45 protein-coding genes (2 of these 45 cut by a window edge) are annotated in these 57,671 nt (G+C 45.7%); 19 read left to right on the top strand and 26 right to left on the bottom strand.

Going from position 1 to position 57,671, the window contains the following annotated elements; translation table 11 throughout:
• Together ACYVF1_RS17095 and ACYVF1_RS17090 are read right to left on the bottom strand one after the other, a co-directional pair.
• Positions 1-684 carry the 5' portion of a DNA topoisomerase IB gene (locus ACYVF1_RS17095; protein WP_461080973.1) on the bottom strand. 396 nt of this gene lie to the left of the window's left edge, so the window shows 684 of its 1,080 coding nt (coding positions 1-684); the start codon lies at positions 682-684; its stop codon lies beyond the left edge, outside the window.
• A 107-nt stretch (positions 685-791) separates the two neighbouring features.
• Entirely contained in the window at positions 792-1,187 is a 396-nt protein-coding gene (locus ACYVF1_RS17090) for a hypothetical protein (RefSeq protein ID WP_461080971.1), read from the bottom strand.
• Positions 1,188-1,193: 6 nt separating this feature from the next.
• Between ACYVF1_RS17090 and ACYVF1_RS17085 the strand changes: the two genes are divergently transcribed.
• The 9 genes from ACYVF1_RS17085 (at position 1,194) to porN (ending at position 10,876) form a co-directional block, all read left to right on the top strand.
• The gene (locus ACYVF1_RS17085) at positions 1,194-1,373 is read left to right on the top strand and encodes a hypothetical protein (RefSeq protein WP_461080970.1); all 180 of its coding nucleotides are present in this window, start codon (positions 1,194-1,196) and stop codon (positions 1,371-1,373) included.
• A gap of 171 nt (positions 1,374-1,544) precedes the next feature.
• Positions 1,545-2,420, top strand: a complete 876-nt coding sequence (sucD, locus tag ACYVF1_RS17080; protein ID WP_461080968.1) for a succinate--CoA ligase subunit alpha — start codon at positions 1,545-1,547, stop codon at positions 2,418-2,420.
• A 12-nt stretch (positions 2,421-2,432) separates the two neighbouring features.
• Positions 2,433-3,698 carry a DUF4271 domain-containing protein gene (locus tag ACYVF1_RS17075; protein ID WP_461080966.1) on the top strand — a complete coding sequence of 422 codons (1,266 nt, stop codon included), beginning with the start codon at positions 2,433-2,435 and terminating at the stop codon, positions 3,696-3,698.
• Between the two features lie 119 nt (positions 3,699-3,817).
• Complete coding sequence (locus tag ACYVF1_RS17070) at positions 3,818-4,600, top strand: uroporphyrinogen-III synthase (RefSeq protein WP_461080964.1); 783 nt, start codon at positions 3,818-3,820, stop codon at positions 4,598-4,600.
• A gap of 184 nt (positions 4,601-4,784) precedes the next feature.
• Entirely contained in the window at positions 4,785-5,738 is a 954-nt protein-coding gene (locus tag ACYVF1_RS17065; RefSeq protein WP_461080962.1) for a PorP/SprF family type IX secretion system membrane protein, read from the top strand.
• A gap of 267 nt (positions 5,739-6,005) precedes the next feature.
• Complete coding sequence (porK, locus tag ACYVF1_RS17060) at positions 6,006-7,139, top strand: T9SS ring complex lipoprotein PorK/GldK (protein ID WP_461080960.1); 1,134 nt, start codon at positions 6,006-6,008, stop codon at positions 7,137-7,139.
• 104 nt (positions 7,140-7,243) lie between these two features.
• Positions 7,244-8,056, top strand: coding sequence for a type IX secretion system motor protein PorL/GldL (gene porL / locus ACYVF1_RS17055; protein WP_461080958.1), 813 nt, complete (start codon positions 7,244-7,246; stop codon positions 8,054-8,056).
• Between the two features lie 117 nt (positions 8,057-8,173).
• Positions 8,174-9,760: a type IX secretion system motor protein PorM/GldM gene (porM, locus tag ACYVF1_RS17050; protein ID WP_461080956.1), complete on the top strand. Its 1,587-nt coding sequence runs from the start codon at positions 8,174-8,176 to the stop codon at positions 9,758-9,760.
• A 57-nt stretch (positions 9,761-9,817) separates the two neighbouring features.
• The gene (gene porN / locus ACYVF1_RS17045; protein ID WP_461080955.1) at positions 9,818-10,876 is read left to right on the top strand and encodes a type IX secretion system ring subunit PorN/GldN; all 1,059 of its coding nucleotides are present in this window, start codon (positions 9,818-9,820) and stop codon (positions 10,874-10,876) included.
• A 72-nt stretch (positions 10,877-10,948) separates the two neighbouring features.
• Here the strand turns inward: porN and uvrC are convergent, their stop codons facing one another.
• The 3 genes from uvrC to porW all read right to left on the bottom strand — a co-directional run bounded on the left by uvrC (position 10,949) and on the right by porW (position 17,600).
• Entirely contained in the window at positions 10,949-12,757 is a 1,809-nt protein-coding gene (uvrC, locus tag ACYVF1_RS17040; protein ID WP_461080954.1) for an excinuclease ABC subunit UvrC, read from the bottom strand.
• Positions 12,758-12,898: 141 nt separating this feature from the next.
• Complete coding sequence (locus ACYVF1_RS17035) at positions 12,899-15,274, bottom strand: penicillin-binding protein 1A (RefSeq protein ID WP_461080952.1); 2,376 nt, start codon at positions 15,272-15,274, stop codon at positions 12,899-12,901.
• A 70-nt stretch (positions 15,275-15,344) separates the two neighbouring features.
• Entirely contained in the window at positions 15,345-17,600 is a 2,256-nt protein-coding gene (porW, locus tag ACYVF1_RS17030) for a type IX secretion system periplasmic lipoprotein PorW/SprE (RefSeq protein ID WP_461080950.1), read from the bottom strand.
• 116 nt (positions 17,601-17,716) lie between these two features.
• Here porW and ACYVF1_RS17025 point away from each other — a divergent pair, with 116 nt between their 5' ends.
• Positions 17,717-17,974: an AtpZ/AtpI family protein gene (locus tag ACYVF1_RS17025; RefSeq protein ID WP_461080948.1), complete on the top strand. Its 258-nt coding sequence runs from the start codon at positions 17,717-17,719 to the stop codon at positions 17,972-17,974.
• Between the two features lie 33 nt (positions 17,975-18,007).
• Here ACYVF1_RS17025 and ACYVF1_RS17020 read toward each other — a convergent pair whose 3' ends face one another.
• The 6 genes from ACYVF1_RS17020 to ACYVF1_RS16995 all read right to left on the bottom strand — a co-directional run bounded on the left by ACYVF1_RS17020 (position 18,008) and on the right by ACYVF1_RS16995 (position 22,407).
• On the bottom strand, positions 18,008-19,015 hold the full coding sequence (locus ACYVF1_RS17020; protein WP_461080946.1) for a 3-oxoacyl-ACP synthase III family protein: 1,008 nt from the start codon (positions 19,013-19,015) through the stop codon (positions 18,008-18,010).
• 119 nt (positions 19,016-19,134) lie between these two features.
• Positions 19,135-19,386, bottom strand: a complete 252-nt coding sequence (purS, locus tag ACYVF1_RS17015; protein ID WP_461080944.1) for a phosphoribosylformylglycinamidine synthase subunit PurS — start codon at positions 19,384-19,386, stop codon at positions 19,135-19,137.
• Positions 19,387-19,445: 59 nt separating this feature from the next.
• A complete protein-coding gene (pssA, locus tag ACYVF1_RS17010) occupies positions 19,446-20,135 on the bottom strand; it encodes a CDP-diacylglycerol--serine O-phosphatidyltransferase (protein WP_461080942.1) in 690 nt (229 codons plus the stop codon).
• 78 nt (positions 20,136-20,213) lie between these two features.
• Positions 20,214-20,870, bottom strand: a complete 657-nt coding sequence (locus tag ACYVF1_RS17005) for an MBL fold metallo-hydrolase (RefSeq protein ID WP_461080940.1) — start codon at positions 20,868-20,870, stop codon at positions 20,214-20,216.
• A gap of 52 nt (positions 20,871-20,922) precedes the next feature.
• A complete protein-coding gene (locus tag ACYVF1_RS17000) occupies positions 20,923-21,624 on the bottom strand; it encodes an SAM-dependent methyltransferase (RefSeq protein WP_461080938.1) in 702 nt (233 codons plus the stop codon).
• 15 nt (positions 21,625-21,639) lie between these two features.
• On the bottom strand, positions 21,640-22,407 hold the full coding sequence (locus ACYVF1_RS16995) for an alpha/beta fold hydrolase (protein ID WP_461080936.1): 768 nt from the start codon (positions 22,405-22,407) through the stop codon (positions 21,640-21,642).
• A 437-nt stretch (positions 22,408-22,844) separates the two neighbouring features.
• Here ACYVF1_RS16995 and ACYVF1_RS16990 point away from each other — a divergent pair, with 437 nt between their 5' ends.
• From ACYVF1_RS16990 to ACYVF1_RS16980, 3 genes are all read left to right on the top strand, one after another.
• A complete protein-coding gene (locus ACYVF1_RS16990; RefSeq protein WP_461080934.1) occupies positions 22,845-26,240 on the top strand; it encodes a TonB-dependent receptor in 3,396 nt (1,131 codons plus the stop codon).
• A gap of 109 nt (positions 26,241-26,349) precedes the next feature.
• Positions 26,350-27,177, top strand: coding sequence for a glycerophosphodiester phosphodiesterase family protein (locus tag ACYVF1_RS16985; protein WP_461080932.1), 828 nt, complete (start codon positions 26,350-26,352; stop codon positions 27,175-27,177).
• 5 nt (positions 27,178-27,182) lie between these two features.
• Positions 27,183-28,436, top strand: coding sequence for a ComEC/Rec2 family competence protein (locus ACYVF1_RS16980; protein ID WP_461080930.1), 1,254 nt, complete (start codon positions 27,183-27,185; stop codon positions 28,434-28,436).
• Positions 28,437-28,443: 7 nt separating this feature from the next.
• Here ACYVF1_RS16980 and ACYVF1_RS16975 read toward each other — a convergent pair whose 3' ends face one another.
• The gene (locus tag ACYVF1_RS16975) at positions 28,444-29,433 is read right to left on the bottom strand and encodes a patatin-like phospholipase family protein (protein WP_461080928.1); all 990 of its coding nucleotides are present in this window, start codon (positions 29,431-29,433) and stop codon (positions 28,444-28,446) included.
• A gap of 279 nt (positions 29,434-29,712) precedes the next feature.
• On the opposite strand from ACYVF1_RS16975, the gene ACYVF1_RS16970 reads away from it, so the two are divergent.
• Positions 29,713-30,687: a polyprenyl synthetase family protein gene (locus ACYVF1_RS16970; protein ID WP_461080926.1), complete on the top strand. Its 975-nt coding sequence runs from the start codon at positions 29,713-29,715 to the stop codon at positions 30,685-30,687.
• 16 nt (positions 30,688-30,703) lie between these two features.
• Here the strand turns inward: ACYVF1_RS16970 and ACYVF1_RS16965 are convergent, their stop codons facing one another.
• Positions 30,704-31,501, bottom strand: coding sequence for a sterol desaturase family protein (locus ACYVF1_RS16965; protein WP_461080924.1), 798 nt, complete (start codon positions 31,499-31,501; stop codon positions 30,704-30,706).
• A 193-nt stretch (positions 31,502-31,694) separates the two neighbouring features.
• Here ACYVF1_RS16965 and pafA point away from each other — a divergent pair, with 193 nt between their 5' ends.
• The gene (gene pafA, locus ACYVF1_RS16960; RefSeq protein WP_461080922.1) at positions 31,695-33,344 is read left to right on the top strand and encodes an alkaline phosphatase PafA; all 1,650 of its coding nucleotides are present in this window, start codon (positions 31,695-31,697) and stop codon (positions 33,342-33,344) included.
• Between the two features lie 33 nt (positions 33,345-33,377).
• Here the strand turns inward: pafA and ACYVF1_RS16955 are convergent, their stop codons facing one another.
• Positions 33,378-34,148 (bottom strand): biotin--[acetyl-CoA-carboxylase] ligase, encoded by a 771-nt coding sequence (locus tag ACYVF1_RS16955; RefSeq protein ID WP_461080920.1) that lies wholly within the window; start codon positions 34,146-34,148, stop codon positions 33,378-33,380.
• Positions 34,149-34,256: 108 nt separating this feature from the next.
• Here ACYVF1_RS16955 and rsfS point away from each other — a divergent pair, with 108 nt between their 5' ends.
• Both rsfS and ftsH read left to right on the top strand, forming a co-directional pair.
• Positions 34,257-34,652, top strand: coding sequence for a ribosome silencing factor (rsfS, locus tag ACYVF1_RS16950; protein ID WP_461080918.1), 396 nt, complete (start codon positions 34,257-34,259; stop codon positions 34,650-34,652).
• Positions 34,653-34,810: 158 nt separating this feature from the next.
• Positions 34,811-36,838 carry an ATP-dependent zinc metalloprotease FtsH gene (gene ftsH / locus ACYVF1_RS16945; RefSeq protein WP_461080916.1) on the top strand — a complete coding sequence of 676 codons (2,028 nt, stop codon included), beginning with the start codon at positions 34,811-34,813 and terminating at the stop codon, positions 36,836-36,838.
• A 63-nt stretch (positions 36,839-36,901) separates the two neighbouring features.
• Here ftsH and ACYVF1_RS16940 read toward each other — a convergent pair whose 3' ends face one another.
• The 4 genes from ACYVF1_RS16940 to ACYVF1_RS16925 form a co-directional block, all read right to left on the bottom strand.
• Positions 36,902-37,393 carry a metallophosphoesterase family protein gene (locus ACYVF1_RS16940; RefSeq protein WP_461080914.1) on the bottom strand — a complete coding sequence of 164 codons (492 nt, stop codon included), beginning with the start codon at positions 37,391-37,393 and terminating at the stop codon, positions 36,902-36,904.
• A 54-nt stretch (positions 37,394-37,447) separates the two neighbouring features.
• Positions 37,448-39,139, bottom strand: coding sequence for a fatty acid--CoA ligase (locus tag ACYVF1_RS16935; protein WP_461080912.1), 1,692 nt, complete (start codon positions 39,137-39,139; stop codon positions 37,448-37,450).
• Between the two features lie 220 nt (positions 39,140-39,359).
• Positions 39,360-40,316, bottom strand: coding sequence for a hypothetical protein (locus tag ACYVF1_RS16930; protein WP_461080910.1), 957 nt, complete (start codon positions 40,314-40,316; stop codon positions 39,360-39,362).
• A 51-nt stretch (positions 40,317-40,367) separates the two neighbouring features.
• Entirely contained in the window at positions 40,368-40,943 is a 576-nt protein-coding gene (locus ACYVF1_RS16925) for a hypothetical protein (RefSeq protein ID WP_461080908.1), read from the bottom strand.
• A gap of 222 nt (positions 40,944-41,165) precedes the next feature.
• Between ACYVF1_RS16925 and ACYVF1_RS16920 the strand changes: the two genes are divergently transcribed.
• Positions 41,166-43,145 (top strand): sensor histidine kinase, encoded by a 1,980-nt coding sequence (locus tag ACYVF1_RS16920; protein ID WP_461080906.1) that lies wholly within the window; start codon positions 41,166-41,168, stop codon positions 43,143-43,145.
• Between the two features lie 238 nt (positions 43,146-43,383).
• Positions 43,384-44,070, top strand: a complete 687-nt coding sequence (locus tag ACYVF1_RS16915) for a response regulator (protein WP_461080904.1) — start codon at positions 43,384-43,386, stop codon at positions 44,068-44,070.
• A 65-nt stretch (positions 44,071-44,135) separates the two neighbouring features.
• On the opposite strand, the gene ACYVF1_RS16910 is transcribed toward ACYVF1_RS16915, so the two are convergent.
• The 8 genes from ACYVF1_RS16910 to ACYVF1_RS16875 form a co-directional block, all read right to left on the bottom strand.
• Positions 44,136-45,377, bottom strand: a complete 1,242-nt coding sequence (locus ACYVF1_RS16910; protein WP_461080902.1) for a NupC/NupG family nucleoside CNT transporter — start codon at positions 45,375-45,377, stop codon at positions 44,136-44,138.
• 363 nt (positions 45,378-45,740) lie between these two features.
• Complete coding sequence (gene ppk1, locus ACYVF1_RS16905) at positions 45,741-48,077, bottom strand: polyphosphate kinase 1 (protein ID WP_461080900.1); 2,337 nt, start codon at positions 48,075-48,077, stop codon at positions 45,741-45,743.
• Positions 48,078-48,145: 68 nt separating this feature from the next.
• A complete protein-coding gene (gene gyrB, locus ACYVF1_RS16900; RefSeq protein WP_461080897.1) occupies positions 48,146-50,146 on the bottom strand; it encodes a DNA topoisomerase (ATP-hydrolyzing) subunit B in 2,001 nt (666 codons plus the stop codon).
• A 379-nt stretch (positions 50,147-50,525) separates the two neighbouring features.
• The gene (locus ACYVF1_RS16895; protein WP_461080895.1) at positions 50,526-50,930 is read right to left on the bottom strand and encodes a hypothetical protein; all 405 of its coding nucleotides are present in this window, start codon (positions 50,928-50,930) and stop codon (positions 50,526-50,528) included.
• A gap of 61 nt (positions 50,931-50,991) precedes the next feature.
• Positions 50,992-52,203 (bottom strand): alanine dehydrogenase, encoded by a 1,212-nt coding sequence (locus tag ACYVF1_RS16890; RefSeq protein WP_461080893.1) that lies wholly within the window; start codon positions 52,201-52,203, stop codon positions 50,992-50,994.
• Positions 52,204-52,282: 79 nt separating this feature from the next.
• Positions 52,283-52,705, bottom strand: coding sequence for a tRNA (adenosine(37)-N6)-threonylcarbamoyltransferase complex ATPase subunit type 1 TsaE (tsaE, locus tag ACYVF1_RS16885; protein WP_461080891.1), 423 nt, complete (start codon positions 52,703-52,705; stop codon positions 52,283-52,285).
• Between the two features lie 237 nt (positions 52,706-52,942).
• A complete protein-coding gene (locus ACYVF1_RS16880) occupies positions 52,943-54,649 on the bottom strand; it encodes a RagB/SusD family nutrient uptake outer membrane protein (protein ID WP_461080889.1) in 1,707 nt (568 codons plus the stop codon).
• Between the two features lie 29 nt (positions 54,650-54,678).
• Positions 54,679-57,671 carry the 3' portion of a SusC/RagA family TonB-linked outer membrane protein gene (locus tag ACYVF1_RS16875; protein ID WP_461082286.1) on the bottom strand. Its footprint extends 286 nt past the window's final position, so the window shows 2,993 of its 3,279 coding nt (coding positions 287-3,279); its start codon lies off the right edge, out of view — the gene reads right to left on this strand; the stop codon is at positions 54,679-54,681.

The following is a 57,671-nucleotide window of genomic DNA, read 5'->3' as shown; positions in this document are numbered from 1 at the left end:
ACGGGTTCCGTCTGCGTCAATATATTGAAATAATTCTTTACCGGGGATGTCTCGGCAGGCCTTGACCAGCTTTGATAGTCGGCGATCGTGGAGGGCGATGTCGTGGTAAATTCCTTTTTTGCCTTTAAAACTAAAGCGAAGCTCTGTGCCGTTCAGGTGTACATGGCGGTTTTTCAACGTTGTTAAACCATAAGAGCCGTAATCTTTTTCGTAGGCCGCATTGCCAATCCGAATCAGCGTCTGCTCCATCACGCTTAGTGCAATGGCAATAACCTTCTCGCGTGATAAAGACTTCTGGTTCAAATCTTTGTGGATTCGTTCCCGAAGTAGTGGCAGCGCTTTTCCGAAAGCGGCCATGCGGAAAAATTTTGTTTCGCTCCGAATGGCGTTCCATTTTGGGTGGTATCGATATTGCTTTCGGCTGCGATCGTCGATACCCGTTGCCTGTAAATGGCTATTGGATTTAGGGCTTATCCAAACGTTTTGCCAGGCCGGCGGGAGGGCAAGGCTACGAATTCGAGCCAGTATTTCGTCATCGTGGACTTTGTTTCCTTTGGGATCGAGGTATGAAAACGTATCACCGTTACGTTGCCGACGAATTCCCGGCATAGTGTCGTTGCTATAAACAAGTCGGGCGGCTCGGGCCGTCTCAACTGGGTCGTGGGCTAATTCCAGTAAATTCACAGTCGTTGAGTCACAAAAAATTAATGCAGGAGGATAACCACTTGAATAGGGGATTGGTTGGGCATTACGAAAAATTTCTAGGGAAGGCATTGTTACGTATCGGCAAATTACCGAGTTCCTGACCGCCATTGGGCCGCTTTCCCAAAAAACCACAGCGCCAACGTAGTGGCATAATGATAAAAGTCGGTTGGGTGAATCACGCTGCTGAAAGCGTCGGCTTTGGTAGCGAGGCCCATCGCCATAGCGGCCATGACGACCCATAAACCCCGTTTATTACGTTGCAAGAGCGAAAATACGGCCAATAGCATTAGCACCAGAATTCCCATTGATGGCACAATTGGCGTGAAAACGCGTGCATCAGGAAGCAACAGACTAATAAATAGAAATAATCCGAATAGAACGGTTGCAATAAACGTCAGCAAGGATAACGTTCGTTGATTGAGTAACGCGTAGACTGCCGTTACTGCACAAACCACACCTAACGTATCGGAGAGAACAATCATGGAGTGATGAAGCGGCTCGAGCGACTCATTCCCCGCAAAAAGAAGTACACCAATTATGGCGGCCAGGGAAGTTGTCAGCAAAAAAAATCCCCACAACAACCGGTTGAACAGGGAAATACGGCCGAAAAAGTGCCAAAACACGCCAAAGCCCGCACCAGCCAAAATGGAGCCGGAAAGGATGTGTGAAAAAATCATCACGTAATTTACGAAGTTTCGGCTACTTTTGCCCAACTTTTTACACGACGTAAATCGGTTCGATAAACGAAAAGGCAATAGCTTCTCAGAAAGGCTAATTTTGTTTACCGTCTAATCTTTTTTTATCAAAAAACCGTATCGCCAACGATTTCAAAAACCGTCATGAGTGTTTTAGTAAACAAAGACTCCAAAGTTATCGTCCAGGGCTTTACCGGCTCGGAAGGCAGTTTTCATGCCCAGCAGATGATTGAATATGGTACCAACGTAGTTGGGGGGGTAACTCCTGGCAAGGGCGGTCAAACGCATCTGGATCGGCCCGTGTTTAACACCGTTCAGCAAGCTGTAGACCAGGCCGGAGCTAACGTAACGATCATATTTGTGCCGCCCGCATTTGCCGCCGATGCCATTATGGAAGCTGCAGAAGCCGGTATAAAGGTCATTATTTGCATCACTGAAGGCATACCGACGGAAGATATGGTCAATGTGAAAAACTACATTGCCGATAAAGATGTCCGCCTGATTGGTCCTAACTGCCCCGGCGTTATGACGGCCGGTGAATGTAAAGTAGGTATCATGCCAGGCTTTATTTTCAAGCAGGGTACAATTGGTATCGTTTCGAAATCAGGTACACTGACCTATGAAGCGGTTGATCAGTTAACCAAAGCCGGACTCGGTCAATCGACGGCTATCGGTATTGGAGGAGATCCAATTATTGGTACGACAACCAAACAGGCCGTTGAGTTATTGATGAATGACCCCGATACCGAAGCCATCGTTATGATTGGCGAAATTGGTGGTGGTATGGAGGCTGAAGCAGCCCGCTGGATCAAAGCCGACGGAAACCGGAAGCCAGTAGTTGGTTTTATTGCTGGTCAAACTGCTCCCAAAGGTCGTCGGATGGGCCACGCTGGTGCTATTGTAGGAGGTGCCGATGATACGGCAGCCGCTAAAATGGCTATCATGCGTGAGTGCGGTATCCATGTAGTAGAATCGCCAGCCCTTATTGGTGACACGATGCTGAAAGCGTTAGGTAAATAAAAGAACAAAAGAGTGCCGCAACGGATGTTGAAAGAGCGAAAGAGCGAAAGTGTGCTAGTGGAGGGTTGCATTACCATTTCCCTATGGCGCTCTTTCGCTCTTTCAACATTCGTTGCGGCACTCTTTCGTTCTTTCGCACTTTCACTCTTTATTCTTTCCGCTGCTACGGCGCAAAACCGGAACTCAGGTATTGGTCCGGAGGGTAAATACTATCCGGTCCATGATTTTCGGGACGATTTTCAGGTCTACGATGAGGGGGCTAAAGCCTATATACCTTATATCGTTGAGCAGCACGCCAATCAGATTGCTTTGAGTGCCTATGTTGATCTTGAAAGCAATCGGCATTATAGCTTGCTAATTTCGACTAAAGAAGATGGATACCTGTTTATCAATGCGGCTCTCAAACGAAAACTTCGTGCTAATCAATGGCAGGTGCTACGTATCGATAGCTTGTTTCGGGTGTACCGTCAGCCGGAAATTTTCCTGACTATTTATGGAGCGCCGGGTATCGAAGGGAAGCAGTTATTCATAGGTTACCCAAAATCAGCTACGCAAAAACAGGTTGTTCTACGAGACGATAACCTGAGCGTTCGTCCCCGACCACAGAAATATTACACCAATTTTTTGGGCCTGGGTTTATTATTTCTGCTGGCTACGCATGCCTTTCTGTTTTCGTTCTATCACCGGGCCTTTCTGCGGTTTTATAGCCTGCGCGATCTGGTGTCGCTACGTGCCCAGGAAGAATCTTTTCTGATCAATCGTCCACTCAGTGGCACTAATACGTTATTTGTGCTCAATCTGAGTTTTACAATTGCTTATCTGATCATCTTCGTGCAAAGCCATAACCTCGATGTATTTGCGTCGCGAAGATTATTGCTAGGCGAACAACATCTCGGATGGGTTGCCAGCGAATTTTTCCTGTTAAGTGCCGCTGCTTTCTTAAGCTTGATGGGCAAGTACGTAAGCCTGGAGATTATTGGCGGATTGTACAAATTACAAGGGATTGTTAATGTACACTTCTTTAAAGTAATTCAGTCGTCATTACTGTTTTTTGCCTATTTCACGATTCTACTGTCGATCATCGCTTACAACTTGCCGAGCGTTGAGTGGTCGCCGAGTGTATTGATTCCAATCCTCACCATTTTCTACACTGCGCGTCTGGCATTGCTCTACGTGGTCATACGTAGCCAGGAGGCTATCAAGAATCTCTATTTATTTTCGTACCTTTGTATTGTCGAATTGATCCCACTCATCATCGGTTTACGTTTTGCACTGTGATGAGAAGTTGATGGTTTGCGGCAGACCACTCGCGGTAACAAACTGACTTCATTGTAAGTTTTAGCCGCAAGGGCAACGCAAAAAACCACAAACTAACGAATGACCCGAGTAGAGATTCAATGAACGAGACCAGCATCCATCCTTCCGAAAATCGGCTCAGTAGTGTGAGTCGGTTGTTAGTGACCCAATCCAGACCCGCCGACGAAAAATCTCCGTATTTTGATTTAGCCAGTAAATACAAACTTCAGATCGATTTTCGGCCCTTCATTCAGATTGAAGGCGTATCGTTTAAAGACTTTCGTCGCCAGAAAATAAACATTCTGGGTCATACAGCTATTATTTTCACCAGTCGTAATGCCATTGACCACTTCTTCCGGATTTGTCAGGAAGGCCGTGTCGAAGTGCCCGCCGACATGAAATATTTCTGTATCTCTGAACAGACGGCTAATTACCTTCAGAAATACATTGTTATTCGGAAACGGAAAATCTTTAGCGGCACCAAAACGGCCACTGAACTTTTTGACTTGATCAAAAAGCATAAGACCGAAAAGTTTCTTTTTCCCTGCTCGAACATCCGCCGGAATGATATTCCAGAGTTTATGGATACGAGCAGCCTACACTTCACGGAAGCGGTTATGTATGAAACCGTACCGACTGATTTGTCGGATCTGGATGTTCAGAGTTACGACATTATTGCTTTTTTTAGCCCATCGGGAGTAAGTTCATTACTGAGCAATTTTCCGGAGTTTAATCAAAACGGTACACGTCTGGCCGCGTTCGGTCCAACAACCGCAAAGGCCATTACGGATGCCGGTTTGACCCTTGATATTGAGGCACCTTTACCAAATGCTCCTTCGATGACGGGCGCCTTGGAGCTTTATATCAAAAAAGCGAATAACTGATACGTAGTGAATAATACGTATAGGCTGAATGCCAGAAGTGAGTGCGAACGCTCATAGCTGGCATTCAGTCTTTATTTGTACACCAATAATTTGGCCTTATCAGCGTTAACTTGTAAACTGTGACCCTAAAGTAACAAGGGTTGTCTAATTGATAACCAGCGACTACGAATCCTGTTTTAATAGTATGATTCGCACACTCTACGTTTACGCTTTCCTGCTTATCATAGCTGTTCCAGCAGCGATGGCCCAGCAGGACCCACAATTTAGTTTATACATGTACAATCCGCTCTACTACAATCCAGCTGCTGCCGGATCTGAGGGGGTGTCACGAATTCAGCTTACCCACCGAACGCAATATCTGGGTTATCAGGCTATTGGGAGCAATGACAACGGGGCACAAAGCACCCAGCTTATATCCTATAATATGCCGCTGGATAACATCAAATCGGGAATAGGTATCTATGGCCTCAACGATAAGCTTGGTGCAGTTAGAAACCAGGCGGTACAGCTTTCCTATGCTTATCGAATGACCCTTAAAAACGGTACGTTAGCTATTGGTGTGCAGGCTGGTTTGTTTAGCAAAGGGTATAATTATGGCGAGCTACGCCCCGGGGAGGTAGGTGACCCGCTTATTCCAACTGGTACGATCAGTCAGGCTCGCCCCGATTTTGGAGCTGGAATCTATTACAATACAACTGATTACTGGGTTGGCGTAAGTATGAATCATATTAATGAAGCTACATACAACGTTGGCACTGATCGATCAACCAATCCGTTGAATCGGAACATGTATCTGACAGCGGGGTATCGCCTTGGGCTAGGATATAACATAGATGTGCAGCCATCTATATTGGTTCAATATACTACACCTAGTCAGGGCAACGTAACGTTTAATTTGACTGGTACGTATGATAATCGAATCTGGGCAGGCGTTGGGTATCGCTATCAGGATGCTATTATGGCCAACGTAGGGATAAACCTCATGAGAAATAACGCATTACGCGTTGGGTATTGCCTGGATATTGTGACAGGTAGAGTAAAGAGTCCCACTTCACATGAGCTGTTAGTATCTTACGCATTGCCGACTATAGATACACGTAAGAAACCGATTATACGTACCCCACGTTTCCGGTACTAATGGAACAAAATATTGCATAGTTCTGCGAAGCATTATCTACCGTTAGATATTTTGGCAATATTGTTGTTAGAGAGTTTAACGCGCGACTGTTAATTTTGTCAGATAGCCTATTTCTGAGGCTGGTTATCGGGTCCGATTGGGTTAAAAAAAAGATGTAAAAAGAATATCGGACAGAAAATAAATTGGTACAGGTAAATACATACAATAACCAAACAGATTTTCGTTTTTAGTCTGATCTCGCACAAGAAGTAGGTAAAAGTTCTCACAATGATGAAGTATAACTGGTTAATAGTCAACGCAACCCGGGTAGTGATGGTCGCTGCAGTGGTGCTGCTAATGCAAGGTTGCGGCTTTCTAAAGTCAAAGTTTGGCGGTAGTGGAGGCAAAAATGGCGATGTAGGCGTTACGAATGGAGAAATTACAGCCACCAAACGTAAAGGATACTCGCAAACAACGCCATACGGTATGGTGCTGATTCCGTCGGGTTCGTTTATCATGGGGCAGGCTGATGAAGACGTAGCGGCTACCCAGATCAACATGAACCGGCAGGTAACGATCAGCTCGTTCTATATGGACGATGCCGAAATTTCGAACCATGAATATCGTCAATACGTCAATGCCCTGCTGGCCGACTCTGTTTCGACGCTGGGTGAAGAAGAAATCATGTCGAAATACTACCCCGACACGACCGTTTGGAAAAACGATTTTACGTACCACAATGGCGATCCAATGCTTGAATATTATTTCTCGCATCCTGCTTTCGATACGTATCCGGTTGTAGGTGTTAGCTGGAAAGGTGCACAGCACTTCAGTCAGTGGCGTACGAATCTTTATAACGATTACCGCACGAAAGAAGGCCAATTCAATTCACCCCGTTTCCGGTTGCCTTCGGAAGCTGAGTGGGAATGGGCAGCTCGCGGTGGCAAAAATGGAGCTAAATACCCTTGGGGTAATCCATACGTAGCAAACGGCAAAGGCTGCTATCTGGCTAACTTCAAGCCACAACGTGGTAATTTCGATGCAGACGGTTATCCATATACAGCTCCAGCAACGGCTTATAGCCCGAATGATTATGGTCTGTATAACATGGCTGGTAACGCAGCCGAGTGGTGCCGTGATGCCTACGCCGATAACTCAAATGCTATTGTGTGGGATATGAACCCTGATAATCAGAATGCCGACGAACCTCGTAAAGTGGTACGCGGTGGTTCTTGGAAAGACATTGCTTACTACCTCGAAACTGGTACACGTTATTATGAATATGAAGATCAAAAGCGTTCATACATCGGTTTTCGTTGCGTAATGGATAACCTTGATGGACGTACTGCTTCAGCACGTGGTGGTAAGGTTGGTGGTAGCAGCAAGAGTAAAAGCAGCAAAAAATCAGCAAAGAAAGTATAATAAATAGGCACAGATAAATCGTTTCTTTTAGGAAGGGTCTGTGCCTATTTTTTTAAGTATTTATTCATATAACAGTTCCCTATTCCAACCAACAATCGCTTGTCATGGCAGCAAAACAGTCAGAAAGTTTCTTTTGGGATCGCTTAGTTCCAACCATTTATAGTGCTGGTGCCGCCGTCGTTATCTTCGGCGCATGGGCAAAAATTACGCACAACGAACAATTTGGATTTATGTTGACGGTAGGTCTGTTGACCGAGGTCGTTATTTTCGCTTTGTATGCCGTACAAAGCTTTACAAACCCAACCTCTAATTCTACAGATTATGCATGGGAACGGGTTTATCCAGAATTAGCCGATGATTTTAAAGGTGAAGGCCGTAAGCCTGCTCCTCAAGCTAATGGGTTAACTGCTAACATGGATCAGATGCTGGCTCAGGCTAAAGTAACACCTGATGTTTTTGAAAAACTCGGTTCTGGTTTCCGTAATTTGAACGATACTGTATCAAGACTTGGTGATCTTACCGACGCTACAGTGGCTACCAATGATTACGCTCGTAATGTAAAAGCTGCTTCAAGTTCATTAAACGAAATGAACAAGTCATACAATACGGCTATTACAGCGGTTAGTTCAATGGCTGATGCTACAGCTGATACAAAAGAACTCCGCGATCAGACGCAGAAAGTGACCAAAAATATGGGCGCTTTGAACGCTGTTTATGAGTTAGAGCTGCAAGACACGAATAAACATCTTAAAGCTATGAACGCCTTCTATGGTAGCCTGACAGCTGCGATGGAGAACATGAGCGACGCTAGCCGCGATACGCAACAGTTCAAAAACGAACTGGCCAAACTGACTGGTAATCTGGCTTCGCTTAACAACGTTTATGGCAGCATGCTTACTGCCATGCGTGGAAACTAAAATTAGTTCGAGAGTTAAAAGTCACACAGTTCCTCCTACTTAGGGGCTTTAGTTGCACACTTATAACTCTTTAACATTACAACTTTATAACTCCTTTTATTCATACTACCATAATTTATGGCAGGTTCAAAAGAATCACCCCGTCAGAAGATGATCGGGATGATGTATCTGGTATTAACTGCAATGTTGGCTCTGCAAGTTACATCAGCTATTCTGGAAAAGTTTGTGCTGATTAACAATAGCTTAGAGCAATCAACTGGGGCAGTTAGCAAAGTTAACCAGGCAACGTTTGATAATATCCGTGCTACTGTAGAGAAGTCTGGCAATCGTGCCACTGACTTAGCGATTGTTAAACAAGCTGATGAAGTGCGGAAAATAACATCCGATATGGTGGCCGAAATCGACAAGTTGAAAGAACAAGTTGTTGATGCAGGTGGCGGTCGCGATGAGTCTGGCAATATCAAGAATTTGAGCGAAGAAGAAAAAGTAGCTCAGTTAATGATTGGCACTGCTCGTAATGGGGCTGCTTTTAAACTGAAAGACCAATTGAATGGATATGTCGATAACGTATCAAAGTATTCTGGTACCAAATATGCTCCATTAGCACTAGATGGTAAAGACGATCCAATCGCCAACCGGTCTCCAGATCAGCGTCGGAAAGATTTTTCGGAATTGAATTTCGCACAAACTCCTGTGCCAGCTGCCTTAGCGGTGTTAAGCCAAAAGCAAGCGGACATTCGTCGGATTGAGGGCGAAGTTCTCGACGTACTGGCCAGCAAAGTTGGTGCACAAGACGTGAAATTTGATAAAATCATTGCCATGCTCAGCATGGATTCGAAAGTTGTTGTAGCGGGTACGAAGTTTAAAGGACAGATGTTCTTAGCCGCTTCTTCATCGGGTATTCAGCCGCGTATGAGCCTGAACGGTGGTTCGGTACGTATGCAAGATGGCCAGGGTATAGTTGAATTTACGGCTCAGGGTGGCACATATGATAAAAGTGGTTTATCTCGTCGGGTTCTAACAGGATCTATTGCCTATCAGACGCCAGCCGGTCTAAAAACTGTCCCGTTATCAGCTGAGTATTTTGTGGCAAAACCATCTTACCAGGTCGAAACGGGAACCATGCCACCTTTGTACCTGGGCTGTGCTAACAAGCTGAGTATCCAAAGCCCACAGTTAGGTGCTTTGTGGAACCCAAATTTTTCAGCTGATGGTGCTTCCGTTGTTTCATCTGGTGAAAAGGGTAAAATCACCGTGGTACCGAGTGCAGCTAATGTAGCATTAAATATCAGTAATTCGGGTAGTTTGTTGGGTACTGAACATTTCAAAGTTAATAAGGTACCTCGCCCAACGTTGCAAATATCAGTAGGTGGAACTCCCGCAAATGATCCGCGTGGTGTACCCGTGTCATCAGCACGTAGCGTGAAGATTCAGGCCGTTGCAGATCCTAGTTTTGCAGCTTATTCACCAGACGATGCTAATTTCCGTACCACAGGTGCTACTGTTTCTCTGGTACGTGGTGTGAAGCGTGTTACGTTCGTGACCGTACCAGCTGGTGGTGGTTCTATTGCTAACTTAGCCGCTGAAGCTCAGCCTGGTGACCGGTTGGTTATCCAGATTGAAGGTGTGCAGCGCCGAAATTTCCGTGGTGAAATTAGTGATGTACCAATGGGTAACCCACTTCAACAAGTTTCGCTCTATTAACGTACTAAAGCGGTTTATTCTCCGTTAACAACTAAGAATTGACAACAAATAGCAGCCATGAAACAAAAGAGAATGGTGGGATACGCTGGTGGTTTGGCTGTTGCCATCCTGGCACTGGCAGGGGGTGACGTACTGGCTCAGGAAAAAGCTACAAACGGTACTAATCCGAATTCGGTTCGCGGCATCAATGAGAACGATATTATGATGAAGAAAACTCTTTGGCGTCGGGTCGACCTCAAAGAGAAGCAAAATCAGTCGATGTTTTCGAAGAACAATGAGATTTCAAAATATCTCATGGAAGCGGTGAAAGCTGGCCTGATTGAAGCGTATACATCTGATTCATGCACAACGAAACTTACTCCTGAGAAATTTCACGAGAATCTGGTAGTGCCAAATTCAGGACCTGGTCTCTCAAAAGAAGAAATTGCTGCGGGTTTCACTGAAGATAATAAAAACGGTGCTGCTGATGACGGATGGGGTGGTAAGAAAGATGATAAAAAGAAACCTGCTGACGATGGCTGGGGAGCTCCCAAGAAACCAGCTACCGCAGCGGCTGAACCAGCTGACGACGGTTGGGGAGCCCCTAAGAAAAAAACCGCTAAAAACTCAAAAAATAAGAAAGGTAAAGCGGCAGTTGCTCCCGTTGTAGAACCTAAAAAGGATACAGTTGCAGTTGCACAGGCTGCTCCTGCCTTTTCTGGTGACGAGTATTTTGCTAAAGAGTTGAACATCTTAGAAATTAAAGAAGACTGGATATTCGATCGGAAGCGTTCTCGTCTATATTATGACATTCAAACAGTAACGCTTCTGTTGCCAGCTGACAAAAACTCAGCTGGTTTTGAAAAGCCAATTGCGTCGTTCAAATACAAAGACTTGGATAAACTCTTCCGTAGTGATCCAAAGAAATTTATCTGGTATAACCCACAAAATCAGGCTCAGCACAAAAACCTGGCGGATGCTTTCGATCTACGTTTATTCTATGGTCGAATCACAAAAGTGGCTAACCCTAACGATTCTGATTTAGTGGGTATGTATGGTGACCGCGAAGGATTGCTGAAATCATATCAGACTGAATACGAATTAATGGAAACCGAGCACGGTCTTTGGGAATACTAAAAAAAAAGCGGCTTTAGAGCCGCTTTTTTTGTGATTATGTTTATCGAATCGACTTAGCAATGAGTCGATTTTTTATTGCTCAATCATGGCAAAGTAAGATTTCAGCTTGGTAGCGCGGTCCTGACCTACTACCTCTGAAATTTCCTCAAATGTAGCTTCGCGAATTTTTTTGACACCTTTAAAATGTTTCAGGAGTTTAGCTGCTGTCTTTTTACCAATTCCCTCCACATTCTCCAATTCACTGATTAAGCTATTTCTGCTGCGTTTATCGCGGTGATACGTAATAGCGAATCGGTGAGCCTCATCGCGAATTCGTTGAATGAGTTTGAGCGACTCCGACTTTTTATCAATATAAAGTGGCAGGTTATCCTCTGGAAAGTATATTTCCTCCAATCGCTTGGCTATACCAATTATAGGTACTTTGCCATATAAATCCATCGCTTTTAACGCGTCACAAGCCGCACTGAGCTGTCCTTTACCACCATCTATCACAATTAAATCGGGCATATCAGTTCCCTCGGTAAGTACGCGTGAATAACGACGCGTGACAACTTCATACATACTTGCGAAGTCGTTAGGTCCAACCACGGTTTTAATCGAAAAATGGCGATACTCACGATTGGCTGGTTTACCTCCAATAAAACAAACCATAGCCGATACAGGATTCGTACCTTGAATATTCGAGTTATCGAAACACTCAATCCGAACCGGGAGGTTTTTTAATTGCAAATCTTGCTTGAGTCGTATAAGTACGCGATCTTTTCTGCTGGCATTTGCCGTTGCTTCAGCTGCTGCCCGTTCCTGCCGTTCGCGCCGGAAATACAGGACATTTTTTAGCGACATATCTAGCAACTTCTTCTTATCACCAATCTGCGGAATTGTAATTTCAGCTTTTAGATCAACTTCTAGGGGAATATTCGTAATAATCTCTTTCGCCTGACTTCCATACTGTTCACGAATCTCAACGATGATCATCGCAAGCAAATCGGGGTCTGCCTCGTCGAGCTTTTTCTTAATCTCAAGCGTATGCGTCTGTACAATAGTGCCATTCACAACCCGCATGAAATTCACATAGGCTGCTGTTTCATCAGAAGCAATTGAGAAAACATCCGCATCAGCAATTTTTGGATTAACAACGGTTGATTTGCTTTGAAAGCGCTGCAAAACATCTAATTTCTCTTTGTAACCCTGTGCCTGTTCAAAAGCCAGCTCACCAGCGGCTTCAATCATCCGATTTTTAAAATATTCTTGAGCCGGTTTTAGATTACCCTTCAGAATGTGGTGAATTTGCTCAATATCTTTATCGTAATCAGGTTCCGACTGTTTGCCTTCACATGGGCCTTTGCAGTTACCAATGTGGTATTCCAAGCATACTTTATATTTTCCAGCAGCAATGTTTTCAGGAGCCAGATTATAATTACAGGTACGTATGGTATACAACTGACTGAACATATCCAGTACGGTATACATTGGTTTTAAGTTGGCAAACGGCCCATAGAACGTACCAAGCTTACGATCGATTTGCCGAGTCGTCAAAACGCGGGGGAAGTGTTCATTCGTGACGCAGACAAATGGGTACGTCTTGTCGTCACGTAGTAAAATGTTATACTTGGGTTGATAGCGCTTGATCAACTGATTCTCTAATAGAAGCGCATCAAATTCTGTGTTAACAATGGTGAATTCAATCTTACGGATCTGACTGACCAGACGTAGCGTTTTTCGATCGTGATTCTTTGTATTCGTAAAATAACTACTTACGCGATTTCTAAGGTCTTTTGCTTTGCCAACGTAAATCACTTCGCCCGTATGGTCGAAATATCGATAAACACCTGGTTCGTGCGGTACTTTGGATAATTCCTGTTTGTAGTCGAATTCAGCCATAAAAGCCCAATTTCAAGAGGGAAGGGCTTAGTAATAACAAGAGATTACTGGTAAAAGTTGTATAGTTGTAGGGTCACAGAGTATATAGTTGGCTAACGATTTAGGAACTATATAACTATATGACCCTACAACTTTATAACTCTATTGTAGTATTTCATCCTCATCTTCCGGTACGACCTTAGGTGGGATGTATCGTTGAGAAGAGTCGATGTGGTAACCACCACAATCAATCTGAAAATTATTCGGCTTTCGGAAAGGCTCTGGCCGGTAATTGGTTAACGTTTTATCAGCATAAATTTTCTGCATATACATAGCCCAGGCAGGCATAGCGATACGCCCTCCCTGACCGTACTCTATGGAGCGAAAGTGAATGGAACGGTCGTCGCCACCCACCCATAGCCCCGAAACCAGGTGCTGCGTCATCCCCATGAACCAGCCATCTGAATAATTGGACGTAGTGCCTGTTTTAGCTGCAATTTCGTTGCCCCCTTCCAGCAACTTATACTGGGTTCGAAGCCGTTGAGCCGTACCGTTTGGTTCTTCCACCGCACCACGCATTAAATGCAGCATTTCGTAAGCCCGATTCGCACTAATTACCTGATTACCATTGGGGCTAAAATCGGCCAGTACGTTCCCGTTTTTATCCGTAATCCGCCAGATCATAACTGGTTTGACTCGAATACCTCCATTGGCAAACGCGCAGTAAGCCGCTACCATTTCAAAAACCGATACGTCGCTTGTTCCCAGACAAAGCGTCGGATCTTCCCGTAAATCTTTACTTTCGATACCCATTTCGTGGGCGTATTTAATCACTTCGGCCGCTCGGGTTTTCTTGATCAACTGAGCGCTAACAGTGTTAATTGATTGGCCAAGAGCTTCACGTAACGATAAACTTTGGTAGCTGTAACGACCCGTTGAGTTTTTGGGTGTCCAGGCTGGTCCGTTGTTGTTGTCTTCGCCATGCGCGAACGTAGTGGGTTGGTCAATCAGGTGGCTGCACGGCGTTACAAAGCCCTGATCCATTGCCGTCAGGTACACAAATGGCTTAAACGTAGAACCCGGCTGCCGACGCCCCTGCCGCACGTGGTCGAACTTCATATGCTTGAAATTGATACCACCTACCCAGGCTTTTACGTAACCATTACGTGGATCTATAGAAGCGAAGCCCGTATTTAGGAGACGTTTATAATAGCGGATGGAATCCAGCGAACTTAAGGTTGTATCTTTTTCATTACGTCGTCCGCCATAAACAAACACTTTCATCTTGATTGGCTTCCGCATTTCGCGCCAGATGGCTTGTTCATCGGCGCCATACTCAGCCTTCAACTGCTTATAACGTGTTGTCCGGCGTGCCACGTTTTCAATAAATCCCGGAATTTCTACGTATCGTTCGCTACGTTTGCCTTTGCCTCGGACTTTATCTCGCTGTACCCACGGATTTCGACCGCGCCAGTGTTCGTAAAATTTACGTTGCTGATCGCGCATATTAGTCATTACAGCCTCTTCCGCATAGGTCTGCATCCGTGAATCGATAGTCGTATAAATTTTCAGGCCGCTGGTATAAAGGTCAAGATCAGCGTCGGGGTTTTCCTCGTTATATTTTTTAATCCACTGGCGAAGGTCGGCACTGATCACTGACCGGAAATAAGCGCCCATCCCGGTATTCGCGTTTTCGACGCTGAAATCAAGTTTTAACGGCTTGCGTTTATACGTAAAGAACTGCTCGTCAGTCAGAAACTTGTATTTCTTCATCTGCGACAACACTACGTTCCGGCGTTCTTTAGTACGTTGTTCAAACAGGCGTGGGTTATAAAGCGTCGGATTTTTGAGCATACCGACCAGCAGCGCGGCCTCTTCTACATTTAGCTGCCAGGGCTCTTTCGCGAAATACGTTTTAGCCGCTGTTTTAATACCATACGTATTATTGCCGAACGACACTGTATTCAGGTACATCATCATGATCTCCTGCTTTGTGTAGTTTCGTTCCAGACGTACCGCCAGAATCCACTCTTTAGTTTTAGCAATGACAAGTCCTAAAATTGGGACATTGCCTAATGGCCCACGAAGTTCCTCTCTACGTGTGTCGAAAAGGTTTTTGGCCGTTTGCTGAGTCAACGTACTGCCGCCCCCTGAACTCGACGCATCGCGAAATGTCAGAAAACCACCTACTGCCCGGAAGAGTGAGCGCGGGTCGATACCAGAGTGTTTAATAAATCGGGCGTCTTCAGTAGCCAGCAGCGCCGACGTAACGTTAGGTGATACCTGCGAAATTTCGATAGGCGTGCGGTTTTCAACGTAGTATTTTCCCAGCAACTGTTGATCGTAGGTATATATTTCTGAGGCTTCTTCGCTTTTCGGGTTTTCCAGCGCTTTTAAACTGGGCATCCCACCAAAAAGCCAAAAGAAATTGTAACTGACTGCAACGACGTATAAAATCAGTAACGCAATGCCAATCAGGGAGTATCGCCAGAGATTTCGGATAATTGTCCGATAGGTGCCGGACGCAAATTCAATCATTACGAGTTAGTTTTCTGTTGATAGTCTCCAGTATTCTGTTTACTCTTCGTAAACACTGTAAACTTCTTTGTTATTTCCGTTTCGCGGTTGCTTGGTCAGCGGCCGTCTGCATTTCCTTCACGCGGGGAAGGAGCTGGCTCGCCGGGTAGTCACGAACAAATTCGTTTAGGGCTTGCCGATAAGCGTCCACAGTTTGCATTTTGCCAACCAGCAGAACACGTAGCAGGGCTAATTTATCTTCTAATTGTGTACCAGCAAACGAACGCAACGCATTTTCGGTCTGCGCCAGCGCTTCAGTGTTATTATTGCTTTTATAAAGCTCATAAATAGCCGTGTATTTTTTCAGAGCCTGCGCTTCGGCATCCGTGGTTTGCCCGGCGTTACGTCCGCTTAAACGAGCATAAGACGTATTCGGGAATTCGGCCAGTAGTTTGTCTTTCCAGGGTGATGCTTTTCCAAGCTGATCATTCGACAAATACAATAGATAATATACTTCTGGTTTTTGCAGTGTATTTGGGTACCGGGTTAGTAACTGTTCGAACGTAGTGATCGCGTCGGCTGGTTGGTTGAGCTGTAGTTTGTAAAGCTTCCCTAAACGATAAAGCGCATTTTCGATACGTTGGTTCGACGTAGTCTGAGCATCTTTCGAGAACGGAATCTGACTCTTCATGGCGTTTTTCTGTGCCTGTCTTGCCTGCGCTGGATTCGGTGGGCCAGTACCAGCAACCGGTGGCGTATCAGATAGTTGCACTGGCAAATTCGGATTAACCGAGTTGGCGGGCGAACCACCTGAAACGGGACTATTCAGACCAGCTACCGAAGCAGAAGCCTCTTTATTGGTACGTCGCCAGTTATCCTCGAGTGGGCGATTTCCCCAGCGAGTCGTAAACTCTTGACGCCCCTGGCTCAGCGCCACCGGATTATAAAGTGCCCAGCGTTCAGCAGGTTGGAGGTTTGAGTTGGTGGCTCCTGGCACTACGCTTGTGTTGCCATTAGTAGCTCGGTCAACAATTTGTTTGGCCAAATCGGCCTGAGCTTTATCTTCTTTTTCACGCTGGTCAATTACCTTGTCGAGCATTTTGTTGAGTGCAGCCGAATCGAGTTGTGCCAGGTGGAGTAGACTATCTTCAGTACGTATCGTCGTTTTATACTGCACAAACTCATCTAACGTTTTTTTACGTGCCGCCAACGCAGCGTAATCGGGCGATTGTCTGGGAAGCAAGGCTAAAGCGCTGTCATAGTATACTTTAGCTCGGTCGTAATTGCCTTTCTTCTCGTAGTACAACTTTCCGATTTCTAGATACGTATACGGTACCTGCGTGGTGTTTGCTCCTGCTGCCTGTACGGATTGCGTATACAATTGAATTGCTTTATCGACCCGGCCGCTACGTGCCTCAAGCAGACCCATTGTAAAATAAATTTTATCCTTAAGGTCTTCATTTTTGCGGTCTTTGAGCATCCGCTCAAACGTTTCGTTCGATTGAGCCAGCCGCTTCTGATCGCCGGTCAAGCCGTTGCTCTGGATGGCGTAGAGGTTAGCATAAAACGACTGGTCGTAGGTCGGTCTGGATTGCAGCACTTGCCGATACTGGTCGACGGCTTTGGCTGGCTGGCCCGCAATGTCGTAGAGTTGGCCGGCAATCAGGTGAAGGCGAGCCGTTGCTTCTCCTTTCTTTAATTCAGGAAATGTTGCTTCCAGAATGCCTACCGACGTAGCATATTCGCCCTGGCGTTCGTGGAGATAAGCTTTCGTCAGGTAAAAATCGCGGGTGTTGGCTTTGTTGAGTGGCTGATTGCGCAGGTATTCTGCTACGTTCAGTGCGTTGGTATAATCACTGGCTTCGACATACGCCCGCATGAGGCCAACCAGCGCCGTATGTTTGTCGTTCTCGTTAGTGCCTTTAGTGTTGACATATTTAAACACTTCAATGGCATTGGGCAAATCCTGTTTCAATAAACGAGCACGACCAATGAGATTATAGGCATCATCGACCCACTTACTGTTCTGATGCCGCTCGGGGATAAGTGAAGCTTTTTTGATAGCATCGTCAATCTGCGGTTTTACGGCCGAAATTGAGTTTGAATCGACAGGTAGTAGAATTGGCAGCAGCTGGCTGTAATTCTCTTTACGAGCTTTAAACAGAATGAGCTCAGCCTCGTTTATCTGATCGCGGGCAATAACGTAGGCATTGTAATGCGCCGTTAAGTTATGATAGCCTTTACTGATCGGTTTAGTACTGTACTGAGAACACGATACTAGTCCGACGGCCATTAGAACAAAGACCGCAAGCAGGAAGAATGGATGATTAGAAAAACAGCGGGACATTCGGAGATAACGCGTGGTCGCTCGTATTAAAACGTCTCAGGCCGCTCTGGCAATATGGAACGTCAGCCCAAATTAACGAATTTTATAGGCTATAACACATTTAATGCCATAAATCTATGGAAAACAGCCCTGAAACCCCCAATCCTGAGAACAATAAAAAGGACGTAGTGAAGACAACGACCGAGCGCACTACGTCGATTGTGCAATTTAGTGGCATCGCTTTTCAGATGCTGGGCACCATTGGACTGGGTGTCTGGGCGGGGCACAAACTCGATGAGTGGCAACAGAACAAAACGCCAATCTGGACAATTGTACTGTCACTTACGGCCATCGGTGCATCGTTATACCTATTTATTCGCCAGTTGACTAAGTAGAGACAGGGTATGCTCTGTCCCGACCAACATCGCTCACCACTTTAATAGTGCTGATGCCCAGGTGAAGCCACTGCCGAACGCGGCCAGACAAATTAAATCGCCCGGCTGTACGAGCCCCTTTTCATAGGCTTCAGTTAGAGCAATTGGAATGGAAGCCGCGGTGGTGTTGCCGTAGTGCTGAATATTGTTAAATACTTTCTCCTCGGGCAAGTTCATCTGTTGGCGAACGTATTCAGAAATGCGGATATTGGCCTGGTGAGGGACGAGTAATGATAAGTCTTCCGGCTTGTAGCCATTCGCTTGCAGACTTTCATTAATCACTTCCATAAACCGGACAACGGCGTGTTTAAAAACCGCGTTACCGTTCATCGTTACGTTGTAATTGCCTTCGGCCAACGTAGCGTCGGTGAGCCAGCGTCCTTCGCGGCTGCTACCGGGATCGCGTACGTAAAGCTCTTCGGCAAAACGACCATCAGCATGCAGATGAGTCGAAAGGATACGGTGTTCGGGATCGGTAGTTGCCTGAATAACGGCGGCACCCGCGCCATCCCCGAAAATAACGGCTACCCCACGACCCTCGTTGCTTTTGTTGAGGAACGTCGATTGGATTTCGGAACCAACCACCAGAATGGTTTTATACATCCCTGTTTTGATAAACTGGTCGGCAATCGACAGAGCGTACACAAAACCGGAACACTGATTTCGGATATCAATCACACCGATATTTTCCATACCCAGTTCGCGTTGCATCAGAAATGCGGAACCGGGAAAAAAATAGTCGGGTGTAATGGTGGCGTAAACAATTAGATCAACTTCAGAAGGCGCTACGTTGGCCCGGTCGAGCGCCATCCAGGAAGCCGCCGTAGCCATGCTGGCATTGGTGTCTTTGCCGTAGGTAAAATAGCGTCGTTGTTTAATACCCGTCCGTTCCTGAATCCAGGCATCAGACGTATCCATATATTGGGTCAGATCGTCGTTCGTCACTACGTTGTCAGGAACGTAGAAGCCTAACCCTTTGATGCTAGAATAAACAGTGCTCATTCGTAACTAAAATTTAAAAGCATTTTTGTCATGCTGATGCAGGAAGCAACTTGATTTGAAAAGTACTAAATCTTTAAGATCCTTTCTGCGTCAGCATGACAAAATAACGCTTTTAACATTTAGACTGCGTGCAACTCAAACGAATATTCTTCCATGATGAGGTTGGCCAGGAGTTGATTACAGGCCGAGTCAACCGTCGACCGGGCTTGTTCCTCACTGTCGGCATCAACTTCCAGACGAATATGCTTTCCAATACGCACATTATCGATGTTGTCCATCTGGAGGTTATGTAGCCCAAGCTTAACGGCTTTGCCCTGCGGGTCCAGAATTTCCGAACGGGTCATAATGTTGATCTCAGCGATGTATTTCATAGAAATTGAAAGAGTGAAAGAGCGAATGAGTGAAAGAGCGAATACCATCCGGCAGGCACTTATTCGCTCTTTCGCTCTTTAGAAAATAGTGAAACAAGAATGTAAAGCAGGATAATGATTGGGATAGCTGCGAATTGCAAAAATAACAGGAGCAGCACAGAGGCCAGCAGAAAACTGTATTTAATGCGATTTTCGGCCCAGCCAAACGATTTGAATTTGAGCGCAAACAAAGGAATCTCAGCAACCAGCATAAACGAAAAGGCGATGAGAATACCCATTACCGTATCATTTTTCCAGAGTGTGTCAAATTGTGGCTGGTAGCGTTCCATCAGCGGGAAAGCCGCAATTAATAACGTATTGGCTGGGGTAGGTAGGCCAATAAACTGATCGCTTTGGCGCGTATCGATATTGAACTTGGCCAAACGTAACGCCGACAGAACCGCAATCAGAAATGCGCCGTAGGAAATGATATCCAGTCCCTGGAACCAGCAAAGCTGAAAAACCATCATGGCAGGTAATACACCGAACGTAACGACGTCAGCTAATGAATCGAGTTCTTTTCCGAATGGTCCTGAGACCTTAACTAAACGAGCCACAAAGCCGTCGCCAAAATCAAGAACAGCGGCAATGAATATCAACCAGGCGGCCGTGTCCAGATGACCACGTAGCGTCATAACTATGCCAATACACCCGCAGAGCAAGTTGCCGCAGGTCATGGCATTCGGGAGGTGTTTAAGTAAGTTTCTCAAGGATGGAGGATGATAGGGAGTGGTAAGTGATGAAGAATGAATCTGCTGACGCATTTAATATGAGTGACCTCAACAGACTCATTCTTCATCACTTATCGCTCCTTTAACAAATGGATTGGTTCGTTTTTCATAACCGATGGTAGTCGAGTCCATGTGGCCGGGATAGACTACGTAATCATCGGGTAAGGTATAAAACTTTGTTCGGATGCTGTTGAGCAGGTCGGCGTGATTGCAGTAGGGAAAATCAGTGCGACCAACGCTATTCCGAAAAAGTACGTCGCCCCCGATTACGTAGCGTTCGGCATGATTCACAAATGCTACGTGCCCAGGAGCATGTCCCGGCACAAATACTACGTCTAGCACTGTATTTCCAAACCGAAACTGATCGCCTTCGTGCAGAAATGCATCGATTTCAGATGGTTCGTACCCGCGCAAGCCATAAATCATGCAGCGCGTAGGTACGTCGTTGAAAATGACCATGTCCTTCTCGTGCAGGTACGCCTTAACGCCAAACTTACGCTTCACATAAGCCACGCCAAAGACGTGGTCTAAGTGAGAATGTGTGAGTAGTAAATACTTGACAGTAAGATTATTCGACTCAATAAAGCGGCCTAATGTCTCTTTCTCGGATTGATCGTAGCAGCCAGGATCAATGATGACTGACTCATTAGTGGCTTCATCGACTACTACGTATGTATTTTCCTGAAACGGCGAAAACTCAAAGGCGTGAACCATATATTAGTCAATAGTCATCAGCCGATAGTTGTTAGAGTCTATCGACTTTTATTCACAAAAGTAGAAAGACGGTTGGCTTTTTACGTAAATCGGGTGTCTGTGTTTTCCATTCGCGGATAGACAACGTTCGAACAAACGCATCAGAAGCCGTTAGGTTGCAGGCGACGCACAGGCGCGTAGTAGCCTGACAACTTGCCAAAATATCGGCAAAAAGCGCATCGTTTCGGTACGGTGTTTCCATGAAAATCTGCGTCTGCTGCCGTTGCTGGGCTTCTTTCTCGAGATGACGTAGCGTTCTGATACGTTCCTGTTTGTCGATGGGCAGATAACCATGAAACACGAATGACTGACCGCTCATGCCCGACGCCATCAACGCCAGTAAAATAGACGATGGCCCTACAAGTGGCTCAACCCGCCAGCCCAGTGTATGCGCCATAGCAACCAACGTAGCGCCAGGGTCAGCAACTCCAGGGCAGCCTGCTTCGGAAAGTATACCTGCATTGCGTCTACGTTCAGTCAACTCCTGAATCTGCCGGCGTGTATCAGTGGGAGGGGTGTCTTTGTCGAGATCAAAAAAAGTAGTTTCGTCGATTACTCGCGTTGTTTTCAGACCGCTGATAAACCGCCGGGCCGACCGGATATTTTCGACAAAGTACGTATCAGTGGCTTCAATTACTTCCCGAATGCGGGGCGGCAGAACCTGATCAGACGTATCGTCGGCAAGCAACGTTGGAATCAGAAAAAGCGTTGGCATAGACTAGTCTTTACGTCAGGAAACAAATTTCATCAGAATTTCGACAAATTCGGCTGGTTTTTCGGCCTGTACCCAGTGACCAGCTCCAGCAATGGTTTCGATGGTTACGTTGGGGAAAATACGTTTGATCGCTGGGATATCTTCATCCAGAATGTACGGCGATTCGCTGCCGCGGATAAACAGAGTTGGTTCCGTAACGATACGTGGATTGGTCAATTCCTCGCCAATGCCATGCAACTCCCGTTCAATCACCGGCAAGTTTAGTCGCCAGGCAAATACGCCCTGTTCGTTACGATATAAATTTTTGAGCAAAAACTGACGTACCGTCAGAATAGGCTCATACTGACTCAATACAGCGTCGGCTTCATTACGACTCTTGATTGACGCCAGGTCAATCGCCTTCAGACCCCGGACGAGTTCGGCATGGTGAACCGGGTAAAACTTGGGTGCAATATCGACAATCACCAATTTTTGATACGTATCACCGTATAACATAGCGTACTGCATCACGGTCTTACCACCCATTGAGTGACCGATAAGTATAGGCGCATCCAACTGATGATCAATTAGAAATTCACGCAAATCAGCCGCCATAGATTGATAATCATTTTCGTCGGCACGTGGCGATTGTCCATGATTACGTTGATCAACCAGAAAGACTCGGTAGCCCTGGGATGCAATGGTTTTACTAATGGTCAGCCAATTGTCGGAAGACCCGAAAATGCCATGCAGAATAACAATAGCTGGGCCGATCTCGCCGACCTGACGAAAGAAGAGTTTCATGGGTAAATTAAAAACTACGTAACGCTAACCACTAACGCAGGTTAGCTATCTTAAAATTCGAATCAGCAACCTGGCAGATTCAACTAATTGATAAAAAAATTATGCTGGAAACCTTCGACAAAACTAAGCCAGAAAAACAGGAGAAAGGAGTCAGTTTAGTAACTAAATTGTCCACTGAGCTACGCAAACGGTTTGGTTGTGGGCAAAATTACTAAATCCCTCAAACTGAGTTAATAATATGGTAATGTAACTTTATAGAACTTAAACCTTCTTAAATAGGGTTTTTTGTAGAATTTTGTCTATATATGTGCATATAGTGGTACTTTTTAAAGATATGGCATTTTTGAAGATCAAAAATATTAAGCATATTTGTCTCTTGATATTCTCTGAGAATCAAATTCTGGTCCGTAAGACTACTAACCAAATCAAACACTTCTATGTCTAGAAAACTACTGCAATTTCGAGTGGCTTTTTTGCTGATCGGCAGTATGCTATTGACTACCTTTCTCGGAAGCGTAGCTGTAGCGCAAGTAACATCGTCGGCTATTAATGGCCGGGTGACAGATGATAAAGGAGCCGACCTTCCTGGTGCTACTGTGGTGGCTGTTCATACGCCATCTGGAAGCCGCTACGGCACGGTTACCAACTCTTCTGGCTTTTATACATTTCCTAACGTTCGGGTTGGGGGGCCTTATACGATAACCGTAACATTCGTTGGTTTCAAAGATCAGGTTAAAGAGGATATTTTCGCCAGCCTGGGAACTACTGCCGATGCTAATTTCAAACTCACTGAAACAGGCACAAACTTAGGTGAGGTTGTTGTTTCGGGGAACCGAAGTGATGTTTTTAGTTCAGACCGAACCGGGGCAGCCTCATCGTTTAGCCGGGAAGCAATCAATACACTTCCAACCATTAACCGGACGCTGACGGATATCACTAAGTACAATCCTTATGGTAACGGACAATCATTTGCTGGCCAGGACCCTCGTTTCAACAACTTTACCATTGATGGTTCGGTGTTTAACAACGGATTCGGATTGGGTGGCTCTGCATTGGCTGGTGGTCGGACAGGTACGACAGCCGTATCGATCGACGCACTGGACCAGATTCAGGTTAACGTAGCACCGTTCGATATTCGTCAGTCGGGCTTCACCGGCGCTGGTATCAACGCAGTAACGCGTTCTGGTACGAATGATTTCTCAGGCTCGGTTTATCACCTCTTCCGTAATACGGGTATGGTCGGTAAGACTGCGGCTGGCAATTCAATTGGTACTGTCAACATTGATGAAAAAACATGGGGTTTTCGTCTGGGCGGTCCAATCATAAAAAATAAACTGTTTTTCTTCATCAATGCCGAGCAGTTTACGAGCAGTAACCCAGCGCTAAGCTTTGTTGCTAAACAGGATGGCGCTACAGGTAACATTTCGAATGTACTGGCATCTGACTTGATCGACCTGAAGAACTTCATGGCGACGAATTTTAATTTCGATCTCGGAGCAATTGATAATTACAACAACCAGGTAAAAAGCACGAAAGGTCTGATTCGCCTGGATTATAACATCAATGATAACAACAAACTGTCAGTTCGCTACTCGCACCACAATTCATCGTCGGATCAGGTGATAAGCAATAGTAATAGTAGTAATACGGCAGGTAATGGTAACCGGAACGTTTTCCCAAACTCGCTTTCGCCACAAAATACAGGCTATATAATTGCTGATAATACACGTTCATTGGCTGTCGAGTTGACGTCTAACTTTGGGGGTAAGTTTGCCAATGATCTGGTTGCTACGTATAACAAGCAGATTGAAGATAGAACGTATAAAACACAATTATTCCCAACGATTGATATCGCACCGGGTGGAACGACCTATACGTCTATTGGTTTTGATCCATTCACTCCGAATAACAAGCTGAATTATTCGACGTTCAATATCACGGATAACTTTAGCTATTTTGCTGGTAAACACACGATTACGGCCGGATTAGTATTTGAGTACTATACCTCGAATAACGTATTCTTCCCATCATCGAACGGTGTTTATACGTATAACTCGATTGCCGATTTCAAAGCTGCTGCTTTAGCGTCGATCAGTAATCCCACTTCTACTACGTCCCCTGTTCAACTTCGTCAATATAACCTGCGTTATTCATTGATTCCGGGTGGCGCTGAGCCGTTACAAACATTGAAACGGAATTTATACAGCGCTTACATACAGGATGAATTCCAGGCTAGCCCGAACTTCAAAGTGACGTACGGTTTGCGGGCTGACCTGTTCGATTACGACAATAGCACGGCGAAGGATTTCAACAACCCAATCGTTGCAGGCCTGACATTCAAAGACGAAAACGGAGCCGATTATAAAATCACGACTGGTACGTTTCCTAAAGCAAGTGTGTTGCTGTCGCCACGTGTAGGTTTCAACTGGGATTTGAAAGGTGATAAGACAACGCAGATTCGCGGTGGTAGCGGTATTTTCGTATCCCGTATTCCTGAAGTGTTGGTGTCTAACCAATTGGGTAATAATGGGGTAAACACCGCTCTTATCACAGTAACTAATACAAATGCTTATCCATTTGTTACTGACCCTAGTAAATTACCAGCTGCTGTTCAGCCGCCAGATCCATCTAAAGTTGATTTGACGAAACTGCTGCCTTATACAATCAACGCATCGGACCCGAATTTGAAATACCCACAAATCTGGAAAACCAATCTTGCTGTTGACCAGAGATTACCGTGGGGACTGATTGGAACAGTAGAGGTTATTTATAACAAGAACCTTCAGGCACTTCGTTATATCGACGCCAACCTGAAAGCGCCTACCCGGACATTGAGTGGTCCTGACACACGTGCCCTTTTCCCTGCTTTTGGGGTGACAAGTACTGGTAGTGGTGCTGCCAATACTGTCAATCAGGCCCGCTACTATAATCCACAGATTGGCAATGCATTCGTGCTGAAAAATACGAAGCAAGGCGATTCATACATTCTCACGCTTAAGTTGGAAAAACCAGTTACTAAAGGCTTTGGTGGTATGGTAGCCTATACATACGGTCAGGCTAGAGACATTGCGTTTGTGGGAAGCACAGTACAGGCAAACGTACCAACGTTCGCTGGCCAAAACTACCTGGCTTTGTCTTACTCTGATCAGGACCTTCGTCACCGGTTCAATGGTTACCTGAACTATCGCCTGAATTATGGTGGTAAGTTTGGTGGATCTACCGCCTTTACGCTGGCTGGTACGTATGCTAGTGGTGGTAAAATTTCATATACATACAACCAGGACGTTAACTTTGACGGGCAGACCGCTAACGATTTAATCTACGTACCAAGAAGCGCTAATGAACTGACGTTTAGCCCACTTGTAGTGGGTACAGGTCCAACTTCAGTAACTTATTCGCCAGAGCAGCAACAGCAGGCTTTCGATTCGTATATCAATGGCAATGAGTACCTAAGCACCCGCCGTGGTCAATATGCAGAACGTAACGGTGGAGCTTTTCCATGGTTGGCTCGTTTCGACTTCACGGCAATTCAGGAGTTCTACATCGCCGTTGGTTCGAAAGGAAAGCGTAATACGATCCAGTTCCGGGTTGATATCACCAACGTTGGTAACCTGATTAACAATAAATGGGGCGTAGGTAATTTGCAAACTACCTTTAACCCGCTGGTTCTAGCAAGTGTAAATACAACGACAGGCGTTCCAAGCTATCGTCTAGCTACACAAAACATAAATGGCCAGACAGTTCTGCTAAGAGATTCATTTACGAAAAGTGCTTCTCTCAACAGTGGTGACGTTTATCAGGCACAAATTGGCCTTCGTTATATCTTTAACTAAGTCAATTACAAATTTGAAAATCCCCGCACAGATTACTGTTGCGGGGATTTTTGTTTTATAGGTTTGTAGCATGAAAAAGTCAGTTTTTATTTGCCTTTTATGCTTAGTTGTGCAGCAAAGTATAGCGCAGCAAATGGATCGTTTTCGCGATATACAGGCACTGGATGAATATTTTCAGCATACACCGAACCGGAAGCACCCCCTCATTCTCGCTCATCGGGGTGGCCCAGGACAGGGCGATACGGAAAATTCAATTACTACGTTCGATAAGACGGCCATAGCACTTCCTGATGCTATTATTGAAATGGATGTGCGGATGACCCAGGATAGCGCACTCGTGCTTCTCCATGACGCTACGTTAGACCGAGAATCGGACGCGAAAGGGAACGTAGCAGAATGGACATTCGATAAGTTGAAGAAGGTTCGGCTAAAAACCTTGTCTGGTCAGCTAACAAACGAACACATTCCCACTTTTGCGGACGTATTGAACTGGAATCAAAACCGTTACGTACTGGCGCTAGACGTAAAGCCAGGAACTGATTTGGTACGTACCATGAAGGAGGTACAGAAATACGGGGCCGAACATTCGATTTTCGTGATTTGCTATTCCCCGGCCGATGCCCAGCGAATGCGCAAGCTATATCCAACTGTCTGGCTGGCATTAGGTGTGGGCGGCTTATCGGATGTAGAAAAATGGGAAGTAAATCCGCCCATTTCAGGTCGACTGATAGCGCTGACGCCCCAGAAACTACAGGAACCCGCGTTTTATGAACGGTTGCATAAGCTGGGAATACTCAGCTCAGTTGGTACGTATGGCGCGGGGCAATTAGACGAAAAACCAATTAATGAAGCCACTGCTGGGTATCGAGCTATACTTCAGCAGGGTGGTGATATTCTGACGACGGACCGCCCAACCGATGTGGCCAATTTATTCTGAGACCCATGCTACGTCATTCTCTGCTCGTTTTCTGGTTAATCATGATTTCGGTTGGGGGAGTCGCCCAGCAGATCGGACAGCCATTGCCTGACTGGCAACAGGGGCAACTCGACATTCACCATATTAATACCGGACAGGGTAACGCTACGTTTGCTATTCTTCCTGACGGTACTACGTTATTAATTGACGCTGGAGCCATCAACAAACTCGACTGGCGTACCGGTAAACCACGAAATATTTCGACAAAGCCTGATAACTCCAAACAAGCGGGTGAATGGATTGCTCGTTACGTCCGTAGAGTGCTACGTCTTCAGGCAAACCCAGTTATCGATTACGCCATCATTACTCATTTCCATGATGATCACATGGGAATGTCGCTGAACGTAAGGAAACGTTCGCCAGGAGGATACGTAGCAACAGGTATTACGGAGGTCAATGATTTTATTCGGATACGCAAGATTCTGGATCGTGGATGGCCCGATTACGAGTATCCCCGTCCGTTTGTCAGCGATTCGATGGTGAGCAATTATCGTCAATACCTAAAGTGGCAAAAGCAGCATAATAAATTGATTGTAGAACGGTTTCAGGCCGGACGTAACGATCAAATTACCTTACTACACAAACCAGCAACGTATCGTGGGCAATTTGAGATACGTAACCTGATGGTTAACGGCGAAATCTGGACAGGAGAGGGGGCTACTACTCGTTCTCTATTTCCTGATCTGAGTACGTTGAAACCAGCAGAGTATCCCAATGAAAATATGTGTAGCATTGTCTTTCAGCTACGTTACGGTAATTTCAATTACTTTTCCGGGGCTGATATTCAGGGCGTACTTCAGTTTGGAACACCAGCCTGGCATGATGTAGAAACACCCTTAGCCAACGTAGTAGGGAAGGTCGATGTGCAACTGCTCGATCACCACGGCTATCCCGATTCCGAAAACGGTACGTTGCTGGCCAATTTACGACCCCGCGTTTTGGTGATACCTGCCTGGGCGGCCTCGCATCCAGGTCGCGATGTCCTGGAACGCATCTACTCGGAGCAAACGTATCAGGGGCCTCGCGATGTATTTGCGACGAATTTGCTTGACGCAGCTAAAACGGCTATTCAGGATTTTCTCCCCCGGCTCAAAAGCGAATCTGGACACGTAGTGATACGTGTTGCAAAGGGCGGAGCAACGTATCAGGTGTTTGTGCTAGAGGATACGAATGAATTGTTCCGAATTAAGAGTGTACATGGACCCTACCAGGCACAGTAGAATAGAATCAGGCAGCCTTGGGGTCCGGCGTTCGCTTCGTCTTCAACAACTCAGTACCTGCCTGATAACCCATCACAATTAGACGGCCTATATCGTCGGAATTAAACTTCATCAGGTTTAAGAATAACGGTTCGGTTGGACGAATAACCGTCAGATTCAGATTACGTCCGTGTAATTTCTCTCGTTCAGCAAACCGTTCGGCCCAAGCAATATCGTTGTTTACCAACTGATTAACCGTAATGTCTTTCACCCGGTCCATCAAATTCAACAGGTTGCGGTAATTGAACTTTTCGTTGTAAATTCTTCGGGCATGGCAGGCCACGCAGGCAATATCGGTGGCACCATCTTCAATGGCTACACGTACCGGAGCCACTTCACGCAGGCCACCATCCAGAAACGCCCGTCGGTGGTCGCCCCCAATCTGAACAGCGGGCATCAGAAAAGGTAACGAACTGCTGGCAAATACGTAGTCCAAAAAGTTAGGGTCATGCACATCAGCGTAACACATATCGCCTTCAATGATATCGACAGCCCCAACTTTCAATTTCAAAGGCCCATTTTTAATAACTTCCAGATCAACGTTACTACGTATCAGATTCTGAATCGGTGAGTTATCGAGTAACCCATCGAACCGGCTCATAATGGTATTGTACCCCATCCGAAACCGCGACCGAATAACCGCTACGTCGTCAGGCTTGGTGATGTTACGTATCCAGAATTCAATCAAATGTTTGCCTACTTTCTCCCAATTAATCTGTCCTGATTCGGTATGCTGACGAGCGGCCTCATGAGCAATGAACGTAGCGTTAAGGCTACCTACTGAAATGCCGTAGAGGTATTCGGGCACAAAACCAGATTCGAACAGAGCCATAACGGCACCCACCTGAAAGGCTCCCTTTAAAGAACCTCCACCCAGCACCAGTGCTTTTTGAGAAGGTATTGTGGCAGGCGGAACAACAGCGGGTTGTGGAACAGGAGGAATCGGATTATCAATCATTGCCAACGAGAGTATAGGAAGAAGGCTCGCCTTCGGTCGGGGTAAATTGCGGTTTTTCAGCTAATAAACAAAACGTAAGAAGATACTGATAGTTGTGAAAGCGTATTGTCTTTTCGGCGTCTGCACTTTCCTTGCTAATTTTACCCGCGAATAGGCATTACCGGGCCGCCGGAGCGGTCAAGAGTCGTCGTCGATAGTTGTCGTCAGTCGATAGGTAAAAATTAGTACCGCCTGACTAACGACTAATGACCGCTCCGGCGGACAGTTAACAACAAAAAAATGCCCCTCTCCGTCGCTGATATACAGGCTCCGATTGCTGCTGAAATGAAATTGTTTGAGCAGAAGTTTCGAGGTCAGATGAAAAGCGAAGTCATGTTGCTCGACCAGATCATGAATTATATCGTGAAACGGAAGGGCAAGCAGCTCCGTCCAATGTTTGTGTTTTTGATGGCCGGTATTTGCGGCCAGATCAAAGAAGCAACGTATCGGGGTGCATCACTCATCGAATTGCTCCATACGGCTACGTTGGTTCACGACGACGTAGTAGATGACTCCAATTACCGACGCGGTTTTTTCTCCATCAATGCGCTCTGGAAAAATAAGGTTGCCGTACTGGTTGGTGATTACTTACTATCGCGCGGATTGCTGCTATCGGTTGATAACGGCGATTTTGATTTGCTCCAGATTGTGTCGCGGGCGGTACGTGAATTGAGCGAGGGTGAATTGCTTCAGATTGAAAAGGCGCGTCGGCTGGATATTACGGAAGAAGTTTATTATGACATTATCCGGCAAAAAACGGCATCTCTAATTGCGGCCTGTTGTGCCGTAGGAGCCCGGTCGACGGGGACTGATGAGGCTATCGTTGAGCAAGCACGGGCTTTCGGCGAACAGGTTGGGATTGCGTTTCAGATCAAAGATGATCTGTTCGATTATGGAACTGCCGAGGTAGGAAAACCGCTGGGCATCGACATTAAAGAAAAAAAGATGACCCTTCCACTAATTTACGCGTTGAGCAAGGCCGGGTTTCTGGAAAAACGACGAATCATCAATTCCATTAAAAACGAGAGCGATAATCCAAAAAAAGTAAACGAAGTCATTGACTTCGTGAAAAAGTCGGGTGGCATTGAATACGCTACCGAAGCTATGAATCGTTACGTCGCGCAGGCACAGACATTGCTCAATTCGTTTCCTGATTCTACGTATCGTAAGTCGATGCACCAACTAGTTCAGTACACCATCGACCGGAGTAAATAGCGTACAAGGCTGGTGGTTACGAAGGACTTTTTTCCATCTGGCTTGGTTTTGTTTTCTTCTCAAAAATCCGGTGAAAATCCGGGCTTTCGGTGTTCATCCATTTATCCCAGAATGTAAAATACAATCCGTAATTGAATCGGAACTGACTGTGGTGCAGGCTATGGTGCGTTGCGCCAATCAGCCATTTCCCGAGCCAGTGCCGATTAAAATCGCGGGGATAAATCTCCGTGTTCAGATGATTAATGGCTCCTGATAAAGTCATCAGGATTAAAATCAGGCCCACTGCCGAAACATGCAGAGGTAGTATAAAAATCAGTATGGGTAAAATAATAGCCTGTAACACACTTTCGATAGGATGGAACGAAAAAGCTGTCCAGGGCGACGTAGTAATGCTGTCGTGATGCGTTTTGTGGATCAGACGGTAAATACCTGGACGATGCATCCAGCGATGAAGCCAGTAGTAATACGTCTCGTGTAGAAGCAATACCAGTATGATACTGATCGGGTACCAAAGTAGCGGATATGTTCCGAAATCCGTGTACAGTTTGGTATAACCCGACTGGTAAGCTACCATAACCCCAGAAGCGATAACTGTGAAAATCAGTGAGGTTACTACCGACCAACCAATTTCCTGTCTTTCCTGCGCCGGTTTTCGGACGCGCGTCTCTACCGCTCTAGACGCAAATTGATCTTTTCTGGATACTTTAAATAACCACCAGAAAAACAGTGAAAATACTACGTATCGCCCGAAAATAGCGATGAAAAAGAGCAGGGCTGTTAGCCCTAACGCAGCGGGACTGGTAATTTGAATCATACGCTGAGAAAGGCAAATTATGCATGACTACACTAAAATAAATACGTAGTGATACGTTGCCTATTGATTGGTCTGCACAGGTCTATACTGATTTTGAAAAGAGCTTACTGACCGGCGTTTATTGAATCCAATACCATTGGATTTGTTTTATACCTTTGCGAAAAGTTATCTAAACTAACACCGTAGTCACTGTATGCGTGTAATTGTCTTCCTTCTGCTGCTAACGTTCCAAACAATACCCTTACTGGCTCAACCGAAAAAAACGGCTGCAATCCCATCGACTATCGCCCGCCCAAAACTGGTTGTTGGCATTGTGGTCGACCAGATGCGTTACGATTATCTGTATCGATTCTATTCCAAATTCGGCACGGGTGGTTTTCGGCGAATGATGGACGGCGGTTTCAATGCCCGTAACAATCATTATCATTACGCTGCTACGTATACCGGCCCCGGTCACGCGGCCATTTACACCGGTTCGGCACCCGCGTTGAACGGTATTGTAGGCAATGATTTTTACGAACGCAACATAGGACGGCTTTTGTACTGTGCTGAAGATACAACAGTAACTACGGTAGGAAATACAGGTACAGCGGGTAAGATGTCGCCCCGAAATCTGCTCGTAACCACCATTGGCGACCAGCTTAAACTGGCAACCGACGGCAGAGCGAAAGTTATTGGTATTGCGCTGAAAGATCGGGGAGCGATTTTGCCAGCGGGTCATGCCGCCAATGCCGCTTACTGGTATGACTCGAAAGATGGTAACTTCATTAGTAGTACGTTCTATATGAAGGAGTTGCCACAGTGGGTTCAGGAGTTTAATAACCGGAAATTATCGGACCAGTTCCTGAGTCAGAAATGGGAAATGTCACTTCCGGCCAATCAATACACCGAAAGCACTGTAGACGACGAGCCATATGAAACCATATTAGCAGGCGAGACAAAATCAGTTTTCCCACATACGTTTGCCATTCAGGCGGGCGGCAGTAAATACGAACCACTACGTACCAGTCCATTTGGCGACCAGATTACGAAAGAATTCGCTTTAGCAGCCCTCAAGGCAGAAAAATTGGGGCAGGGCGACGTAACGGACATGCTTTGCGTCAGCTTCTCTTCGCCCGACTATATTGGCCACGCTTTTGGTACACACGCCATTGAAACAGAAGACAATTACATTCGGCTGGATAAGCAGTTGACCGATATTTTCAACCAGCTCGATGCGTCAGTGGGCAAAGGTCAATGGACAGCCTTTCTGTCAGCCGATCATGGTGTCGTAGACTCACCCGGATTCTTACAACAGTATCGGATTCCGGCTGGTGTTCGCGGTTACGGAGAAATTGGTGAAACGGTGAAGGCAACGCTTGAAAAAGCGTATGGTTCTGGCCAGTGGATGCTGGCGTACATCAACCAGCAGATTTATCTGAATCATGCGTTGCTGGTTGAGAAAAAGATTGCCATGCAGGATGTTTATGAACTGCTACGTAGTGCTTTACTGAAACAGAAATCGGTTGTTAACGTAGTGAATCTCCACAATCTCAGTGCCGAAGCACTGCCTGAATTACAAGCTAATTTATTTCGTAACGTTAACCATCCGAACCGCAGTGGTGATTTCTACGTCATGCAGCCTCCCGGATGGATTGAGGGACGTAGCAAGGGAACTACACACGGCACTACGTATGCTTACGATACACACGTCCCCTTTTTAATCTATGGCTGGGGCATCAAACCGGGGCAAACGCTACGTCGGACACACATTCACGACATTGCTCCAACTGTTACAGCCCTTCTCGGCTTGCTCGAACCCAATGGCTGCATCGGCAACCCGGTTGAGGAAGCGATTAAATAAAATATGATGTATATAGTTGGCCAACTATATACATCATATTTCTCCCACAAAGCTTATTTCCTTAAAGCCGAAGTAACGTACTTCATCATTTTCAGTCACCGCCAAACGGCCTGCCTCATCTACGCCGATGATGGTACCTCGAAACTGCCGCCCTTCACTTTTAAATATATGTTCCTCCTGATACCGGTAAAGAATTTGCAAATAGCTGGTTTTTAATAGGTCACGTCGACCAGAACGTAGTTGAAGATATCGCTGCTCCAGCGTTTCACAAAGCATACGTAGTAAACCTGAGAGGTCGTAGCCGTTCGGTAGGGGAGATTCCAGTTGGAGCGATGTGGCCGTTACGTAGCTGAGCTCAGTTTGATTGATATTCAGCCCCATCCCCACTATCGACCAGGCTATACTAGTACCGTGAAGTGTATTTTCAATTAAAATCCCTCCCAGCTTTTTTGAACCAACGTAAATATCGTTGGGCCATTTTACGCGTAGTTGATCGCCTAATAAAGGTTGCAGGGCGTCGTATATGCCTAACGAGATGGCCATATTGAGCCAGAATTGTTCAGTTGGTTGCAAAAAAGACGGCTTGAGAATCAGTGAAAACGTCAGGTTTTGGCCAGCTGTCGCCAGCCAAATATTGCCCCGCTGACCTCGTCCGGCAGTCTGATGATCTGTTATGACAAGAGTACCTTCTGCGACATCGGTTCGGGCAATCAAATCAGACGCTTCGTCGTTAGTAGACTGACAGCTTGGCAGATATTGGATTATTTGTCCAAGAAAAAGTGTTTTGGGATAGATTTTGTACAAAATATTGTATAGTTTAGTAGTAGGGCTAATGTATGGTGCTGAGAACGCTGGGCGTTCTATAGGCAAAGTACCCGCTGATTGGCTTTCGTGCAATGTTAAACCGAAAGCATGAGAATTAACAAAAATGTTGACTTTACCGCCGAGCAAATCCGGGATATGGTTGTTCGGGGAATGCAGGAAAAGAAAGCGCAGGATATAGTTGTAATGGACCTGCGCAATGTTAAAAACGCTATCTGCGATTATTTTGTGATTTGTTCGGGTAATTCCGATACGCAGATTGACGCCATTTCATCATCCATTGAAGAGGAAGTTTATAAAGCCAGTAAGCAGGACCCCTGGCACCGGGAAGGTAAAACGAACCGGGAATGGATACTGCTGGATTACGTTGATGTAGTGGCGCACGTCTTTAAAAAAGATCGCCGTGCTTTCTACGATCTGGAGCAATTGTGGGGTGATGCCGAAATTCATTTGATTGAAGAGGGTGACCTGACAGTAGCTTCCTGAGAAAGAACTAATTATTTTTGGCCTAAAGATAACCACACCCAATGTTAATGGGCCGTTTATGGGGGTAAGTAACCGCCTGTCCCAAGCGTTTTGAAAGAGAAACATTCGCCTTCAAAACGATGTTAGTTTTTTAGAATAAGTCAGTATAACCTGAAAAAATGGCAGATAATAATAGAAATCCGTTAGTACCCCGAGGTGGGCCACGTAAGCCCAACTTTCAGGGCTGGATTGTTGCGTTGCTGATTGCCGCTATTCTTGGCATTACGTTCTTTAACCGAAGCTCGGCCACGCGTGAGACCACGCAGAAACGATTTGAGGGTATGGTAAAGAACCACGAAGTTGCCGAGGTAGTGGTAGTTAACGACAAAATAGCCGAAGTTACTCTCACTCCCCAAGCTGCACAAAGCCCTAAATATCGCGCTCTGTTCGCTGATAAACCCTATTTTGGGTCGAACAGTGGGCCGCATTATCAGTTTCAGATTGCTTCCGGCGAAACCTTTAAAAAAGATCTCGATGCAATTCAGCAGGGTATGCCTGATAACGAGAAAATTGATTACCGATTCGAGCAACGTAGTGATTTGGGAAGTATTATCAGTACGTGGGGTTTCCTGATTGTTATGATTCTGGCGATGTATTTCCTGCTTGGTCGTATGTCGGGAGCAGGCGGACCGGGAGGTCAGATTTTTAACATTGGTAAGTCGAAAGCCGCTTTGTTCGATGCGGACAATAAAGTAAAAATTACCTTCAACGACGTAGCAGGTCTGGACGAAGCCAAAGAAGAAATCAAAGAAATTGTTGATTACCTGAAAAATCCAACCAAGTTCACCAAGCTCGGCGCGAAAATTCCGAAAGGTGCATTGCTGATTGGCCCTCCAGGGACCGGTAAGACACTGTTAGCCAAAGCGGTAGCTGGTGAAGCAGGTGTGCCATTCTTCTCGCTATCAGGTTCTGACTTTGTGGAAATGTTTGTAGGTGTTGGTGCCGCCCGGGTACGTGACCTCTTTAAACAGGCGAAAGAAAAAGCGCCTTGTATCATCTTCATTGATGAGATCGATGCCGTTGGTCGTTCGCGCGGACGTGGTTCTATGCCCGGTGCTAATGACGAGCGCGAAAACACGCTGAACTCACTGCTGGTAGAAATGGATGGTTTTGCAACCGATTCTGGTATCATCATCTTGGCCGCTACCAACCGCCCCGACGTACTGGATTCAGCGCTGCAACGCCCCGGTCGTTTCGACCGTCAGATTAGTATCGATAAGCCAGATATTATTGGTCGTGAAGCTATTTTCCGGGTTCACCTAAAGCCAATTAAACTGGCGTCAGACGTTGACCCTAAAGAATTGGCAGCTCAAACACCAGGGTTTGCTGGTGCCGAAATTGCGAACGTTTGTAATGAAGCAGCTCTGATTGCGGCACGTAGCGATAAGGATGCAGTTGACATGAAAGACTTCCAGGATGCCATGGACCGTGTGATTGGTGGTCTGGAAAAGAAAAATAAAATTATCTCGCCTGAAGAGAAAGAGATTGTAGCGTATCACGAAGCTGGACACGCTGTTGCGGGTTGGTTCCTTGAACATGCTGATCCACTCGTTAAAGTGACGATCGTGCCACGTGGCGTAGCCGCCCTTGGTTATGCGCAGTACCTTCCGCGTGAACAGTATCTGTACCGGACTGAGCAGCTTATGGACGAAATGTGCATGGCGTTAGGTGGTCGGGCGGCCGAAGATCTGATTTTCGGAAAAGTGTCGACGGGTGCTCTGAGCGATCTGGAACGTATCACCAAGCTGGCTTACAGCATGGTTACTATGTACGGTATGAATGATAAAATCGGTAACGTTTCGTTCTATGATTCGAAGCAGTCTGATTATGCATTCAACAAACCTTATTCGGAAGAAACAGCTAAGCACATCGACGAAGAGGTTCGCAAGATTGTAGACATTGCCTATACACGCACGAAAGATTTGCTGACTGATAAGCGTGAAGCATTGGAAATAATTGCCAAGGAGTTGCTTGAAAAAGAGATTCTGTATCAAAACGATCTGGTTCGTTTGATCGGCAAACGCCCATTCGAACGGGAAACTGTTTACCAAGCTTATAAGAATAAAGGTGTCGCTGAAGAGATTAAAGAAGAAATCGGTAAAGAAGCTAAACCAGCTGAAACTGAACCTGAATCGCTTCCACTTTAAGCTTACCATCTAAACACAAAAAAGGCTTCTCTACGTAGAGAAGCCTTTTTTGTGTACCTAGTTCTACTTTTTGCCTAACTCAATTACCTGCATATCCAAAACCTTTGTGGCATCAAGGGAGAAACGTATCGCTGTTCGCATCGTGTGAAACCCTGTCTTACCTGCCGCCCCCGGATTAATGAATAACATGTTGTTCAATGTCGAATCACGTACTACTTTCAAAATGTGCGAATGTCCGCATACAAAAATTTTAGGTGGATCAATCTGTAATTTTGGACGTACCGTCGGATTATATTTAGGCGGGCTGCCACCAATATGCGTCATCCAAACAGTGAGCCCTTCGCAAGTAAATTGTTGATTTGCGGGAAGCTCTGATGATTCGCGGTCAATGTTACCAGAAACGATACGTAGTGGACGGAAACTACGTAATTGCTCGGCTACAGTTAATATACCTACATCTCCAGCGTGCCATATTTCATCGCAGTTTTCAAAGTGAGAGAAAATCCGGGTGTCAAGATAGCCGTGTGTGTCAGAAAGCAGGCCGATACGTGTCATAAGTAATGAACGCGGTTAGTAGATACGTACTGCAGGTAGTAACCCGCTTTATAGTTACGAAGCCAAAATTTGATCTTTCATCTCACTTCTAATTCGCTTTTTATCAATTTTACCCACACTGGTTTTGGGTATTTCGGTAACGAACAGAATGTGGTCCGGAACGTACCATTTGTGCAATTCTCCCCGATCAACTTTCGCCTGGAGACCCGCCTTGATACGTTCAGCCGTTAAATCGTATCCGGGTTTTAGTACAATTAACGCATGAGGTCGCTCGCCCCATCGGTCGTCGGGCAAACCAATTACAGCTGATTCGGCAACGCCCTCGACCTGCGATAATGTGTCTTCCATGTCCAGTGATGATACCCATTCTCCACCAGTTTTGATAACGTCTTTCGTACGGTCAGCAATAATAATCCAGTTATCAGGCGTAATACTTGCTACGTCGCCTGTGTGAAGCCAGCCTCCTTTCCAGAGGGCAGCACCACGTTCCGGGTCGTTGTAATAACCTTGTGTAAGCCACGGCCCCCGCGCGACAATTTCACCAAGTGAATGACCATCGTGAGGAACGAAATTACCTTCGTCGTCCATTAAACGCACATCTATGAATGGAATGATACGTCCTGCACGTGTCCGTAGTTCTATTTGATCAGACATAGGCAATTGTTTTTCGACTTCGTTCAGATAGGCAACCGCCATTACAGGGGCTGTTTCTGACATGCCATAGCCAGCAAGGACAGTAATGCCCAGATCGATAGCCGCTTTGGCAAGTCCTTTCGTGAGTGCTGAGCCACCAATCATCACTTTCCAGCGGCTGAGCGGCTCCCGAAATTTCTGCGCAGCCGGATTGCTAACCAGCATATTGAGAATCGTAGGGACGCAGTGCGACAACGTAACGCCTTCTTTGATGAGCAATTTTAAAAGCAGTTCAGGCTCGTAACGCCCTGGATAAACCTGCTTTGCCGACATCATAGTAGCTAGGAATGGAAAGCCCCAGGCGTGTACGTGAAACATGGGCGTAATAGGCATATACACGTCTGTTGTTCCCTTAAATGGCATCGCTTCATAACCAATAATGTAGGTCAGTAGGCCCATCGTGTGCATAAACAACTGCCGATGCGAGAAATAAACGCCTTTCGGATTACCTGTCGTACCGGTCGTGTAGAACGTAGTAGCCCAGGTATTTTCGTCAAAATCCGGAAAATCATAGTATGCTGAAGCAGGCTTGAGTAAAGCTTCATATTCACCTGCGAAACCGTCTGGAATTTCACTTAACGTAGTGATTTCTGACGTACCAGTATAAACCTTATCACTCAGCACTACATACGTATCGACGGTTGTCAGCTGGCCTTTTATCGCTGTTAGAATGGGTAAAAAGTCTTCATGAATCAATACCACTTTATCCTCGGCATGATTCATTGTGAACAGGATCTGGCTTGGTGAAAGACGAACGTTGATGGTGTGTAGAATGGCCCCCAGACTTGTTACTCCAAAAAAGCACTCCAGATAACGATGGCTATCCCAATCCAGAACAGCCACCGTATCGCCGGGCTTTACACCTAGTTCAGTCAATACGTTCGCTAGTTTACGGACCCGCTCATTGAACTGAATGTAGTTAATGCGGAATAGATCTCGGTAAACAATTTCCCGTTGAGGTTCATAACGTAATGACTGCGCGAGCATCGTTTTGACAAGCAAAGGTGGTTCATTTGCCTCGGGCGTACGAGGAATTAATTTCGTCTGAATCATGAAGAAAGAGTTTAGCAGGAAAACGATGGTGCCGAAGTTAGGTGTGAATGCTGGAAAGAAAAAATAGTATTTGTCAAGAACCAAACCCGTATCGACAGGTGTCCGTTACCATAAATACACTCGCAACTAAACTTATCAAAGTTTAGTTGCGAGTGTATTTAGGATAGAATAAAAGCAGAATTAGATCGAGGACAATGAACGTAATGTTGACTTAGGAATACTACTGACAGTTACTATAAGTGATCACTGTCTTTGCCTGTCCAGCTTGATACCCTGTAATATTCATTGTTTGTTCCATAAGGTATCCTTTGCTATTCGTTTTGTACTGATAGTCTACAACTCGGTTTCTGGACTCGTATCCTGGTAAGTAAGTCTCGGTTAAACGGCTGAGTGGTGCAGAAACTCCATGCATCAGAAAAGTAGGATGCCCTTTTAATGCTATTACCGACGGATCTTTCAACGTTTGGGTTGTGTATTCATACGTAGAAGCCGGGAATGTCGTGTTTTCTTTACCTTGTGCATCAGTATTATAGCGCCTGGTAGCTTGGCCAGCCGAATTATAGTCTGAACGAGTGTATACTAAGAAACCCTTTCCAAGGTCCAGAATTAACTCATTGGTAATCCGGCCATTGACAACTGTCGCTGGATACTTTTTTCCATCACTTACTGTTTCGGCGCTGGTTAATATCCCATCTTTAAACAAATAAGTTGTAGTTAATGAACTTAGTTCGTTAATGTACTTTGTGAGGGCGCCAGTGGCATCGTAGGTATAGGTTTTTGTCCCATTCGTATATGTACCTGTATCAGTTGCCTTTACTAGGCGCCCGTTTTCGTATTGATACGTAGTAGTAGTCTTAAGTTCACTGTTACCTGATTTATACGTATATACTTTTTGGGTTAAAAATCCCGCAGCATCGTATTGATAATCATTGCGATACGTATCTATCCCACTTGTATAGGTGAACGATTCAAGTGAACTTGTAAGCTGACCAGTCGCGTCGTGAGTAAAAGTAGTCAGTGATTTATTGGCTGGACCCGTACTCGTACGAGTTTGTACGCGACAGGCTTCGTCGGGTGTTACGTTAGAGTCGGTGCTGGTGCGGCTACAATTTATATGTAGAACTAGCAGCAAGAAAGCGAGCCCAATTTTTTGCAGAAGGAAACGTAGTGAATGCATAAGAATCTTAAGTAACGATGAACGAGATTCGATAAAAGGATAGATACTACGTTAGTCAGTCAGATTCAGCGCCTTTTTCACTTCTGCATAATTCTTCCAGTTGATAGCAGGCAGGCGGCCACCTGGTTGAGCAGGAATAAATACCCAGCGGTACTGACTGCCATAGGAGGGGGGAGTAGTATCAGTCGTATAATCCGTATATATCTGTAAGTACCCTTCATTTTTATCCATGAGTGGAACGAAACCCTCAATGCCAATATCCGTGACGCTTGGGAGTGGGAAAACAGTGGATGGGGTACCTGGATCACGAACATAAACCATAATTAAGCCCCGGTCTACAATTGCCTGTGTCAGGCCGGTCGGCTTGAAATAAAAATAGAAGTAAGTTTTATCGTCAGTATCCTGAATCCAGTTTTTAGCCGTAATCGTTGTAGACCATGTCGAGGCTACCATCCCAGTAATACCTGAAACGCCCGATGCTCCCTGAGGGCCGGTTGCACCCGTAGCGCCGGCAGGTCCGGCGGGACCTTGTGCTCCAGTAGGACCTACGTCTCCCTGCGGTCCTTTGCAGGCATAGAAAAATACAAGTAGGGTTACCCCTGATAGCAAAGTAAGTAAGCGATTCATACTTGAATGAATTTGGTTATGGTAGAAAATGACCAGTTACAACTGGTTTATTGATGGGGACAAAGTTGGCCTCTTCAACAGCATATTGTCATACGAACAATTGCGTATTTTTCTGCCGTTTAATTAATCTTAAATTAATGTTTTCGTAGGCCGGTACGTAATTTTACTTATCTTGGTTGGTCGATTAAAAGAAGATAATGAATCGCAGATAGAATCAACTATATGCACATAATCAAACTATTACGTTGCTATTGGTTCATCTGTAACTTACTACTGCCGGTAATAGGTTGGGCGCAGATAGTCCCTCCAGATAGTACGTTCTCAACGGTTGGACCTATTGCGTATCTGTCAGATTTCACGGGTAAACTGACCATAAGCGAAGTATGGCAACTGACTTCCCAGTTTCGAGTGGCTGATAGTCCACATCGATTATTAGGGGTTGGTCGCCCGTTGCAATGGCTGCGGTTGGGCCTCAAAAATCGAACCGATCAAAAAAAAACATTTGTGGCCAGCCTTGATTATCCGTATCTGGATGAGGCACGATTCTATATTCTTACTGAAACGGGTCAATTGATCACTAATTCAGGACCTTTAAACTGGAAGGCACTGCCACATCAACGTGCGACGACTCATAGCCATCCAACTTTCCAGTTTACGTTTGAGCCTCGACAAAGGGGTTGGGTCTTTGCTCAAATTGCCGGAACAAGCGGCCCGGTCGTTGTTACATTAGACGTTCAGACGGCCCGGACTTTTGAATTACAGGATCGTCAGGAACGCTTATTCTGGAGTTGGACACTGGGTATTTTTTGTTGGCTGATTGTTATCAGTGGTATACTAAGAGTTTTTCTGAAAGAGCCTGTTTATGGATATTACGGCCTATATATTTTACTTATTACGGCTTATCTAATGGCCACCAAAGGATTTTCGTTTGAGTGGTTTCCGGCTCGCCAATACGGCTTTGTTTCGGCTCGACATTTACCCGTTCAACTTTCGTTTGCTTCGGTTTTTGCGGCTTTTTTATTTATTCGCCATTATGTTCTGGTGTCGGTATGGCACCTTTCTTGGGTGCGACGTATCTATTACAGCGCCTTGTTACCCGTAGGATTTGATATTGTATTTATCTGTTTTGAATTACCTTTTACGGATTTGTATCGTCAGCAGGCTGATTGGATTGGACCAATTGTTAGTGCTTGCTATCTGATTCCGATCCTGATTATGTTTGGATTGGTTAGTTGGCAGGCTGTTCAGGAACAGAAGCCGAAACGGCTGGTGTTTTGGGACTCACCCGCCAGACTTTACCTCATCAGTATCAGCCCAATTGTCATACATATAACTTGTACCGTTTTAAATAACTATGGCCTTATACCCAATTATTTTCTCCCACGGTTTGAAGGGTTGGCCGTAGCGTACCTGATTGAATTTACGCTGTTAAGCGTTGGTATGGGCTACCGCTACAAACATATTACCGATGAACGTCAGCAATTGGTTCAGGCTAATTTTCAGCAACAGCTTCTGTTACAGCAAGAACAAAACCGCGTTCTACAGGCCCAGCTACGGCTCCAGCAAGAGAAAGAACGTATCGCTCGTGACCTTCACGACCATGTTGGCGCTCAACTTTCGGTAATAGCGTCCAGTTTAGACCACGTTCGATTAAGTCAGCCACCTAATGGTACTGCCCTTCACCTCGAAACGATTGGTAACCATGCTCGGGATGCTATCAGCAGTTTACGTGAAACAATCTGGGCGATCAATCGTGAATATGTACCTCTTGGCGAGTTTCAGATTCAACTCCAGCAGTACCTTCATCGTCAACAACAGATTTTATCTAATACCCAGCTATTGATACGTGCTAATACGGTCGATACGGGCCAACCTCTTACCTCAGAGCAAGCGTTAAACCTATTTCGTATTATTCAGGAGGCTGTAAGCAATGCGCTACGTCATGCTCATGCCAATACAATTCAGGTAGCCATCGGTACAGACGCTACGTCTAGGCTATGGCTAGAAGTGAAAGACGACGGAATAGGGTTCGATATGAGCGAGGAGCATCCAGGCCATTACGGTTTGCTAAATATGCGGCTTCGAGCTGAGCGATTAGGAGGTGAATGGCAGATAACAGCCCAGCCAGGAATGGGTACCACTCTTTCCTTAATTATGCCCCTCCAATCTGTTGTGGTAAGCCAAAATGCGTTGGTAAATTAATCCGTACAACTGGTGTGAAATGATCTACATTCGTTTTTTTTCATTCGATTATTGATTTGAACGGATACTGGTTGTGAATCATAAATTAGCAAATTTACGTATGTCGGTGGCGAGTCTATGGATGAAGTAATTCTTTTTAAGAATGTAACTGTATGCTACAGCGGATAAATACGCTGTTTTGCGTAGGGAAATTGTCGGAGGAGTAGTGAAATTTGTTCCGATTTTAACACATTCGCCAATGCCAGTCCGTATTGCTCTTGTTGAAGATAATCCTGTACTGCTCCAGACACTGAGCCGCAACCTATCTTTATTTAATGAAGTTCAGGTGATTTTTACGGCTAGTAATGGTCAGGAAGCTGTTCGGTTAGTTAGTCTGCACCAGCCGCAGGTTGTACTGATGGACATCGATATGCCCTTAATGAATGGCATTGAAGCAACCCGTCAGATTCGGGAGCAATATCCTGACGTGCGAGTATTGATGTTGACTGTGTTTGATTACGATGATAAGATTTTTGCGGCCATTCGTGCAGGAGCCAGTGGGTACCTGCTTAAAGAAGAGCGCGCCGATCAGATCGTCAACGCTGTAGAAGCGGTAGTTGGTGGTGGAGCGCCTATGTCACCCCTAATTGCCTATAAAACCCTCGCTTTGCTACGTCAGCAATCTACCGCAACGGCCCCAACAGCATCCAGTTTAAATGTTGCAACCAAACCAGCGCCTACTCCTGCTCAGTTTGAGTTAACCATTCGTGAAGTGGAGATTCTGGAGTTGCTCACAAATGGTTTATCACCAACCGAAATTGGAAACAAATTATTTATAAGCCTCTCCACTGTCCGCAAGCACATCGAGAATATTTACGATAAACTGTACGTACACACTAAACTAGAAGCGATACGTATTGCAGAGCAGCATAAATGGTTCAAATAACGTAGCGGTGTTTCTTCGCTCGAACAAAATTCGGTGGTACGTAGCGTTGAAAACAGCCTGTTACGTTAGAGTAATAGCCCCGCTAATGTAGCCGACATATAGCTTGCCAACGTACCACAAATCAGTGCTTTAAAACCGAGTCTGGCTAAATCGCTACGTCGATTCGGGGCTAATTCGCCGATGCCTCCTACCTGTATGGCTATGGAACTAAAGTTAGCAAATCCGCAGAGTGCGAAACTAACGATGGCAATCGTTTTAGGGTCAAGTGTGGATTTGATTTTGACAAGATCGAGGTATGCCACAAACTCGTTTACCACCATTTTGGTACCCATGAGGGCACCTGCTTCCTGAATATCTTTTCCAGGAACGCCCATTGCCCAGGCAAACAGCGAAAAAACTTTACCCAGCAGAAAGTTCAGGCTCAGGTAATCGATACCAATAATGTAAAAGCCAATTCGGAACAAAATGCTGTCGATGAGAGCGATTAGCGCGATAAAACCAATCAGCATCGCAATAACGTTAAAGCCAACTTTAAGCCCTTCGCTGGCACCAGCGGCAATGGCATCGAGCAAATTCGCATGAGCTTTCTTAATGTCCACCTTCACCCTTCCCTGCGTTTCCGACGCTTTCGTTTCGGGCATTACAATTTTGCTGATAACCAGAGCGCCCGGCGCTGCCATAATACTGGCTGCCAGTAGGTAAGGAGCTGGTACCCCGAGCGAAATGTATACGGCTAAGACACCTCCGGCAATACAGGCAAAAGACCCCGTCATACTAGCCAGAAGTTCAGAATTGGTCATGCCATTTAAGTAAGGCTTAATCATAATCTGGGCTTCCACCTGTCCTACAAACGTACTCGCTACATTTGATAGCGCTTCCGCTCCACTAACACCCATAAGCCACTTCATAGCGCGCGCCATTACTGCCACCACTCGTTGCATGATGCCCAGATGGTAAAAGATATTCACCAAAACGGCAACGAAAATGATAGTTGGAATAACCTTAAAGAAGAAAATAAAGTCGTTACCGGGACCGAATGCTTTAATCAGTATATCGGTTCGAACTAATGGAGAAAATACAAATTCTGCCCCCTTGTTTGCCTTCTGTAAAAGACGATCGACGTAGTAGCCCAGACCCTGAAAAAGTTGTTGACCAATATCCGTTTTTAGGACAAATAAAGCCAACCCAAACTGGAGACCTAATCCAACACCCACTGTGCGGTAATTAATGGCTTTACGATTATCAGAAAGGGCATAGGCGATACCCAGAATTAAAATAATGCCAATCAGGCCGGTAAATCGTTCCATTCAGTACAAGTAAAGAGAGACAGTTTGATTGGCTAAGATACAAAAAGAGCCTATAGTAAACGCAAACAGGATAAATTGACAAATAATGTTTGCCAATTTATCCTGTTTATGAAAGTCATTATTAAGCAATTAGAGTTGCATTGTCCAGTAAAAAACCTGGTAATACCTCTTCGATACCCAAAACACTTAAACCGTTAATTTCCTGTTTCTTCTCCTGTATTTACTATAAAAACTATATCGCCACTTTCCGGCGCTTGAACTTGTCCCATGGCAAAAACGAACTCGTTATTGTTCATTCGCAAGTCGTCCGTATTGATTTTTATACTGTTGTAAAAGAAGCAATAGATTTTTACAAATAAGTTACTAAATATCAGCAATTGCTCGTTCGGCCCCTTCCTGATATTCTTCTTCCAATTTAGCCACTTCTGCTGGTTTTATTTCGGCGTCAAATAAACGGGTGGCTAAAGCTTCTTTTTCAGTCACTTCAAAAAACTGCTTATGAATGTTAAACGGTTGACCACCTTCTGGTACGTCGCATTTCTTAAAATTGCCGTCTTCTTCCAATTCATAAGCGTTAACGTTGTCGCGAAGGTTATAACTCAGGATCAATGTAGCTAATTGCTTCACCCGCGCATCGGCGAAATAAAATAGCGATTCAATACGTCGATCGAAGCTACGTACCATTACGTCGGCGCTGCCCCCATATACCTTAGGATCGCCGTTATTGTGGAAATAGTAAATTCGGGTATGTTCCAGAAAATCGCCGACAATAGATCGTACCGTAATATTTTCGCTTAAACCCGCGCGGTGTGGTCGTAAACAGCAAATACTACGTACAATCAGTCGTATAGGTACGCCTGCCTGTGAAGCCTTGTATAGTTCATCAATAACTTGTCTGTCTTCCAGTGAATTAACTTTAAAGCATATTCCACTGGGTAGGCCACGCTGGGCGTTTTCAGCTTCGCAACGTATCAGACGTAGCAGTTGCTCACGCATGTCGCGGGGGGCTGTAATCAAATATTGGTATTCATTCGGGACGGAATGGCCAGTTATTACGTTGAAAAACTCCGAAATATCGTGGGTATAAGTCTCATTAGTGGTCAATAGCCCAATATCGGTATACAGTTTCGACGTATCTTCGTTGTAGTTACCAGTCGCCATATGAGCGTAACGTACCACACGATTGCCTTCCGTTCTAACAACCAGCAATAGCTTGGTATGGGTTTTAAACCTACTAATGCCATAAATGACAAAGCAGCCCGCCTTTTGCAGTCGTTGCGCTTCCCGAATGTTATTTTCTTCATCGAACCGGGCCTTCACTTCAAATAATACGGATACGTGTTTCCCGTTCTCAGCAGCTTTCAGAAGAGCTTCGGTGATACGTGACCGTTTTGCCAGCCGGTACAGCGTAATCTTAATCGCCAATACATTTGGGTCTTCGGCAGCCTGTTCAAGCAGCTGAAGTACAGGCTCGAAGTTGTTATAGGGATGATGCAGGAGTAAATCCCGTTGTTTGATCAGTTCAAAAATATCGTCATTCTTGTCACGTCCAAGTCCTATTGGAGCAACCGGTGCGTGAGGAATCGGCATGTCATCTTTAAATTCAGGATGACCAATTATTTGCCAGAAAGCCGAAAAATCGAGCAGTGTTTGTGACTCGAAAATGTTTAAATCATCGATCTCCCAGCGTTTTTTGAGAAGATTGATCATCCAGGGCGATGGTTCTTCGTTGCTATCTTCTGCTTCGATTTCTACCCGAGTTACCCGGCCCAGTCGGCGATTTTTGATTTTCTGACGGACTTCGTCAATGAAATCTACTTCGTCGTCTTCGTCTTCATCAAGTGTGAAATCGCCGTTACGTGTAATCCGAAACAGGCTGACCGATGTAATTTCGACATTACGATAGAGCTTTTTGATGTGATGCCGAATAATCTCTTCAATGGGTATAAACGCGATTAGATTCTCTCGTTCGAATGAGAAAAACCGGGGGAGGTTGGCCGGAATCTGCACGAACGAAAGCCGTTGCCGATCTTCCTCATCAACTAAACGCGAATTATGAGAATTAGTAGTTTCTGGATTCTGTGTAACGACCCCGAAAATAAGCACCTTTGCCAGTAAAACCGGAAATGTATGCGTATAGTCATAGAGCATCGGCGTCAGCGTTGGGTAGATCGTCCGGTCGAAGTAGTTGGTAGCTTCGGTCTGTTCCTCTTTGGACAGTTCATCATAACCTACCAGTTGCAGGCCATTTTCCGCGAACAGCGGTAATAATTCCTCTACAAATACGGCTTGCTGATCTTCTGAGAATTGATGGGCTGCAGTGTAAAGTGCTTTACGAAACGGTACTTCGCGTAGACCCGAATAATCAACACGTTGTTTATGATAATCGAGGTAGTTATACAAACTTCCCACGCGAATCATAAAAAACTCGTCGAGGTTGGAAGCAGATATCGCCAGAAACTTCAACCGTTCCATTAACGTCCGGTTTGAGCTACGAGTCTGGTCCAGTACGCGGTCGTTAAATTTTAACCAACTTAAATCACGGCTCAGATAATCACTCTGATCAATAACGCTGCTAACTTTTTCACTAACCTTTGCCATTTTATCTAGTGCCGGGTTTGAAGAACTCGTTCGGCGATTTGTAAACCGGGAAACGAAATTGCTTAATAATGCGCGGTTGGGTTTAAAGGAATAACGCATAGTCAATTCAAAACTTTGAAATAAAACAAAAAAGCGGGCTTGTCGGCCCGCTTTATATTATCTTTCGGTTAAACATCCACTCGGGCGTATTTGGCGTTTCGCTCGATGAAGTCGCGTCGGGGGGCGACGTCATCGCCCATCAGCGTGGAGAAGACGTGATCGGCATCAGCCGCCGACTCTACTGTCACTACTTTCAGGCTGCGGGTGTCGGGATTCATGGTCGTGCTCCAGAGTTGCTCGGCGTTCATTTCTCCCAATCCTTTGTATCGCTGCACGCCAACATTTTCTTCTTTACCACTGCCCGCTAATTCTTTCACGGCGGCTTCCCGTTGGCCCTCAGTCCAGCAGTAACGTTCTTCTTTACCTTTCTTCACCAGATAAAGCGGAGGTTGCGCAATGTAAACGTAGCCGTTGTCAATCAACGCCTTCATATTGCGGTAGAACAGCGTCAGAATCAGTGTACGGATGTGGCTACCGTCGACGTCAGCATCAGTCATGATGATGATTTTATGGTAGCGAAGCTTTTCCAGATTCATTACTGTTTCATCATCTTTCTTTTCAAGCCGGACACCCAGTGCCGTCCAGATGTTTTTAATCTCTTCGTTTTCGTAGATTTTGTGCTCCAGCGCTTTCTCTACGTTCAGGATTTTACCACGTAGCGGTAGGATGGCCTGATACGCCCGGTTACGTCCCTGTTTAGCCGTACCACCAGCTGAGTCACCCTCAACCAGATAGAGTTCGCATTTTTCGGGGTCGGTGTCAGAACAGTCAGCCAGTTTGCCAGGTAAGCCCATACCGCCCATAAAGTCCTTACGGTCGGCCATGATACGTTTATAGGCCTGCTCAGCCGCGATACGTGCCTGCGCCGATACCAGAATCTTCTTAACGATACCCTGCGCCGTTTTTGGGTTTTCTTCCAGCCAGGTTTCAAGCAAATCGGCCATCGCCTGACTTACGGCACTTACTACGTCCTGATTACCCAGTTTAGTTTTGGTCTGGCCTTCAAACTGCGGTTCCTGTACCTTCACCGAAACCACCGCCGTTAACCCCTTACGGAAGTCTTCACCCGTGAAGGTGAGCTTACCCATATTCTTGAACTTATCAGCGTTTTTATCGGCGTAGTTTTTCAAAACCCGCGTCAGGGCCGACCGGAATCCTTGTACGTGCGTACCACCTTCGTGCGTATTGATGTTGTTCACATACGACAGTACGTTCTCACCAGCTTCGTAGTTATACACCAACGCTACCTGAACGGGCGTGCTACCTTTGGTGCTTTCCATATATACTGGCTGCATACCATCGAGCGAGGGGCGGGTTTCGTCCAGATATTTTACGAACTCAACCAAACCGCCTTCTGAAAAGAACTCAGTATGATTGATTGGCTCGCCCTGCTCGTCAAGCTCGCGCATGTCCTTCAGGAAAATGCGGATGCCTTTGTTCAGATAAGCCAGTTCGCGCAAACGACCCGCTACGGTATCATATCGGTACGTGGTTTCGGTGAAGATGCTGCCATCGGGTTTGAAATGCGTAATGGTACCGGTATCATCAGCGTCGCCAATGACGCGCACGTCATATTGTGGAACGCCAATTTTATACTCCTGCTCGAATACTTTGCCTTCGCGATGGACTTCTACGCGTACGTCGGTCGAAAGTGCATTTACGCAGGAAACGCCCACGCCATGCAGCCCGCCCGACACTTTATACGTGTCTTTGTCGAACTTACCACCGGCGTGCAGCACCGTCATTGCAATTTCGAGGGCTGATTTACCAGTTTTTGTATTAATACCTGTTGGGATGCCCCGGCCGTTGTCTCGCACCGTAATGGAGTTGTCGGCATTTATGGTTACGTGAATCGTGTCGCAGTAGCCCGCCAGCGCTTCATCAATTGAGTTGTCGACGACTTCCCAAATCAGATGGTGCAAACCTTTAACCCCAACGTCGCCAATATACATGGCTGGACGTTTGCGAACAGCCTCCAGACCCTCTAAAACGGTGATGCTATCAGCTCCATAGTCCTTAGTAGTTGTTGTCTCAACGAGGTCGTCTGCTTCAATCAATTCGTTGGTCATGTCAGAATGAAAAAATGTCAGATAAATTATGTCCAGGTCTCAGTTATAATGAATAGCGGAATGACCTTTACAGATTGTAAAAATACAAAAAATAACTGTCTTTTCCTATCGTTTTCCGTAAGATTGCTTTAATATAAAGAAAATTTTCTAAAATTCAAATTATGGGCTTCTGAGTAGAATTTGAGGCCTTCAAAGTCATTTTTCATACGCATACTTAACGGCTGTATTGTTATGAAATGACGTTTTTTGAAGAGCTATTTATGTGACGGTTATTTCCCGAAAAAGTATTATTGAAAACGTTAAAAAAATAAACGCTGAATGTCCAACATTCAGCGTTTAAAACGTAATTATATCAACGTACTTACAACCTGCGTTTCCGTTAATCTTCGGGGTAAGGGATATAAATAAAACCTGCAAAATCGCCATGGACCACAAATAGACAGCAGTATTCGTCTGGCTTCTTATAATTCTCTTTCCACAAATCCACCGACTCTGCACCAATCAGCCCTCGCTGAACAAACTCGTCCAAAAATGAAGCTTTATAATTCCACTGATTTTCAAGTTCGTTTACACCAATAAGAAGCTGTCCAACTGGTACGTCGCGTCGGGATGTAACAAACACTGGATATTCAGAAAATCCACGTTTTCGAATCTGATAAGATGCCTCCTTCAATTGATCGGCCACTTTGACGAAATCAGACGAAACCGTTCCCATAAGTTCTTTATTAACATCATAGGAGTTAGCGTCGTCAAGTAGCGTATTTTCGTTACTGTGATTAATCATAAAAAAGTGTCATAAGTTGTAAGTCGTTAGCCCACAGAATACTATCGACTATTGACTTATTTTAAAACCTTGCTGCCAGCAGGAGGTCCAAATCCTTGAATCGCATGTTGAACTTCCGGGCAATATAGGCGTTCGTTAATGTGCCTTTATGGGTATAAACACCTTTCATAAACCAACGGTTCGCATACATCATCTGTTCAATTCCACCATTCGTGCCAGTCGCTAATAGAAACGGTAAAAAGATGTTACTCAGGGCCATGCTGGCCGTATAAGCAACGCGGGCAGCGATGTTTGGAACACAATAATGAATAACTCCTAAATGTTTGTAGGCTGGCTCCTTATGGGTGGTCATTCTCGAACTTTCAAAGTTGCCACCCTGGTCGATTGATACGTCGATGATGACAGAGCCCGGCTTCATACGGCCGACCATCTCTTCGGTAACTACAATTGGGCTCAGCCCATCTTCGGCCCGCATAGCACCAATAACCAGATCGGCCCGCTGAATGGCCTCTGCTAACGTATCGGAGTCGATAATGGAAGTGTAAATATGCTGTCCAACCGCGTATTTAAGCCGCTGGAGTTTGTACAGATGTTTATCGAAAACCTTTACGTCGGCACCCATACCCAAAGCGGTACGTACTGCATATTCGGTAACGGTTCCAGCTCCAAGCATCACTACTTTGGTCGGTGGTACGCCGGTTATGCCTCCCAGAATAATACCCCGGCCGTTATCGGCGTTGCTTAGATATTCGCCGGCCACCAACATAACTGTACTACCGGCAATCTCGCTCATGGAACGTATCACAGGTAATCCACCGCTCTGATCTTCAATATATTCGTATCCGAACGAAGTCAGTTGCTTGCTATTGATTTTTTCGAAATACGAGCGATCGTGCGCAGGCAAGTTGAGCGCTGAAATAACGGTGCTTCCGTGCTGAACGTGCTTGAATTCTGCCTCAACCAGTGGCTCAACTTTCAGGATTAAATTGGCCTGATAAACTTCTTTTGGTGTTTGAGCAATCTGCGCACCGGCTTCGCTGTATTCGTTATCAGGAAATTTGGCTTTCTCACCAGCACCCTGCTCCACTATTACGTTATGGCCGTTACGTACCAGAATGGCCACAGCCTCAGGCGTGAGGGCAATGCGATTTTCTTGTAGTGATACCTCCTTGGGCAGTCCAATCAGCAAACTATGCTGGCTGGTCTTTACGGCTAAAGGAGCTTCTTTCGGATAAAGTGCCGTTTGTTTGGCTAATTCCTCAAATCCAGTCACATTTATTCTGTTTACTGTTTACGGTTTACAGTCAGCTGGTATATCGTTGCTTATGCGTCAACTAACTGTAAATGGTAAACTATGAAACTGATTTTGTTTCTATGTGTCGCCGGCCGTCGGCATCGACTGACAGGTGAATCTGATAATAGGTTGAAGGCCATAGTGAAGAAATTCGTTCCGGCCATTCAATAAAACAGTAATCCCCCGAATCAAAATATTCTTCGATACCTATATCCAGCGCTTCAGCCTCATTTCTGAGCCGGTAGCAGTCAAAGTGAAATACCGATTTTCCTTCGTGGGTTGAGTATTCATTGACAATTGAGAAAGTTGGACTTTGTACAATACTGACAACACCTAACACCTGACACAAAGCCTTGATAAGCGTGGTTTTTCCAACTCCCATGTCACCCTCAAATAACCAGACCAATTGATGCCGGCCATCAGCTAATAGTTGCTGAGCGGCAACTCTCAGATTATCAATGTGATCAATACGTAGCGTCATGCTTAAGTCACGAAACGGCCCGCAAAGATACGCATTTTTAGACCGCCCAATTCGACCAAATAAAAGTGAGTGATACGTATCGATTTTTTTAATACTAAAAGCTGCCCTCAAAAAAGTGGGTCGTAACTACGTTTCTGTATAGTACGTTTCTAAAATCGTTACGTTTCGAATTTAAAACTCAAAAAAAATGAGCAGTTGACAACTAATTGTCAACTGCTCATTACATGGAAATATTTATTAATAACCCGGATTTTGTTTCAGCGTTGCCTGACCGTTGACTTTGCTATTCAGGATTTCCTGTAACGGAATCGGATAATATTCGTGCTTACCTTTCACGAACGTAGCGCCTTTGAAATAAGTCCGCATGTTCGATTCTTTCGCCATGTATGCATTAAGCGTTTCGGCAGCAATTCCCCAGCGAACCAGGTCAAAGAAGCGGTGACCTTCCATACCAAACTCAAGCCGGTTCTCGAATTGCACTGCTTTACGAGCTGTTGCTTTATCCGTCCAGGCCGTAGTATATTGACCAATTACGTAGTTGGCAGCATTCGTTCCGTTATCCATTTTAACGAAGCCATCTGGATTGGATGCCCGCTTCCGGATAATATTGACGTACTCACGCGCTTTTTCCAGCGAACCCGCTTCTACCTCAACTTCAGCCAGCCACAGATAGATGTGGGCTAAGCGAAGAATGCGGTAATTGTTGGCATTGAGACGGTTATTGCTCGCAAACGTATTAGTTCCTACGTCCGTCCGGTAGAACAGGTGCTTTTTAGGTTCGTAAGGACCGCCATTTCCCTGATCACGTACCCAGGCTTTACCTGGCATTAATCCCCAGTCTAGGTAAGGAATACCACGACGGCCTACAGTCCAGTCTAAGCGTGGATCTAACCGACTGGTGGAGGGCGTAAACGGCTGTGTCGACTCAAGTCCCTGATCACTAACAACATCTGTGTTGTTAAACGTGTCCATCATTGGCAAACCAGTGGCGTCGGTCTGGAATGCATTTACCAGATTCTGCGAAGGCTGGAAGAAACCGCAGCAAGTAGTTGGACCGCCATAAGGATAATTCAATACGTCGCCATTGTTACCATTTTCACCTGTACCGTCGTTTACAGAGAACTGAATCTCAAAAATCGACTCAGCGTTGTTATTAGTAGCCGGTCTGTGGTTATCATGGTACTTATCCATCAGCTTGTACTGGTTGCTGGCGATGATTGCTTCCAGTAATGGTTTTGCGTCAGTCCACTTCTTTTGGAAGAGGTACGCTTTCGCCAGCATACCCGCAGCAGCCCACTTGCTAGGACGGCCAACCTGCGATTGTTTAGCTGGCAGGTTCTCATACGCAAACTTGAGGTCAGCTTCGATATTTGGCCAAATATCCTTATCGTTAGGTACTTTCGTGCTGTTTAGATCAGTTGGATTGTATATTTTTTCATCAATATACGGCACCATGTTGAACATTTTCTTAGCCTCGAAGTGGTAGTGGCCACGCAGAAACCGAACCTGGGCAGTAACCTGTAGCTTGTCAGCATCGGTCATGTCCTTGGTTTGGGCAAGCGCCTGCAATACGTCGTTCGACCGGGCCACACCATCGTAGCAAACCCGCCATTTTCCACGGAAATATCCGTTGTCAGGTTGAATACTTTTGTATTCGATGTAGGAAATATCTGGCTGGTCACCAGTGGTTGAGCCTTTGTAGGCATCATCAGCGGCAACAGCGCCAAACACCCAGTTATCGGCAGCCGAGTGATACGACGTACCACCAGATCCCCAGCCGTCGAGCAGCGAGTAAGCTCCGATCAGCAGATAGTTAACACCCGTAGCATTGTAGAAGCTCGATGCACCCAGTACAGCTTTGGGCTGCACATCCAAAAAATCATCTTTACAGGCGGTCAACGTTCCAACAGTCAGGAAAGTCGCCCAAATTATTACTTTTTTCATGAGTTCTTTTTACCAGAAAGTTTAGTTCCTTAGAATGCCAGATTAAGACCAACCAGTACAGTTTTAGCAACTGGATAAGCGCCTTCGTCAACACCAATGTGACGGTCGTTACCCGTACCCCCTGAGTCACGCAGGTTGATTTCTGGATCTAAACCGGTGTAATTGGTAACAGTGAACAGGTTTTGGCCCTGAACATAAACCATGGCATTGCTTACGCCCAACTTACTCATCAGCGTGCGGGGCAGGTTATACGAAAGCTGGATGTTTTTCATCCGTAGGTAAGAACCAGGCTCCAAGTAATACGTCGATGGGTTCGAGCTGATGTTGTCGTTCGAACGTAGCTGAGGCAACGTAGCATCCGTTTTACCAGGCCGCCACGATTTTAGCCACATGTCTTTACTACGTACACCGCCAAAGGTTTGGAAATCAGTCCAGTACCGGTTGTAGTTGAAGATCTGGTTGCCATAAACGCCCTGACCAAATACAGTCAGATTGAAGTTTTTATAACCAACATTCAGGTTTAGCCCATACGACATTTTGGGGTGAGGGTTACCGATAACCTGACGGTCACTAGCATTAATTACACCGTCGCCGTTCAAATCGCGGAAGTGGAACTGACCAGCTTTGTTGTTCAGGCTAGGCGCACCAAACTGAACGGCAGCCTTGGCCGCTTCTTCGTCGGTCTGGAAGATACCGTCGATCACGTAGCCAAAGAACGACGAAATCGGATAGCCTTCCTGGGTTACGGTCATAGCCGGAATCCGCGGAGTGAAACCGAAGTACTGGGTAGATGGGTTTCCGTCCGTTCTGGTAACCATATTCCGATACGTCGAAATGTTGGCACCGATGCTATAGGTGAAGTCGCCATTCATCAGCTTGCCACTGTGGTTCAGGCCCAATTCAACCCCTCTGTTACGGAAGGAAGCGATGTTCTGGAATGGGTTGGTAGCCTGACCTTGCGTGTATTGTACCTCAACCGGGAACAGCGCATCCGACGTAACACGGTTAAACCAGTCGAACGTTACGTCTAGTTTTCCTTTAAAGAGTGAAGCGTCAATACCGAAGTCAACCGACGTAGTGGTTTCCCATTTGGCGTTGGCGTTACCAAACTGCTGAAGTTCATATCCTTGCAGCGAAGAAGTCCGCGAACCGTTCAGGTCATAGAACGAAACGGTTGGACCAGTTCCGTAGATAAGATACGGATTGTAGTTACCAATTTCCTGGTTACCGGTTTGTCCGTAAGCGGCACGGAATTTCAAATCATTGATCCAGGTAACAGGTTTCAGAAATTCTTCCTGCGAAACGCGCCAGCCCGCCGAAACAGCCGGGAAGTAAGCTACCCGATTAGCAGCAGCGAAACGCGACGAACGGTCACGACGGATGGTTCCATCGATCAGGTACTTGTCGAAGAACGAGAAGCTAGCTTTGGCAAACTCAGAAGCCAGTTTCCAGTCAGAGCCGCCACCCGTATTAGTTTGTGTACCAGCATTACCAGCATCCAGATAGCGATTATACAGGTCATCATTTGCGAAGCGAGAGCGGTCAGCCCGGAAGAATTCAAAGTTGTTTTTGATCGATTCCGTTCCTGCTAATAAGTTGTACCGAATCGATGAGCCGATCTCGCCGTTGTATGTCAACGTATTATACCACGTCCAGGTATAACCAATTTCGTTCCGGGTAAACATGGAGTTGGCGCCAGCCGCTTCCGACGATTCAATATCGCGCGGGGTATAAGCCCGGATATTATATGTATTGTAATCAATACCGAAACTAGTTTTAGCCGTCAGGTTTTTCAGAATGTCAACTTCTGCGTAGGCATTGCCAAAGAAACGTAACTCTTTCCCCACATTGTCTTTGTTCCGATAAAGCAGCGCTACCGGGTTACGGGCGTTGTCAAGGTCACCACCTTTGGTACCGGCGAAATTACCTGCTACGTCATAAACCGGGATCAGTGGCTGAATCCGGTACGCCATCGAAATAGCGTTGCTTTCGTTGTTGTTCGCCGTAGCGCTCTGGGTTGAGTTACCTCCACCAACCCGTTCGCCATAAGCAAACTGAATGTTTTCACCGACGCGGATCCGCTTCGTTACGTTAAACTCGGTGTTTGCACGAATCGAATAACGCTTATACCATGTATACTTCAAAATACCATCCTGACTGAAGTAGTTGGCCGACATCGCGTAGCGACCCCCTTCATTACCGCCCGTAACACCAATCTGGTGGTTTTGAACAGGAGCTGGATCGAAGATTTCGTCGAACCAGTTGGTGCCTTCCTTGTTGGCTTTAGTAATTAACCATTTCGAGTTTCTAAATGAAGCTGCATCAACGTCGGTGCTATAGTTAACGTAGTTTCCGTTGGCATCTTTGGCCAAGCGAGGGTCACCCTCCATAGCACCGTCCGGGAAGATATAATCCGGGATAACGGGCGTTGCGCCATTACCAAACTGAGCATGTTTAGGGTTACCGTTAACCAGGTTGCCAGCATTCCGGCGAGATTCCCAGATCAGGCTGGCAAAATCTGCCGTGTTAACCAACTCAGGAAACTTGCCAGGGGTAGCAATGCCGTAGTAAGCGTCATACGTAAATTTTGGCTTTCCGGCTTTTCCTTTTTTCGTGGTGATAATGACCACACCGTTACCAGCCCGCGATCCATAAATAGAAGCAGCCGAAGCATCTTTCAGTACTTGCAGGCTTTCAATGTCGTTTGGATTCAGGGTGTTTAGGTTACCTTTTGTTGGCACGCCGTCAATTACGTAAAGAGGAGAGTTATCATTGATGGTACCAAATCCACGAATACGCACCATCACACCGCCACCCGGCGAATTGTCATTACCAACAGTCACCCCGGCGACACGTCCCTGCAGGGCCTGTGCTACGTTGGCAGCAGGTACTTTCAGGGCTTCTTTCATGTCCACCGTTGCTACCGCGCCGGTAATATCACGCTTGGCCTGAGCGCCATAGCCTGTTACAACCACCTCGTTCAGTGTTTTGATATCGGCTGTTAATGTAACGTCAATGTTCG

Source organism: Spirosoma flavus, assembly GCF_054778555.1.
This window is presented reverse-complemented; position numbering and strand designations above follow the sequence as displayed.

Excerpts from the sequence above, each read along its gene's own strand:
- ACYVF1_RS17090 (WP_461080971.1), bottom strand. The coding sequence starts at position 1,187 with ATGATTGTTCTCTCCGATACGTTAGGTGTGGTTTGTGCAGTAACGGCA.
- ACYVF1_RS17085 (WP_461080970.1), top strand. The coding sequence starts at position 1,194 with ATGAAGCGGCTCGAGCGACTCATTCCCCGCAAAAAGAAGTACACCAAT.
- sucD (WP_461080968.1), top strand. The coding sequence starts at position 1,545 with ATGAGTGTTTTAGTAAACAAAGACTCCAAAGTTATCGTCCAGGGCTTT.
- ACYVF1_RS17070 (WP_461080964.1), top strand. The coding sequence starts at position 3,818 with ATGAACGAGACCAGCATCCATCCTTCCGAAAATCGGCTCAGTAGTGTG.
- ACYVF1_RS17065 (WP_461080962.1), top strand. The coding sequence starts at position 4,785 with ATGATTCGCACACTCTACGTTTACGCTTTCCTGCTTATCATAGCTGTT.
- porK (WP_461080960.1), top strand. The coding sequence starts at position 6,006 with ATGATGAAGTATAACTGGTTAATAGTCAACGCAACCCGGGTAGTGATG.
- porL (WP_461080958.1), top strand. The coding sequence starts at position 7,244 with ATGGCAGCAAAACAGTCAGAAAGTTTCTTTTGGGATCGCTTAGTTCCA.
- porM (WP_461080956.1), top strand. The coding sequence starts at position 8,174 with ATGGCAGGTTCAAAAGAATCACCCCGTCAGAAGATGATCGGGATGATG.
- porN (WP_461080955.1), top strand. The coding sequence starts at position 9,818 with ATGAAACAAAAGAGAATGGTGGGATACGCTGGTGGTTTGGCTGTTGCC.
- uvrC (WP_461080954.1), bottom strand. The coding sequence starts at position 12,757 with ATGGCTGAATTCGACTACAAACAGGAATTATCCAAAGTACCGCACGAA.
- ACYVF1_RS17035 (WP_461080952.1), bottom strand. The coding sequence starts at position 15,274 with ATGATTGAATTTGCGTCCGGCACCTATCGGACAATTATCCGAAATCTC.
- porW (WP_461080950.1), bottom strand. The coding sequence starts at position 17,600 with ATGTCCCGCTGTTTTTCTAATCATCCATTCTTCCTGCTTGCGGTCTTT.
- ACYVF1_RS17025 (WP_461080948.1), top strand. The coding sequence starts at position 17,717 with ATGGAAAACAGCCCTGAAACCCCCAATCCTGAGAACAATAAAAAGGAC.
- ACYVF1_RS17020 (WP_461080946.1), bottom strand. The coding sequence starts at position 19,015 with ATGAGCACTGTTTATTCTAGCATCAAAGGGTTAGGCTTCTACGTTCCT.
- purS (WP_461080944.1), bottom strand. The coding sequence starts at position 19,386 with ATGAAATACATCGCTGAGATCAACATTATGACCCGTTCGGAAATTCTG.
- ACYVF1_RS17005 (WP_461080940.1), bottom strand. The coding sequence starts at position 20,870 with ATGGTTCACGCCTTTGAGTTTTCGCCGTTTCAGGAAAATACATACGTA.
- ACYVF1_RS17000 (WP_461080938.1), bottom strand. The coding sequence starts at position 21,624 with ATGCCAACGCTTTTTCTGATTCCAACGTTGCTTGCCGACGATACGTCT.
- ACYVF1_RS16995 (WP_461080936.1), bottom strand. The coding sequence starts at position 22,407 with ATGAAACTCTTCTTTCGTCAGGTCGGCGAGATCGGCCCAGCTATTGTT.
- ACYVF1_RS16990 (WP_461080934.1), top strand. The coding sequence starts at position 22,845 with ATGTCTAGAAAACTACTGCAATTTCGAGTGGCTTTTTTGCTGATCGGC.
- ACYVF1_RS16980 (WP_461080930.1), top strand. The coding sequence starts at position 27,183 with ATGCTACGTCATTCTCTGCTCGTTTTCTGGTTAATCATGATTTCGGTT.
- ACYVF1_RS16975 (WP_461080928.1), bottom strand. The coding sequence starts at position 29,433 with ATGATTGATAATCCGATTCCTCCTGTTCCACAACCCGCTGTTGTTCCG.
- ACYVF1_RS16970 (WP_461080926.1), top strand. The coding sequence starts at position 29,713 with ATGCCCCTCTCCGTCGCTGATATACAGGCTCCGATTGCTGCTGAAATG.
- ACYVF1_RS16965 (WP_461080924.1), bottom strand. The coding sequence starts at position 31,501 with ATGATTCAAATTACCAGTCCCGCTGCGTTAGGGCTAACAGCCCTGCTC.
- pafA (WP_461080922.1), top strand. The coding sequence starts at position 31,695 with ATGCGTGTAATTGTCTTCCTTCTGCTGCTAACGTTCCAAACAATACCC.
- rsfS (WP_461080918.1), top strand. The coding sequence starts at position 34,257 with ATGAGAATTAACAAAAATGTTGACTTTACCGCCGAGCAAATCCGGGAT.
- ftsH (WP_461080916.1), top strand. The coding sequence starts at position 34,811 with ATGGCAGATAATAATAGAAATCCGTTAGTACCCCGAGGTGGGCCACGT.
- ACYVF1_RS16940 (WP_461080914.1), bottom strand. The coding sequence starts at position 37,393 with ATGACACGTATCGGCCTGCTTTCTGACACACACGGCTATCTTGACACC.
- ACYVF1_RS16935 (WP_461080912.1), bottom strand. The coding sequence starts at position 39,139 with ATGATTCAGACGAAATTAATTCCTCGTACGCCCGAGGCAAATGAACCA.
- ACYVF1_RS16930 (WP_461080910.1), bottom strand. The coding sequence starts at position 40,316 with ATGCATTCACTACGTTTCCTTCTGCAAAAAATTGGGCTCGCTTTCTTG.
- ACYVF1_RS16925 (WP_461080908.1), bottom strand. The coding sequence starts at position 40,943 with ATGAATCGCTTACTTACTTTGCTATCAGGGGTAACCCTACTTGTATTT.
- ACYVF1_RS16920 (WP_461080906.1), top strand. The coding sequence starts at position 41,166 with ATGCACATAATCAAACTATTACGTTGCTATTGGTTCATCTGTAACTTA.
- ACYVF1_RS16915 (WP_461080904.1), top strand. The coding sequence starts at position 43,384 with ATGCCAGTCCGTATTGCTCTTGTTGAAGATAATCCTGTACTGCTCCAG.
- ACYVF1_RS16910 (WP_461080902.1), bottom strand. The coding sequence starts at position 45,377 with ATGGAACGATTTACCGGCCTGATTGGCATTATTTTAATTCTGGGTATC.
- ppk1 (WP_461080900.1), bottom strand. The coding sequence starts at position 48,077 with ATGCGTTATTCCTTTAAACCCAACCGCGCATTATTAAGCAATTTCGTT.
- gyrB (WP_461080897.1), bottom strand. The coding sequence starts at position 50,146 with ATGACCAACGAATTGATTGAAGCAGACGACCTCGTTGAGACAACAACT.
- ACYVF1_RS16895 (WP_461080895.1), bottom strand. The coding sequence starts at position 50,930 with ATGATTAATCACAGTAACGAAAATACGCTACTTGACGACGCTAACTCC.
- tsaE (WP_461080891.1), bottom strand. The coding sequence starts at position 52,705 with ATGACGCTACGTATTGATCACATTGATAATCTGAGAGTTGCCGCTCAG.
- ACYVF1_RS16880 (WP_461080889.1), bottom strand. The coding sequence starts at position 54,649 with ATGAAAAAAGTAATAATTTGGGCGACTTTCCTGACTGTTGGAACGTTG.